At 71.5% G+C, this 46167-nt stretch carries 35 protein-coding genes and 2 tRNA genes; 14 read left to right on the forward strand and 23 right to left on the reverse strand.

What is annotated here, in order from left to right; genetic code table 11:
• Window positions 1-62 precede the first annotated feature (62 nt).
• The 4 genes from ACGFU6_RS31710 to ACGFU6_RS31725 all read left to right on the forward strand — a co-directional run bounded on the left by ACGFU6_RS31710 (window position 63) and on the right by ACGFU6_RS31725 (window position 3525).
• The gene (locus ACGFU6_RS31710; RefSeq protein WP_393615953.1) at window positions 63-482 is read left to right on the forward strand and encodes a Fur family transcriptional regulator; all 420 of its coding nucleotides are present in this window, start codon (window positions 63-65) and stop codon (window positions 480-482) included.
• A gap of 177 nt (window positions 483-659) precedes the next feature.
• Complete coding sequence (locus tag ACGFU6_RS31715; protein WP_393615955.1) at window positions 660-1478, forward strand: ABC transporter ATP-binding protein; 819 nt, start codon at window positions 660-662, stop codon at window positions 1476-1478.
• The gene (locus tag ACGFU6_RS31720) at window positions 1475-2344 is read left to right on the forward strand and encodes an ABC transporter permease (protein ID WP_393615957.1); all 870 of its coding nucleotides are present in this window, start codon (window positions 1475-1477) and stop codon (window positions 2342-2344) included. The genes ACGFU6_RS31715 and ACGFU6_RS31720 overlap by 4 nt, the downstream gene beginning before the upstream one ends.
• A 32-nt stretch (window positions 2345-2376) precedes the next feature.
• On the forward strand, window positions 2377-3525 hold the full coding sequence (locus ACGFU6_RS31725) for an ABC transporter substrate-binding protein (protein ID WP_393615959.1): 1149 nt from the start codon (window positions 2377-2379) through the stop codon (window positions 3523-3525).
• A gap of 71 nt (window positions 3526-3596) precedes the next feature.
• Here ACGFU6_RS31725 and ACGFU6_RS31730 read toward each other — a convergent pair.
• From ACGFU6_RS31730 to ACGFU6_RS31745, 4 genes are all read right to left on the reverse strand, one after another.
• Window positions 3597-3670: transfer RNA gene (locus ACGFU6_RS31730), tRNA-Met, on the reverse strand.
• 138 nt (window positions 3671-3808) lie between these two features.
• The gene (locus tag ACGFU6_RS31735; RefSeq protein WP_393615960.1) at window positions 3809-5863 is read right to left on the reverse strand and encodes a sel1 repeat family protein; all 2055 of its coding nucleotides are present in this window, start codon (window positions 5861-5863) and stop codon (window positions 3809-3811) included.
• Between the two features lie 213 nt (window positions 5864-6076).
• Window positions 6077-6150: transfer RNA gene (locus ACGFU6_RS31740), tRNA-Met, on the reverse strand.
• 52 nt (window positions 6151-6202) lie between these two features.
• Complete coding sequence (locus ACGFU6_RS31745; RefSeq protein WP_393616005.1) at window positions 6203-9199, reverse strand: UPF0182 family protein; 2997 nt, start codon at window positions 9197-9199, stop codon at window positions 6203-6205.
• A gap of 127 nt (window positions 9200-9326) precedes the next feature.
• Here ACGFU6_RS31745 and ACGFU6_RS31750 point away from each other — a divergent pair, with 127 nt between their 5' ends.
• A complete protein-coding gene (locus ACGFU6_RS31750) occupies window positions 9327-9896 on the forward strand; it encodes a PPA1309 family protein (RefSeq protein WP_393615962.1) in 570 nt (189 codons plus the stop codon).
• A 29-nt stretch (window positions 9897-9925) separates the two neighbouring features.
• Here the strand turns inward: ACGFU6_RS31750 and ACGFU6_RS31755 are convergent, their stop codons facing one another.
• From ACGFU6_RS31755 to ACGFU6_RS31770, 4 genes are all read right to left on the reverse strand, one after another.
• Window positions 9926-11014, reverse strand: coding sequence for a PDZ domain-containing protein (locus ACGFU6_RS31755; protein WP_393615963.1), 1089 nt, complete (start codon window positions 11012-11014; stop codon window positions 9926-9928).
• 145 nt (window positions 11015-11159) lie between these two features.
• Window positions 11160-11348, reverse strand: a complete 189-nt coding sequence (locus ACGFU6_RS31760) for a hypothetical protein (RefSeq protein WP_393615965.1) — start codon at window positions 11346-11348, stop codon at window positions 11160-11162.
• Between the two features lie 128 nt (window positions 11349-11476).
• Window positions 11477-11938: a molybdenum cofactor biosynthesis protein MoaE gene (locus tag ACGFU6_RS31765; RefSeq protein ID WP_393615966.1), complete on the reverse strand. Its 462-nt coding sequence runs from the start codon at window positions 11936-11938 to the stop codon at window positions 11477-11479.
• Window positions 11939-12213: 275 nt separating this feature from the next.
• On the reverse strand, window positions 12214-13464 hold the full coding sequence (locus ACGFU6_RS31770; RefSeq protein ID WP_393615968.1) for an SDR family oxidoreductase: 1251 nt from the start codon (window positions 13462-13464) through the stop codon (window positions 12214-12216).
• 190 nt (window positions 13465-13654) lie between these two features.
• On the opposite strand from ACGFU6_RS31770, the gene ACGFU6_RS31775 reads away from it, so the two are divergent.
• A complete protein-coding gene (locus tag ACGFU6_RS31775; RefSeq protein WP_393615970.1) occupies window positions 13655-15145 on the forward strand; it encodes a zinc-dependent metalloprotease in 1491 nt (496 codons plus the stop codon).
• Window positions 15142-15690: an NUDIX hydrolase gene (locus tag ACGFU6_RS31780; protein ID WP_393615972.1), complete on the forward strand. Its 549-nt coding sequence runs from the start codon at window positions 15142-15144 to the stop codon at window positions 15688-15690. The genes ACGFU6_RS31775 and ACGFU6_RS31780 overlap by 4 nt, the downstream gene beginning before the upstream one ends.
• 111 nt (window positions 15691-15801) lie before the next feature.
• Here the strand turns inward: ACGFU6_RS31780 and ACGFU6_RS31785 are convergent, their stop codons facing one another.
• The 4 genes from ACGFU6_RS31785 to ACGFU6_RS31800 all read right to left on the reverse strand — a co-directional run bounded on the left by ACGFU6_RS31785 (window position 15802) and on the right by ACGFU6_RS31800 (window position 19620).
• Window positions 15802-16557, reverse strand: coding sequence for an AIM24 family protein (locus ACGFU6_RS31785; RefSeq protein WP_393615974.1), 756 nt, complete (start codon window positions 16555-16557; stop codon window positions 15802-15804).
• Window positions 16558-16576: 19 nt separating this feature from the next.
• A complete protein-coding gene (locus tag ACGFU6_RS31790; protein WP_123523685.1) occupies window positions 16577-17257 on the reverse strand; it encodes an AIM24 family protein in 681 nt (226 codons plus the stop codon).
• A gap of 11 nt (window positions 17258-17268) precedes the next feature.
• Window positions 17269-18888 carry a TerD family protein gene (locus ACGFU6_RS31795; RefSeq protein WP_393615975.1) on the reverse strand — a complete coding sequence of 540 codons (1620 nt, stop codon included), beginning with the start codon at window positions 18886-18888 and terminating at the stop codon, window positions 17269-17271.
• A 108-nt stretch (window positions 18889-18996) separates the two neighbouring features.
• The gene (locus ACGFU6_RS31800) at window positions 18997-19620 is read right to left on the reverse strand and encodes a M48 family metallopeptidase (RefSeq protein WP_393615976.1); all 624 of its coding nucleotides are present in this window, start codon (window positions 19618-19620) and stop codon (window positions 18997-18999) included.
• Between the two features lie 216 nt (window positions 19621-19836).
• Between ACGFU6_RS31800 and ACGFU6_RS31805 the strand changes: the two genes are divergently transcribed.
• Both ACGFU6_RS31805 and ACGFU6_RS31810 read left to right on the forward strand, forming a co-directional pair.
• Window positions 19837-20982 (forward strand): ThiF family adenylyltransferase, encoded by a 1146-nt coding sequence (locus ACGFU6_RS31805; RefSeq protein WP_393615978.1) that lies wholly within the window; start codon window positions 19837-19839, stop codon window positions 20980-20982.
• Between the two features lie 34 nt (window positions 20983-21016).
• Window positions 21017-22459 carry an ABC1 kinase family protein gene (locus ACGFU6_RS31810; RefSeq protein ID WP_393615979.1) on the forward strand — a complete coding sequence of 481 codons (1443 nt, stop codon included), beginning with the start codon at window positions 21017-21019 and terminating at the stop codon, window positions 22457-22459.
• Window positions 22460-22466: 7 nt separating this feature from the next.
• Here ACGFU6_RS31810 and ACGFU6_RS31815 read toward each other — a convergent pair whose 3' ends face one another.
• From ACGFU6_RS31815 to ACGFU6_RS31835, 5 genes are all read right to left on the reverse strand, one after another.
• Entirely contained in the window at window positions 22467-22682 is a 216-nt protein-coding gene (locus tag ACGFU6_RS31815; RefSeq protein ID WP_393615980.1) for a hypothetical protein, read from the reverse strand.
• Between the two features lie 209 nt (window positions 22683-22891).
• A complete protein-coding gene (locus ACGFU6_RS31820) occupies window positions 22892-23215 on the reverse strand; it encodes a hypothetical protein (protein WP_123527554.1) in 324 nt (107 codons plus the stop codon).
• A 32-nt stretch (window positions 23216-23247) separates the two neighbouring features.
• Window positions 23248-23616, reverse strand: coding sequence for a WhiB family transcriptional regulator (locus ACGFU6_RS31825; RefSeq protein ID WP_030915514.1), 369 nt, complete (start codon window positions 23614-23616; stop codon window positions 23248-23250).
• Between the two features lie 172 nt (window positions 23617-23788).
• On the reverse strand, window positions 23789-24124 hold the full coding sequence (locus ACGFU6_RS31830) for a hypothetical protein (protein WP_123523690.1): 336 nt from the start codon (window positions 24122-24124) through the stop codon (window positions 23789-23791).
• A gap of 166 nt (window positions 24125-24290) precedes the next feature.
• Window positions 24291-26480: an ATP-dependent DNA helicase UvrD2 gene (locus ACGFU6_RS31835; protein WP_393615983.1), complete on the reverse strand. Its 2190-nt coding sequence runs from the start codon at window positions 26478-26480 to the stop codon at window positions 24291-24293.
• Window positions 26481-26815: 335 nt separating this feature from the next.
• Between ACGFU6_RS31835 and ACGFU6_RS31840 the strand changes: the two genes are divergently transcribed.
• A complete protein-coding gene (locus tag ACGFU6_RS31840) occupies window positions 26816-27058 on the forward strand; it encodes a mycoredoxin (RefSeq protein WP_123523692.1) in 243 nt (80 codons plus the stop codon).
• A gap of 175 nt (window positions 27059-27233) precedes the next feature.
• Here the strand turns inward: ACGFU6_RS31840 and ACGFU6_RS31845 are convergent, their stop codons facing one another.
• The 4 genes from ACGFU6_RS31845 to ACGFU6_RS31860 all read right to left on the reverse strand — a co-directional run bounded on the left by ACGFU6_RS31845 (window position 27234) and on the right by ACGFU6_RS31860 (window position 34224).
• Complete coding sequence (locus ACGFU6_RS31845) at window positions 27234-28067, reverse strand: bifunctional 5,10-methylenetetrahydrofolate dehydrogenase/5,10-methenyltetrahydrofolate cyclohydrolase (protein WP_393616007.1); 834 nt, start codon at window positions 28065-28067, stop codon at window positions 27234-27236.
• Window positions 28068-28353: 286 nt separating this feature from the next.
• The gene (gene nudC, locus ACGFU6_RS31850; protein ID WP_123523693.1) at window positions 28354-29298 is read right to left on the reverse strand and encodes an NAD(+) diphosphatase; all 945 of its coding nucleotides are present in this window, start codon (window positions 29296-29298) and stop codon (window positions 28354-28356) included.
• Between the two features lie 44 nt (window positions 29299-29342).
• Window positions 29343-30737 (reverse strand): dipeptidase, encoded by a 1395-nt coding sequence (locus tag ACGFU6_RS31855; protein WP_393615985.1) that lies wholly within the window; start codon window positions 30735-30737, stop codon window positions 29343-29345.
• A gap of 10 nt (window positions 30738-30747) precedes the next feature.
• On the reverse strand, window positions 30748-34224 hold the full coding sequence (locus ACGFU6_RS31860) for a UvrD-helicase domain-containing protein (RefSeq protein ID WP_393615987.1): 3477 nt from the start codon (window positions 34222-34224) through the stop codon (window positions 30748-30750).
• 241 nt (window positions 34225-34465) lie between these two features.
• On the opposite strand from ACGFU6_RS31860, the gene ACGFU6_RS31865 reads away from it, so the two are divergent.
• Window positions 34466-35497 carry an SAM-dependent methyltransferase gene (locus ACGFU6_RS31865; RefSeq protein WP_393615989.1) on the forward strand — a complete coding sequence of 344 codons (1032 nt, stop codon included), beginning with the start codon at window positions 34466-34468 and terminating at the stop codon, window positions 35495-35497.
• 27 nt (window positions 35498-35524) lie between these two features.
• Here the strand turns inward: ACGFU6_RS31865 and ACGFU6_RS31870 are convergent, their stop codons facing one another.
• Together ACGFU6_RS31870 and ACGFU6_RS31875 are read right to left on the reverse strand one after the other, a co-directional pair.
• Window positions 35525-38998 (reverse strand): ATP-dependent helicase, encoded by a 3474-nt coding sequence (locus ACGFU6_RS31870; protein ID WP_393615991.1) that lies wholly within the window; start codon window positions 38996-38998, stop codon window positions 35525-35527.
• Window positions 38999-39324: 326 nt separating this feature from the next.
• A complete protein-coding gene (locus ACGFU6_RS31875) occupies window positions 39325-39744 on the reverse strand; it encodes an MGMT family protein (RefSeq protein WP_393615993.1) in 420 nt (139 codons plus the stop codon).
• Window positions 39745-39965: 221 nt separating this feature from the next.
• On the opposite strand from ACGFU6_RS31875, the gene ACGFU6_RS31880 reads away from it, so the two are divergent.
• The 3 genes from ACGFU6_RS31880 to ACGFU6_RS31890 all read left to right on the forward strand — a co-directional run bounded on the left by ACGFU6_RS31880 (window position 39966) and on the right by ACGFU6_RS31890 (window position 46039).
• A complete protein-coding gene (locus tag ACGFU6_RS31880; protein ID WP_393615995.1) occupies window positions 39966-42695 on the forward strand; it encodes a lysylphosphatidylglycerol synthase domain-containing protein in 2730 nt (909 codons plus the stop codon).
• Window positions 42696-42782: 87 nt separating this feature from the next.
• On the forward strand, window positions 42783-44387 hold the full coding sequence (locus ACGFU6_RS31885) for an alpha/beta hydrolase (protein ID WP_393615997.1): 1605 nt from the start codon (window positions 42783-42785) through the stop codon (window positions 44385-44387).
• 80 nt (window positions 44388-44467) lie between these two features.
• A complete protein-coding gene (locus ACGFU6_RS31890) occupies window positions 44468-46039 on the forward strand; it encodes an alpha/beta hydrolase (RefSeq protein ID WP_393615999.1) in 1572 nt (523 codons plus the stop codon).
• Window positions 46040-46167 lie beyond the last annotated feature (128 nt).

The raw sequence follows: 46167 nt of genomic DNA on the forward strand, positions 1-46167 counted from the left end.
AAGCAGGCATCCAGAGTCACACGAGTTCGGAACAGGACCCCTCCACTGCTAGGATTGCCCTCATGAGTGACCTGCTGGAACGACTTCGTGGACGCGGCTGGCGCATGACCGCACAGCGGCGCGTCGTGGCCGAGGTGCTCGACGGGGAGCATGTGCACCTGACAGCGGACGAGGTCCACGCGCAGGCCGTCGCCAAGCTGCCCGAGATCTCCCGGGCCACCGTCTACAACACGCTGGGCGAGATGGTGACACTCGGTGAGGTCATCGAGGTCTCCACCGACCGCCGGGCCAAGCGTTACGACCCGAACGCGCACCGCCCCCACCACCACCTGGTCTGCGCGACCTGCGGCGCCATCCGCGACGTACACCCGGCGGGCGACCCGCTGGCGGACCTGCCGGCCGGCGAGCGTTTCGGCTTCATGATCTCCGGCGTCGAGATGACCTACCGGGGCATCTGCCCGAACTGCGCCGCGGCCGCCTGACTTCATCCCCTCCCCCAGCCCCGCACCGGACACGCCGGCGCGGGGCTTCTTCGTATGCGCCCGCGCACTGACCCCCGCGCACCCCCTTCCCGAATCTGACGGGTCGTCATATCGTCATCGGCGATCACCGCCGCCCCGCGGCGGCTCCGCACCTCGATTGCGTACGAGGAGAGACCCGTGGGAGACCCGCACCCGAACCCACCCCCCGCGCCACCGCCGTCCACCGACGCCCCCAAACTCCGCGCCCGCTCCCTCGCCCGCTCCTTCGGACGGGGAGCCAAGACCCTGGCCGCCCTCGGACCGGTCGATCTCGACATCGTGCCGGGCGAGTTCGCCTGCATCGTCGGCCCGTCCGGCTGCGGCAAGTCCACCCTGCTCCGGATCGCGGCCGGACTGCTGCGCCCCAGCGCCGGCGAGCTGTCCATCCGTACGGCATCACCCCGGCCCGCCGCGATGATCTTCCAGGACTACGGGATCTACGACTGGAAGACCGTCCTGGCCAACGTCCGCTTCGGCCTCGACATCCAGCGCGTCCCCCGCAAGGAGGCCGACGCCAGGGCGCACGACTGGCTGTCCCGGATCGGTCTCGCCGAATTCGCCGGGGCCTACCCGGCCGCGCTCTCGGGCGGGATGCGCCAGCGGGTCGCGATCGCCCGCGCACTCGCCGTCGAACCCGAGATCCTGCTGATGGACGAGCCCTTCGCCGCGCTAGACGCCCAATTGCGCACGATCCTCCAGGACGAGCTGCTGGAGCTCACCCAGACCACCCGCACCACCACCCTCTTCATCACCCACAGCCTGGAGGAGGCGATCGTGCTCGGGGACCGGGTGCTCGTGATGTCCGCCCGCCCCGGCCGGATCATCGCCGAGCACCGCCCTCCGTTCGAGCGGCCGCGCACCGGCGAGATCCGCTCGACGCCGGAGTTCACCGCGCTGAAGAGCGAGTTGTGGGACCTGCTGCGCGGCGAGGTCCGCGGAGAGGCGGCCCTGGTATGAGCACCGCCGTGAAGTCCGCGAACGCCGACGAGCAGGTGCTGGTCCGCAGGCCGGGCCCGCAGGAGCTGCATCCCGTACGTACCCACCTCAGGCGCCGCACGCTCGAAATCGCGCTCGCCGTCGCCGTACCGCTGCTCCTGGTGCTGCTGTGGCAACTGGCCGCCGCCAGGTCCTGGATCGACGACCGGGTCTATCCCGCGCCCTCCACCATCTTCGCGGACGGCTGGGACCGGGCCGCCGACGGCGATCTGTGGCCCGATGTGTGGGCGACGCTCAAACGGGTCCTCGGCGGCTACACGATCGGCACGGTCGCGGGCTACGCGCTCGGCCTGCTGATGGGCTCGCTCGCCCTGGTGCGAGCCGCGCTGGAACCCTTGCTCGACGCCCTGTACGTCGTACCGAAACTGGCCCTGCTGCCGGTCTTCCTCAACATGTTCGGACTCGGTGAGGGACCGCAGATCGCCCTGGTCGCCGCCACCGTCTTCTTCTTCGTCTGGATCTCGACCATGGCGGCCGTGCTCGCCGTCCCGGTCGGCCACCGGGACGCGGGGCAGGTCTTCGGCGCCTCGCCCTGGCAGATGTTCCGGCACGTGCTCCTGCCGGCCTCGCTGCCCGCGGTGCTGGTCGGCGCGCGGATCGCGGCCGGGGTGGCGGTGCTGGTCATCGTCGCCTCGGAGCAGATCGCGGCGGCCGACGGACTGGGCCATCTCATCTTCGACTCCCGGGCGCTGTTCCAGAACGACGTGATGTTCGTCGGCATCGTCTGTGTGGCGGTGCTCGGCGTCGTCTTCTCCGAAGTGGTCCGGATAGCCGGCCGGCTGCTCACCCCCTGGGCCCCCCGCGACCGGGGCCGCAGCCAGTCGTGACCAGCAACCCTCGTTCCCCGTACGGAGGCACTGTGCGCACACGTACCCCCTTCACCTGCACCGTCGTGCTCGTGGCGGCTTCACTGCTCGGCGCGGCGGGCTGCGCCGGGAAGGACTCCCCGGGCGACGACTCCGCCGGCTCCGCCGCGCCCCGGACCGTCAAGCCCGTCGCCGGCTGCGGCGCCGGGAGCTGGACGGACCCCTCGGACCTGTCGCCCGACCGCAAGCCCGCCCGCTGCGAGAAGGGGGCCCCCGAGGCCCGGCCGTCGGCGAAGAAGCGGAAGATCGTCCTGGCCACGGGCACCCTGAGCGCGGAGTACGTGGCCCCGCTCCAGGTCGCGGTGGCCAGGGGCGAGTTCGCGAAGGAGGGCCTGGACGTCCAGCTGAAGGTGCTCCCCACCCCGGACGCCCTGCCCCTGCTCGCCAAGGGGGACGTCGACGCCCAGTGGGCGGCGCCGGAGGTCGCGGTGATGAACGGCATCAACGGCGGCTTCGACATCAAGTGGGTCGCGGGCAACTTCTCCCCCGACCCGGCCTCCAAGAGCGGCCTGTGGGTACGGCTCAAGGACGGCGAGAGCGCCGATCACGTCGATATGGCAGGCCGGAAACTCGGCACGATGATCGGCAAGGGCTCGGTGATCGCCTACCCGATGGACACCTCGCTGAAGAAGCACGGCGGCGGCCTCGACAAGATCAGCTTCCAGCAGCTCGGCTCCGCGGACGTGCTGACCGCCCTGCAGAACGGCGGTGTGGACTCCGCCTGGCTGCTCGACCCGATCTGGCGCAAGGTGGACGGCGACAAGAAGTACGCCTTCCTCGGCGGCCAGCCGGCCGGCGAACCGCTCGGCGGACTCCTGTTCGGTCCGAACCTGCTGAACAAGGACCCGGACGCGGGCGTCGCCTTCCTGCGGGCCTACATCCGTACGGTGAACACCTACTTCGCCGGCGACTACAAATCCGACCCCGCCTTCGTCAGCGAGCTGGCGAAGCTGATGAAGACCGACGAGGCCACCCTGCGCTCGACCCCGTCCATGCGGATGGACTGGGAGATCCGGGCGGGCACCACGGACCGGGTGCAGAAGGCGTACGCCGACTCGGGCGTCGAAACGGGCACTCCGGTACCGGAGGACGAGGCCGTGAACCGTGCGATGTACGGCGAGGCCGTGGGCCACAAGCCCTGAGCGGGGCCCGTTCCGCACGGGAACATGCACAGAGGGCCGGATCCCCGAAAGGATCCGACCCTCTGTTTTAGTAGCGGGGACAGGATTTGAACCTGCGACCTCTGGGTTATGAGCCCAGCGAGCTACCGAGCTGCTCCACCCCGCGCCGTTGTGATCCCCACATTACGTCACCCCTCCGGACCAGCGCAAATCACTTCGATCAAGCCCGTCCGGCGATTGAGGAGAAGGCGGGGCGGAAGGCATCGCGCCCCCGAACCCCGCCCAGCCCGCACCCGCAGCCCGCCTACGCGGTCAGCTCCTGGTGCAGCGCCTCACGCAACCGCGCGGCCCGCTCCGAGACCTCCGCAGGCCCCAGCTCCACCGCCCGCGCACACCACCGCTGCCCCTCGGTGAGCTCGCCGCGGCGCGCGGCCAGCAGGGCCAGGCGCAGGGCCGCCCGCCCGTGCCCGTCGTTCGCGGCGCGGCTCCACCACAGCGCCGCCTCGCGCTCACTGCCCTCGCGGGCGAGCAGCAGACCGAGGTTGAAGGCCCCGTTGCGGCTGCCCGACTCGGCCGCCTCCCGGTACCAGCGGCCGGCGCTCTCCACATCGCCCCGGGACGCGGCGAGCATCCCGACGCGCACCTGGGCCCGGCGGTGGCCCTGCTCGGCGGCGCGCTCGTACCACTCCTCGCACTCGGACTTCTCCGGCATCGGCTCGCCCAGGGCGGGCGGGCCCGGCGGCGGCAGCCGCGAGTCCAGCACCCCGGCCAGCCGGAAGGCGGCCTCCGCGCTGCCGCCACCGGCGGCGCAGCGCAGGTGGCGCTCCGCCTCCCGCTCCTCGCCGTGGTGCAGCAGCGCCATGCCGACCTGCAGCGCCGCCTCGGTGTGGCCGGCCGCCGCAGCACGCTCGTACCAGAGCAGGGCCGCCCGGTCCTCGTCGCGCCCGGCGTGCAGGATTCCCAGGTTGAACGCGGCGTCGACACTGCCCGCCTCGGCTGCCTTGGAGAACCACGGCTCCGCACCGGTCGCGTCGCCCGCCTGGAGCAGCAGCACGGCCAGCGCGTTGGCGGCCTCCCGGTGACCTGCGTACGCGGCCCGCCGGTACCACTGCTCGGCCTGCGCCGTACGGTCCTGGGCGGCGCAGAGCAGCCCCAGGTTGTACGCGCCGTTGACGTCACCGGCGTCCATGGCCGCGCGGTACCAGCGCTCGGCGGTCTGCTGCTCCCCGCGGGCCGCGTGCAGCGCACCGAGCGCGTTGGCGGCGTTGCCGTCGCCCTCCTGCGCGGCGCGCAGCCACCACACGGCGGCGCTCTCCCGGTCGCCGGCGTCACGGAGCAGGAAGCCGAGCGCGCACGCGGCACGCGCCTCGCCCGCCTTGGCCGCGATCAGGTACCAGCGTCCGGCCTCCTTCAGCTCGCCGCGCTGCTCCAGGATGGCGCCGAGGTGCAGGGCCGCACGCCGGTGACCGCGCGCGGCGGCCTGGCGGTACCACTGCTCGGCCTCACCGACCCGGCCGGCTTCGGGGCCGGCGACCGGGCTGTCGTCCTTGCGCCCGGCCGACCGGCCGGGGGCGGTGTCCGTCCCGTCGTCCGCCGGGGTGCGGGGGCCCAGTCCGGGGCGCCCGAACGCGTCGTGCGCGTCGTCCGCCGCGTTGCGCTCCACCATGCGCGCCAGCCGGTACGCGGCTTCGCGGTGCCCCTGCTCGGCCGCCGCCCGCAGCCAGCGCTCGGCGCCGACGTCGCTGCGGTGCTCAAGGAGATCGGCGAGGGCGTACGCGCCCAGCGCGTGGCCCTGCTCGGCGGACTGGCGCAGCCAGTACTCGGCGCCGGGCTCGTCGCCGCGCTCACGGTAGTGGCGCCCCAGGGCGTGCGCGGCCGCGGCGGAGCCGGCGACGGCAGCGGTCCGCCACCAGTCGGCCGCCTCGTCCGGGTAGCCGCGCTGGTGCAACAGGACACCGAGGTTGTTCGCCGCCGCCCGGTCGCCGTCGGCGGTGGCCGCGCGCAGGTAGGCCTCGGCACCGCTCAGGTCGCCCCGGCGCAGCAGCAGGGCACCGAGGACGCTCATCGACGCGGTGTCCCCGGCGTCGGCGGCGCGACGGTGACGCGCCTCGCTCTCGGCGTTGTCCGCACTCTCTGCGGTCTCCGCGCCCTCGGCGTGCTCCACGCCGTCCGCGGACTCTGCGGTCTCTGCACTTTCGACGGTCGCGGCACACTCCGCAGTCTCGGCGGTTTCGATGTAGTCGTTGTACCGTGCGGCGGCGGCAAATGCCACATCCAGCACGTTTTCCGCCGGATGGGCATGACGCTGACCAAACCGCCCTGTCTCCAACAGAGTTGCCCTGTCCCCCATAAATACCATCGTCGCACCACCTGTAACCCGCGTACACCTGGTATATCGCGGCCAGCGAGGTCAATTCAGCGTTTTGTCGACTTGGCCACAGAGAGACAAGTCAAACACGCCCCTGCTCAACTGCTGCCCCATGAACCGCACTTCACGCCGACTGTGCGAAAAAGTCACGACGGCACGGCGAAGGCCCGGATCCTCGAAAGGATCCGGGCCTTCGTCTTTCAGTAGCGGGGACAGGATTTGAACCTGCGACCTCTGGGTTATGAGCCCAGCGAGCTACCGAGCTGCTCCACCCCGCGCCGTTGTGTTGAAACCGTACCACGGCGCGGAGGTGAAGCTTTACCGAGTCACTCAGCCACCGCTGTCGGCGCTGGCCGGCTTGTCCGACGCATCGGTCTTGTCACTCGTACCGGCCTTGTCACCCTTGTCGGTGCCATCGGCCTTGTCACCCTGGCCCGCCTTGTCACCGTCGCCGGGACTGCCGGACTTGGGCTGGGCGGCCGCCGCACGCTCCAGGGCGTCCTGGAGATCCGTCTGGGCCTTCCCGTAGGCGGTCCAGTCCTGCTTCTTCAGGGCTGCCTCGCCTTCGGTATAGGCCTTCTGGGCGTCCGCGATCGCCTTCTTCAGCGCGGCGTCACCGGTGGCCGGCGGCTCCGTGGTGTCACCCGGTGGTCGCGTGTTCTCGGCCGGTGGCTGGCTCGTATCGGACTCGTCCACCCCGAAGACCGCGTTGAGCGCATCCCCGAGACTGTTCTCGAAGACGGTCTTCGACCCGTACGAGGCGGCGACCTTGCGCAGCAGCGGATAGTTCTGGGTGCCACCGCGCGTGTACACCGGCTCGATGTAGAGGAAGCCCCCTTCGAGTGGCACCGTCAGCAGGTTGCCGTATTCGATGTCGGAGTCGGTGCCCTTCAGGTTTCTCACGAACTCGGCGACGTCGTCGTTGCCGTTGAGCTCACTCTGTACCTGGCCGGGGCCCTTCACCGTGGTGGTGACTCTGAGCAGTCTTATCGTGCCGTAGTCCTTGCTGGACGCATCGGCGTCCACCGCCATGAACGCTCCCAGGTTGGGCCGCCCCTTGGGGGTGAGCGTCGTCGTCAGCGAGAACTTCTGGGCCTTCTGGTCCGGCATCTTGATGCTCAGGTAGTAGGGCGGGACGGCGCCGGACTCCTTGTTCGTCGGGTCGTCCGGGACCTGCCACGCGTCACTGCCGCTGTAGAACTGGGCGGGGTTCTCGACGTGGTAGCGGGTCAGCAGCTCGCGCTGCACCTTGAACAGGTCCTGCGGGTATCGCAGGTGATCCATCAGGTCCTGCGGGATGTCCGCCCTGGGCTTCACCGTCCCGGGGAACGCCTTGCGCCAGGTCTTGAGGATCGGGTCCTCGGTGTCCCACTCGTAGAGCTTGACCGTGCCGTCGTAGGCGTCGACGGTGGCCTTCACCGAGTTGCGGATGTAGTTGACCTGGTTCTGCTGGGCGACGACGGCACGCTGGTTGGTGGTCAGCGAGTCGGCTGTGGTGTCACCCAGCGTCGTGCGCGAGGCGTACGGGTAGCCGTTGGTCGTGGTGTACGCGTCGACGACCCACTGGATGCGGCCCTTGACCACGGCCGGGTAGGCGTCGCCATCGATGGTCAGCCAGGGAGCGACCGCCTCGACCCGCTCCTTGGGGGTGCGGTTGTACAGGATTCGCGAGCCGTCACCGATGGCTCCCGAGTACAGGATCTGCGGTTCGCTGAACGCCACCGCGTAGGCGGCGCGGTTGAACGCGCTGGAGAGACTGATCCCGCTCTTGCCCTTGTAGCTGGTGGTCTTCTCGCCGTCCTCCTCGTAGTCGAGCTCCTTCTGGGGCCCGCCGACGATGGAGTACTGCTCGGTCTTCTCGCCGTAGTAGATCTCCTGCTGGTACTTGCCCAGCTCGCCGGTGGTCGGCAGGCCCGACTCGGTGAAGTCGGGAGATCCCTTCGGGTTCGTGCCGGTAGTGGTACCCCGCGCGGCGATCGCGCCGTAGCCGTGGGTGTAGGTGAAGTGGTCGTTGATCCAGTTGCGCTTGGGGATGCCCTGAAGGTTGAGCTCGCGCAGACCGATGACCGTGTCCTGCTCCTTGCCGGCCTCGTCCTTGTAGCGGTCGACATCCAGCGTCTTGGGGAACTGGTAGTAGTTCCTCTTCTGCTGGAGCTGCTGGAAGGCCGGGGAGACGACGTTGGGGTCCATCACCCGGTAGCTGGCCGCCGCGTCCGCGCCGGCGCGGAGCTTCGTCTCGTCGTCCGTGGTGCTCTTGCCCGCGTAGTCGTCGACCTGTGCGTCGTCGATGTCGTAGGCATCACGCGTGGCGTCGATGTTCTTCCGGATGAACGGGGCTTCCTTGGCCTGCTCGTTCGGCTGGACCTGGAACTTCTGCACGATCGCCGGGTAGAGCCCGCCGATCAGGATCGCGGAGAGGACCATGAGCCCGAAGCCGATCACCGGCAGCTGCCACGTGCGGCGCCAGAGCGTCGCGAAGAACAGCACGGCGCAGATCGCGGCGATGCAGAACAGGATCGTCTTGGCCGGGAGGTAGGCGTTGGCGTCGACGTACCGCAGCCCCGTCCAGTTGTCCGTGGCCTTGAAGTCGCTGGACTTCACGGCGAGCCCGTAGCGGTCGAGCCAGTAGGCCACGGCCTTCAGCGCGACGAAGATGCCGAGCAGCACCGAGAGGTGACCGGTGGCCGCCCCCGTCGCCCGTGCGCCGGGGCTGGTGATGCGCAGCCCGCCGTACAGGTAGTGCGTCAGCGCGGCGGCGACCAGGGAGAGCACCGTGGCCGCGAAGCCGAAGCCCAGCAGGAAGCGGTACCAGGGCAGGTCGAAGGCGAAGAAGGACACATCCAGATGGAACTGGGGGTCCTTCTGCCCGAACGACACGCCGTTCACGTACATCAGCCAGGTACGCCACTGGCCGGAGGACGACGCTCCGGCGATCAGCCCCACGAGCGCGGTGATCGCGAGCAGCACCCACTTCTTGTACGGGGCGAGGCTCATCCGGTAGCGGTCCAGGCTCTGCTGTTCCAGCGACATCGCGCTCAGCGGCGGCCGGAGCCGGTGCGCGAGCCAGATGTTCACGCCGACGGCGACGGCCATCAGCAGCCCGAAGACGAGGAACAGCCCGATCTTGGTCCACAGAGTGGTGGTGAAGACGGATGAATACGCGACCGATCTGTACCAGAGCCAGTCCGTCCAGAAGCCCGCGAACATGACGAACGCCATGGCGAGAATCGCCAGGACGCCCAGTGTCATGAGCAGGGTTCGGGCGCGCCGGGACGGGCGGCCGACTCTGATCCGTGGCCCTGTCGGGCCTCCGCCGCGGTCCGGCATCTGGAAAGCCAACGTGCGCACCTCAAAGTTCGCGGTCGTGTTGAAGGGGCCCCGCGATCGTAGAGCCCACCTATGCAACTTACTGAGGCTTTACCTAGTTCCCGTTCCCGGGGCAGAAGGAGGCAGGATGTTGTCCATGTCCAACGTTTCCCCCTCAGGCCCTCCGATGGCCGCGAGCCCGCTCACCGTAGCGGTGCTCGAAATCGACGAATACATCTCCGGTCTCGGCTGGGACCAGCCCGCCCGGCTCTTCGCCCTCGTCGACACCGCCCGGCTGCGGGTCCAGGAGCCGGGCCTCGCCGCCCAGCTCGGCCTCGACGGCGACGGCTCGAAGGCCGCCGCACTCACCCCTATTGAGCAGGAGGAGCTTCCCGCAGGTACCGCGCTCGACGAGTTCCTCGCCACGATCGCCTGGCCGGACTCGGTGGTCGGGTGCGCGATGACGGTGGAGCGGCTGATGCTGCCGCCGTCCGCCGAGGCCTCCGTCCCCGAGGGTCTCGACGACACCCAGCTGACCAAGTGGGTGGCCAGGCATCCGGACCGTCAGGAGGTGCGGATGACCGTGGCCGTGCTGCGGGACGGCGCCCGGGAGTCGGCCGTGCGGCTCCGGGAGAAGGACTCCCCGAACGACGTGCTGACCGGAGCCGGTCTGGTGCCGGGGCTGGCCGAGGCACTGGCCGCGACCTTCGAGTCCTGACCCGTCCGGTCCGCCGGAGCGGGGACCGGTCAGCCTGTCGAGCAGCTCGCCAGGCCGGCCGTGTCCCCCGAGCGGATCCTGTCCAGCGACTTCTTGGCGTCGTCGATCGTCTTCACCCGCACCAGGGTGAGTCCGTCGGGGGTGTCGGACGCGGCCGACTTGCAGTTGTCGGCCGGGGTCAGGAAGTAGCGCGCGCCGGCGTTGCGCGCGCCGACCAGCTTCATGTTGATGCCGCCGATCGGTCCGACCTTGCCCTTGTCGTCGATCGTCCCGGTGCCCGCGACGAACTTGCCGCCCGTCAGCTGTCCCGGGGTGAGCTTGTCGATGATGCCGAGCGAGAACATCAGACCGGCGCTCGGGCCGCCCACGTCGGCGAGCTTGATGTCGATGTCGAACGGGAAGGTGTGGTCCGTCCCCGCCTGGATGCCGACGATCGCCCGGTTCTCCTTGGGGGCCTTCGCGGTGGTGAGGGTGATCTTCTCGGTGCCCTCGGGCTCCTTGCCGGCCTTCTCGGCCGCCGCCGCGGCCTTGGCCGGGATGACCGTGAAGGTGACGTCCTGGCCGGGCTTGTGCCGGGTGACGAGCTTCGCGACGTCCTCGGGCTGCTTGACCGCCGTACCGTCGACGGCCTTGATCACGTCGCCGGCGTGCAGCTTGCCCTGGGCGGGGCTGTCCTTGATGACCGTGGAGACGACGACCCGTGACGACACCGGGATGCCCAGTTCGGTGAGGGCCGCGACCTTGGCGCTCTCCTGGGACTGGCTGAACTCCTCGGCGTTCTCCTGCGTCGACTGCTGCTCGGTCTTGCCGTCCGGGTAGAGCGTGTCGTGCGGCACGACCAGGCTGTCGTGGCCCAGCCATCCGTAGACGGCCTCGACGAGGTTCATCCTGTAGTCGGCGCCGGTCACCCTGACCGTCGTCATGTTGAGGTTGCCGGACGTCTTGTACGTCTTGTGCCCGGTGATCTGCAGTACGGGGTCCCCGTCGACCTCACCGAGCGTGTTCACGGTCGGCCCGGGAGACATCTCCGCGTACGGCACGTTAATCAGCACACCCGCGCAGAGCAGCGCGATCAGAACCAGGGTGGAGGCGAGCATCGTCGCGGTTCGGCGTGGCATGGAACGACAGTACGGGAAGGGTCCGTCTGTCCACCGCCGGGGCCGGTCCGTACGAGGTCCGGGGCGGGGCTCCGGAGGGGCGTCGGCGGCTCTCGGCGGACGACACGGCGGCTCGGATTGGCGACCGCGTACGTTCGGCGTGACGTCAGACGTTCGATATCTGCTCGACCGGTTCCGAACCGGAGTGCGACTTCTCCATCGCCTCGCGGAACCGGGCGTAGCCGGCGAGTTCGGTTACATCGCCGGTCGTGCGATTACGGGCGGCCCAGCCTCCCCATATCGCGGCACCGAACGCAGCGAAAAGCGGAATCAACAACCAGGCGAGTGCTGCCATGACGACCTCCCTGCCCCATGAGCAACCGCAACTGACCGATCAGCAGATTAACCATCTGCAGAGCCAACGCTCACGGCAGGGGTGCGGTTACGCAAATCGGGGGGAAGCCCACCCGGCCGGGTTTGCGCTCAGCAGGCGCCGACCCACTCCTCCGTACCGTCCGAAAAGCGCTGGTGCTTCCAGATCGGAACATCGTGCTTGAGGTCGTCGATGAGCCTGCGGCAGGCCTCGAAGGCCTCCGCGCGGTGCGGGCAGGAGACCGCCACGACCACGGCGAGATCGCCCACCTCCAGTTCACCCACCCGGTGGACGGCGGCGAGCGCCCGGACCGGGAAGGCACCCACGACCTTCTCCGCCACCCGGCGCATCGCGTCCTGCGCCGAGGGGTGGCACGAGTAGCCGAGCGCACCCACGTCCTGGCCGCCGTCATGGTTGCGCACGGTGCCGACGAAGAGGGCGGTGCCGCCCGCGGCGTCGTCGCCCACGGCACGGAAGACCTCGTCCAGCGACAGCGGCGTGTCGCGGATGTCCAGCAGCCGGATGGGGTCCTGTGCGGCCTGCTCACCGGGGTGGTCATACGTAGGTGCCATACGGACCATCGTGCCGTACCGGGCCGGCATCACGGAATAGCGCAATCCGCTGGTGGGGCGCCGTCGCCCTTGGAGCCTCCTACAGATGCCAAAACCGTGCCCGGACACCCGGCACAGGCCCCGGGGCCTGCATCGGGTTGCCGCGGGACGCCCGGGACAGGTCCCAGGACCCGTCCGGAGTTCCCTGTCGTTCGCGCGGAGCGCGGGGGCGCCCAGGGCCCTTCGTTTGGATCGTGCCGGACACCGCGAGCCCGGCATGATCCAAACGAGAGGCCCTAGATACGGCGACGCGCCTTGCGGGCGCGTCGTACCAGCGCGGCGGTGCCCAGCAGGGCCACGGTCGCACCGGCGGCACCGGCCGCGGTGGCGTCCTTGCGGCCGAGTCGGCGGCCGGCGAGGGTGTGCCGCCCCTCCACCTCCTCGAGGAGCGCGGCGAGCACCTCCTCGTTGGTCCAGCTCGGGCGCCAGCCCGCGTCGTGCAGCCGGCTCACGCTCACCACCCAGGGGTGCATCGTGTACGCCAGATCGCCCGCGGGGGACGGGGTGAGGCCGATCCGGTGCAGCCTGGCGGCGGCTCCGAGCGCGACGGCGGAAGGCAGCTCCATCCGGCGGACACCGCTGATCTCCTCGACCTCCTCCTGTTCGAGCCAGCCGTCGCAGCCGACCGCGAACTCCCCGTCGATCTTCTCGAGCGCGGCGTACTCCAATGCTGTGACCAGGTCGTCCACGTGGCAGAACTGCCAGGTGGGATGCGATCCGGCGACGACCAGGAGGCGCGGTGACTCGAAGTACCGGGTCAGCGCCGTGTCCGTGCCGCCGACGAGCACCGTGGGACGGACCACCGTGACGTGGAGCCCGGGGTGCGCGCGGGGCGCGCGGCGGCCGAGCCGTTCGATCTCGAGGAGGTCGCCGACGCCGGTCGCCTCCGCGGTGGCCCGCAGCTCGGCGTCCTCGGCCAGCGGGATGTCGTTGTCGGGCAGCGCGCCGTAGACCATCGCGGAGGTGCACAGCACGACCCGGTGGACGCCGACGGCCGCCGCGGCGGTCAGCACGGTCTGGGTGCCGCGCACGTTGTAGGCGGTGCGGGCGGCGGCATCGGTCTCCAGGTCGAGATCGAGCGCCAGGTGCACCACGACGTCCGCGCCCCGCAGCTTCTCCGCGATCGCCGGGTCGCGGACGTCGAGGATGTGCCAGGTCGCCCCGGAGACCTCCCCGCGACGCTCGTCGATGGCGATGACCTGCTTGATCTCCTCGGAGGCCGCGAGCCGGGCCGCGAGCAGCTCTCCGACACCCGTGGCGGCTCCGGTGATGGCCACAACGGGTCCACGGCCCCTGGAACGGCTCCGGACGGCTTTGCTGCCGGTCCCGTTCTCGACCGGGCTCTCGGTCGTACCGGCGATCGTGCTCTCGGTCGGGCCCTGCGACCTGTTCTCGGGCCTCTTCTCGTTCTTCTTCCCGGGCTTCTTCTCGGGCGGCGGGTCGTCCAGGTTTCGCGCTGCGCGAACCTGTGGATCTGGGGAACTCACCGGGCGTCTCCAGCGGTTGTCTTCAGTACGTACCCGAATGACGCGTACGTACCAGGTGGCGTCCATCCTGCCGCAGGCCGGGAGCCGGCGGAGCACTGAGGCCCTGAGCGGACTTGGTGTCTACGCTGGATGGTGATGTCGGGCAGTCGCCGTCGGTTCGATCCGGCGGCCCTACGAGCCGAGGAAACCCGTGAGTGACACCCCATTCGGATTCGGCCTTCCGCCGGAGGAGCCGGACGACGGCGACCATGGCAAGAAGAAGGACCCCACCGGAGGTGGGCAGGGTTCGGGCGGTCCGGCGAACCCGCTCGGCTTCGGCCCCGGCGCGGGCGGTGACAACCCCTTCGCCGCGATGTTCGGTTCGATGAACCCGAACGACCTGGGCGCCGCCTTCCAGCAGCTCGGCCAGATGCTGAGCTACGAGGGCGGTCCCGTGAACTGGGACATGGCCAAGCAGATCGCCCGCCAGACCGTCTCCCAGGGCAATGCGGACGGCACCAAGGACGCGAGTGTCGGCCCGTCCGAGCGCGCCTCGGTCGACGAGGCCCTGCGGCTGGCGGACCTCTGGCTGGACGGCGTGACGTCACTGCCGTCCGGTTCCGTCTCCACCGTGGCCTGGAGCCGCGCGGAGTGGGTCGAGGCCTCTCTCCCCGCCTGGCAGAAGCTGGTCGACCCGGTGGCCGAGCGTGTCGGTCTCGCCATGGGTGACGTGCTGCCCGAGGAGATGCAGGCGATGGCGGGCCCGCTGATCGGCATGATGCGGTCGATGGGCGGCGCGATGTTCGGCCAGCAGATCGGGCAGGCCGTCGGAGTGCTGGCCGGTGAGGTCGTCGGTTCGACCGACATCGGGCTGCCGCTGGGCCCGGCCGGCAAGGCCGCGCTGCTGCCGCTGAACGTCGAGCGCTTCGGCAAGGACCTGAGCGTGCCGCAGGACGAGGTGCGGCTGTACCTGGCGCTGCGCGAGGCCGCTCACCAGCGTCTCTTCGCCCACGTGCCGTGGCTGCGCTCGCACCTGTTCGGCGCGGTGGAGGGCTACGCCCGAGGCATCAAGGTCGACACCAGCAAGCTGGAGGACGTGGTCGGCCAGTTCGACCCGTCGCAGCCCGAGCAGTTGCAGGAAGCGCTTCAGCAGGGCATGTTCCAGCCGGAGGACACCCCGGAGCAGAAGGCCGCCCTGGCCCGCCTGGAGACGGCGCTCGCGCTGGTCGAGGGCTGGGTGGACGCCGTGGTCCACGAGGCCGCGAAGTCCCGGCTGACCTCGGCGGACGCACTCCGCGAAACGATGCGCAGGCGGCGCGCCTCCGGCGGTCCCGCCGAGCAGACCTTCGCCACGCTGATCGGTCTCCAGCTGCGTCCGAGGCGGTTGCGTGACGCCTCGCGGCTGTGGGCCTCGCTCACGGACGCGCGGGGCCTCGACGGACGCGACGCGCTGTGGGAGCACCCCGACATGCTGCCGACCGCCCACGACCTGGACGATCCGGACGGCTTCGTCCACCACGAGCAGCTGGACTTCTCCGAGCTGGACAAGATGCTCGGCGAGGCCGCGAACGGGCCGCAGAAGCCCGCTGCGGGCGCCGACGACAAGGACGGGCCCGGCCAGGACGGCGCCGGGGGCAAGGGCGACAGCGGTACGGCCGGCGAAGGCACGGACGGCGACAGCAAGGACGACACCGACAAGTGAGCCTGCACGACGACGCCGTTCTCGTACTGAAGAACTACGAGGGCGGTGGGGATGCTGCCCAGGAGGAACTGCGCCGGGCCTATCTGGAGCACCTGGCGCTGCATCCCGACGGCATGTGGAAGGCGTGCGGGGCCGGGCACCTGACGGCGAGCGCGCTGGTCGTGGATCCCGAGCGCGGCAAGGTACTGCTCACGCTGCACCGGAAGCTGCGGATGTGGCTGCAGATGGGCGGTCACTGCGAGCCCGGGGACGCCACGCTGGCCGGGGCGGCGCTGCGCGAGGCGGCCGAGGAGTCCGGTATCGCCGGTCTGACGCTGCTGGCGAGCAGCCCGGTCACCCTGGACCGCCACCCGATCCCGGCGCCCTGCAACTGGCACCTCGATGTCCAGTACGCGGCACTGGCACCCTCGGGCTCGACCGAGCGGATCAGTGACGAATCGCTGGACCTGCGCTGGTTCACCTACGACGAGGTCCCCGAGGTCGCCGACTCCTCGGTGGTGCGCCTGGTGGAACGTACGCGGGCGGCGTTGGGCGGCGTCCGGTAGCGGGAACGGAACGGCGACTGCGCGGACCGGGCGACAGCACGGCAGGACCGGAGCACTGGTAAGGGGCGTCCTCCAGAGAGGACGCCCCTTACCAGTGCTATCGGGTGCGGCTCAGTTCCAGGCGTTGTTCTGGTTCTGGGCGTGGACCCCCTGCTGGCCCATGCCGAACTGGGCGGCCAGCCCCTGGCCGATCTGGGCGCTCTGCGGCGGCAGCACCTCACTCGGCTGGACCAGTGCGAAGCCCTGCCCGAGGAAGCTGAGCTCCCAGCCCTCTCCGGTGTTGCCGCGTCGGCGCATGACGCCCGAGGAGTGCGTCTGGGCCTGCATCTGCACGCGCAGCGAGCTGGACCAGGCGACGACGGCGTCCGCGTCGGCGTTGACGTACTTGTCGGGCGTGACCTGCATCATCAGGGGCTGGCCGGAGGTCATCAGGGCGACCTTGCCGGTGCCGGAGATGTTGAGCTGGTACTTGCCGGTGCCCGAGATGCCGTACTGGCTGTCCACCGCGATGACCTCGGTGTGGAGTGACGAGTCGAGCGCCAGGACGTAGGCACTGTCCACCGTCATACCGTCGCGGTCGACATCCACCACGTGGACGTACTGCGCCAGGTTGGCAAGATAGACGGTGCCCTGACCCGAGCACCGCATCAGGTCGAGGCCCTCACCGGTGCTGGCGCGGGCCCGGCGCTGTCCGTGCGACTGGTACTCGCCGTCGAACTCCATGAGTCCCTGGTAGGCGACCATGGCGCCCTTGCGGGCCAGGACGTCGTCGTGGCCGGTCAGCGAGACCCGCAGGAGCTGCGGGTTCTGCACCGTGTACCGGTCCTGGGACTGCTGTTCCGTGTAGCTGAAGAGCGGACTCTGCATGGTGTGTTCTCCCTCCCCGTCAGTTCCGGACCCGCAGGCGGTCGGTACTGTCCTCGCTCGGCTGGACGACGACGATTCCCTGGCCCGAGAAGGCCATCTGGAACGCCTCTCCGCTGCCCCGCCCGATGAGCGAGGAGGCCTTGAAGCTGCGCTTGCCCTTCACCTTGAGGTTCGGTGACCACGCCACCAGGGCGTCCGGGTCGACGTACGTCTCGTCCTCGCCGCGGCCGCAGTCGACGACGATCGGCGTGCCTCGGGAGGTGATGGCGACCCATCCGGTGCCCGAGATGCAGACGTTCCAGAGGCCCTGGCCGGCGAACTTGGCGAGCCCCTTGACGCGTTCGACACCCCAGGTGAGATGGGCGTCGAAGGCGAGGACGTTGGTGCCGTTGACCGAGAGGGAGTCGTTGTTGAGATTGATGACGACCACGTCCGCGCCGTAGTCGGCGAGGTAGAGCAGCCCGTCACCGGCGCACTTCATCAGGGGGGTGCCCTCGCCGGTGATCCACTGCGAGGCCATCTGGCGGACGGCGGGCGGATTGGGTTCGTACTGGACGAAGCCCTCGTACGCCACCATCGAGCCGGTGCGCGCGTAGAGGTCCTGGCCGGTGGCCATGGCCACCTTCAGCATCGAATGGCCGTGGTTCGCCATCCGGGCCGTTACGGGGGTCGGGGCGTAGCCCGCGAGTTGCTGATTCATGACGGGCTCCCTCAGACCTCGTAGGGCTGGACGACGATGAAGTTGCCGGGTGCGCCCCGGAACTGGAGGTTCACGGTCTCTCCGCTGTGTCCGGGGTAGGCGTTGCGGCGCAGCCGGACCTGGCTGGAGACGATCACCTGGGACGCCGAGGACCACGCCACGACGGCGTTGCAGTCGGCGAAGGTGGTCGGGGTGACCGGCAGGACGACCGGCACACCGTGGGTCTTGACCACGACGGTGCCGGTGCCCTGGAACTGCATGGTGAACAGGGCGCCGCCGGGGATGCCGTGGCCCTCGATCCTGCGGACCTCGTGCTGCAGCGACTCGTCGAAGGCGAGGACGTTCTCCGCGGAGACGCAGATGCCGTCGCCCTGGAGTTCGACGGAGTGCAGGTGGGAGCCGTCCTCGGCGAGGAAGACCTGTCCCCGGCCGGTGCAGCGCATCAGCTGCATTTCCTGACCGGTGGCGTTGCCGACGATCCGGCCGGCGAAACCGGCGCCCTTGTAGCCGAAGTCGACCTTGCCCTGGTACATCACCATGCTGCCCTGCCTGGCCAGCACTCCCCCACCGCCGTTGGTGAGGTCGACCCGCATGAGCTGCTGATTCTGCGAGGTCCAGCGCTGGCCGGTGGCCGTCTCCTTGTACGGCTGCAGCGCGGCCAGGAGCCCCGCCCCGGCCGGCGGCACCCCTTGCGGCACGCCCTGGGGCATGCTCCCGGGCGGCTGCTGTCCGTACGGGGCCGGAGCAGGCTGGCCGTACGGGGCGGGGGCCTGCTGCCCGTAGGGCGCGGGAGCCTGTCCCGGGATCTGCCCGAACTGAGACTGCTGGGGCGGCTGCCCCGGCTGCCCGTACGGAGCGGGCGGGGGCGGAGGCGGCGGGGGCACGCTGCCGCCCTGCGGTGCCAGCGGCGCCACGATGGTGGGCGCGGCGTGCATCTGCTGCTGCGGGGTGGGCGCGGGTGCGGCCGGGGCGCCGAAGGACGGTGCGGGCTGCGGGACCTGCGGTGCGGCCGGGGCGCCGAACGCCGGAGGGGCCGCCGCGGCCTGTGCGGGCGGGGCGAAGGACGGGGCTGCGGACTGCGGCTGCGGAGCCGCCGGCTCCTCCTCCGCGACCTCGCCTCCGAAGTTCTTCAGGAGCGCGTCGAGTCCGCCGTCGAAGCCCTGGCCGACAGCGGCGAACCGCCAGACGTCCTTCAGGTAGAAGTCACCCAGCATCACCGCACGCTCGGTGGTGAACTCCGAGCCGGTGAAGGCGTACCTGACGACTTCCTCGCCGCCCGCGACGATCCGGATGTACCCGGGGCCGACCTGCGCCATCTGTCCGGCACCGTCCAGCGTGGCGGTGAACGACAGTTTGTGGATGCTCGCCGGAATGCGGTCCAGAGTCACACGGAACGACTCGGTGTCACCGGCCTGGGCGCCCAGGAGCTGAATGGACTCCTCGGGCGATTTCGGCTGATTGAAGAAGATGAAATACCGGTCGTCGGAGAGCTGCTCATTGGCATCGAGGCCGAAACAGCTGATGTCAAAGGTCAGTCCCGGGCCGGCGATCTGCACACCTACGTACAGGTCCGTCCCCGGTGTGAGATCGCTGATCTTGGCCTTGTGGCCGCGTTGGAATTCCCTGGCCATGCGTAACGACCGTCCCCCATCCGGAAAGCTGAATGCGTCGCGTCAGGCTAACCGCAAAGTCCCGCCCCGGACCAAGCCGGTACAGACCCGGTACAGAATCGCCGAACGTCACTCGTCCCGCGCGGCGGGCAGATGCGGCAGCCGGTCCGCCGCCACCACCCCTTCGAGATAGCCGCGCGCCCGCTCGGTACGGGGGTAGGCGTCCAGGAGCCGCCAGAACCGCGGACCGTGTCCGGGCACCAGGAGATGGGCCAGTTCGTGGACGAGCACGTAGTCGACGACGTACTCAGGCATGCCCTGCAGCCGGTGCGACAGACGGATGCTGCCCTCGGCCGGGGTACAGGATCCCCACCGGGTGTTCTGGTTGGTCACCCACCGGACCGAGACGGGTCTGGCCCGGCCGTCGAAGTACTGCGCGGACAGCCGCTCCGCCCGCTCGGCGAGTTCGCTGTCACCGAGAATGCGTCTGCTCTCCTGGGCGGCCAGCTTGTCGAGCATGACACTCACCCAGCGCTGTTCCTCGGCCTCGGACATCCGGGCGGGGATCAGCACGATCGTGCGGTCACCCTCCCGGTACGCGGAGACCGTTCTGTTGCGGCGGGAACTCCTGCGGACCTCGACCGCGCTCGTCGTCGAGCCGCGGGGCGGATGGTCTGCCGCGCTGCGCTGCTGGATTCCGGCGCTGCGCGCAGGGGTCTCCCCGGCGAAGCCGGGCGACGGGTCGGCGGGCACGTCACGACGTTACCCGTTGCCGGTGGGGGAAGTCCCGTCTCCCGAACGGTTCACACATGATCCGCCCCACGGCGTGCACCATTTGAACGACTAATACCCCCCGCCTGTGGATAACTTTCCACCCGCTCCTGCGTCCCGGTGCATTCTGGCAATGGATCTCGCGCAGACGCACAGACCACACACGGACCGCGCACAGACACCGACCGGGGGAAAACCATGCATCCGATGTTGAAGCCCGCGTTGCGCCGCGCATGGCGCGGCAGCGGCACCGTCCAATTCGGCGTGACGCCCGCCCATGCGGTGAAGGTCGGCCCGGTGGACCTCGCGACCGGCAGTTTCCTGGAGCTCCTCGACGGAACACGCGGGATGCCGCTGTTGCGCGAAGAGGCCAGGGCTCTGGATCTCACCGAACAGCATGTGGACACCCTCGTCATGCGCCTGCTGGACGCGGGACTCATCGACGACGTGAGGGCCGGCGGTCCGGAAGCCGATGCGTTACGGAACAGGGCGGAGGCCATGGAGCGTCACCGGCCCGACCTCGCGTCCCTCTCCGTCGTGCATCCCGAGCCCGGCGGCGGGATGCGGCGGATGGCCGCCCGCCGCTCCATGCGCGTCCAGGTCCGGGGCGCCGGCCGGGTAGGTGCGGCCGTCGCCGCGGTGCTTTCCGGCTCCGGGGTGGGGCACGTCGAGGTTCTGGACGGCGGCACCGCCGAGCCGGGTGACGTCTCGCCCGGGGGTCTGCCGTCCTCGGCGGCGGGAGAGCGCCGGGACACCTCGGCCCGCCAGTTGGTCCGGCGCTCGGCTCCCGGCCCGGCGCGGCGAACGGCCCAGCCGCCGGGCCTGCCTGCGAGCGGCGAGCCCGGGCTGTCCCTGATCGTGGTGGCCCCTCGCGAGAGCCTCTCCGCGTACATCCCCGATCCGCGCACCGCCGAGCCGTGGATCGCCTCGGGCACACCCCACCTCTACGCCGGTGTCATCGAGGCCACCGGATTCGTCGGGCCCCTGGTGCTGCCGGGCGGCACGGCGTGCGCGGGGTGCCTCGATCTGAACCGGCGCGGCCGGGACCCGCAGTGGCCGCGGATGCTGGCCCAGTGGCAGTCCGGGCGGCGCAGCGCCGTACAGGCCTGCGACCTGGGCCTGGCCACCGCGGTGGCGGGTATGGCCGCCGCCCACGCCCTGTCCTTCCTCGACGGGGAACTGCCGGCCTGCACCGGGGCCCGGTGGGAAGCCGCCCTGCCGCTGTTGGACTGGCGGTCGGAGCCGATCCGGGCACACCTCGACTGTTCCTGTGGAGCGGGTGGGCACACTGAAGGGGTGCGCACCTCCGGGGCCGGCACGGCGCACGACACAATGGCCGGGTAGCCGCCGCACGGCAGTCTGGGATTTGGAGGGGTTTATGTCTGATCTTCCCCGGAAGGCGGTCACCCGAACCGCCAAGCTGGCAGCGCTGCCTTTGGGGTTCGCGGGCCGCGCCACGTGGGGGCTGGGCAAGCGCATCGGCGGGAAGTCCGCGGAGCTGGTCGCCCGCGAGGTACAGCAGCGCACCGCCGACCAGCTCTTCAAGGTCCTGGGCGAGCTGAAGGGCGGGGCGATGAAGCTCGGACAGGCGCTGTCCGTCTTCGAGTCCGCCCTCCCCGAAGAAGTCGCCGGCCCCTACCGCGCGGCCCTCACCAAGCTGCAGGAGGCTGCCCCTCCGATGCCGAGCAGCACGGTCCACGCGGTACTGGCCGAGCGGCTCGGCGAGGACTGGCGGGAGCTTTTCCTGACCTTCGAGGACAAGCCGTCGGCCGCCGCCTCGATCGGGCAGGTGCACAGGGCGGTGTGGCACGACGGGCGCAACGTCGCGGTGAAGGTGCAGTATCCGGGAGCCGGGGAGGCGCTGCTCTCGGATCTGACCCAGCTCAGCCGGTTCGCCCGGCTGCTCGGCCCGCTGATTCCGGGCATGGACATCAAACCGCTGATCACGGAGCTCCGTGACCGGGTGTCGGAGGAGCTGGACTACGAGCAGGAGGCGCAGTCGCAGCGCGAGCACGCCGAGGAGTTCGCGGACGATCCCGATGTCGTGGTCCCGGGAGTGGTCCACCAGTCCGATCAGGTGCTGGTCACGGAGTGGATCGACGGGGTGCCGCTGGCCGATGTGATCGCCGGTGGAACCGCTGAGCAGCGGGACCGGGCCGGACAGCTGCTGGCCCGGTTCCTCTTCTCCGGCCCCGCGCGCACCGGGCTGCTGCACGCGGACCCGCACCCCGGCAACTTCCGCCTGCTGCCGCCGGACGCGGCCGGCACGGCTGACAGCGACGGTGCCGCGGCCCCCGAGTCTGACCGGTGGCGGCTCGGTGTCCTTGACTTCGGGACGGTGGACCGGCTGCCGGGCGGGCTTCCGCAGACCATCGGGGACTCGTTGCGTCTCACGCTCCAGGGCGACGCGGACGCGGTGTACGCGCTGTTGCGCGAGGAGGGGTTCGTCAAGGAGTCGATCGACCTCGCCCCGGACGCGGTGCTCGACTACCTCCAGCCGATCATCGAACCCGCCCTGGTGGAGGAGTTCGCGTTCAGCCGGGGCTGGATGCGCAGTCAGGCCGCCCGGATAGCGGATCCGCGTTCTCCCGCCCACCAGTTGGGCAAGCAGTTGAATCTGCCGCCCGCCTATCTGCTCATACACCGTGTGACGTTGAGCACGATCGGGGTGCTGTGCCAGCTCGGCGCGACGGTCCGGCTGCGCGAGGAACTCGAGTCCTGGCTACCGGGGTTCCTGCCGGAGGAAGAGGAGGAGTGGGCTGCGGAGGAGTGGGCCGAGGAGGAGTTGCCGGGGGAAGCGGCGTCCGAGCTCGCCAAATAGCGGCCGCTCACCACCAGTCGGAGTCGAGCCGGCCCTCGATGGCCCGGATGTGGGTGCGGGCGCAGTTGTCGCAGAAGTAGCGCCGGCTGCCGTGTTCCACGGAACAGAGCCAGGTCGGCGGTGCGTCGTCGCTCCCGGATCCGGTGCCGCACAGGGCGCATACGACGCCCGCGGCGCCGCTCTGCGTGCTCACTGCTTCGGGGCGCTGAGTCTCCTCGTCCACCTCCTGACGATATCTCCACCGGCCCTGTCCGGCACGGCACCACACAGCACGGCCTCGGGGCCGGTCCGCGTGGACCGGCCCCGAGGCAGGGGTGGTGATGTGGCTGCTGGGTACTGCGCGCTGCGGGTCAGAGAGCGGCTGCCCCGCAGCGGTACTGCTGGTGTTCTGTCCTGCGGTGTTCTGTCCTGCGGTGTTCTGTCCTGCTCGGCTCAGTGCATGACCGCCATGGCCAGCGCACGCCGGGCACGCATCGAGGCGCGCTCGGCCCGGCGCTGCATCCGCCGCGCGTTGATCAGGCGCACGGCCTGACGATCCGCGTCGGCTTCCCGCAGGCGGTCGTGCATATGAGCACGAGCCAGGGCTTCTGGGATGAGTTGCATCTCACGGGTCCTGTTCTGACGCGAGTCGTTCGCGCCGATGATGGTGACGTCCGGTGTCGCGGAGCCGACGGGCTCCCTCGTGGGGATGGTCATTGGTTCCTGGTTTCGCGGGTCGTGGGTCTGGGGACGGTCGATGGTTCCGATGCGCTTCATGGGTTTGGGGGCCGTAGCTCCCAGGCCGGCGATCACGCCGCGACCGGGTTCTTGCGCGGACGGCCACGCGGCCGCTTGCGAGCGACGACGACGCCCTGGATGAAGAGCTCGCCACCCCAGACACCCCACGGCTCGCGGCGCTCCTTGGCGCCGGCGAGGCAGGCCTCGACGAGCGGGCAGGTGCGGCAGAGGGACTTGGCGTACTCGACGTCGGCCGGGGACTCGGCGAAGAAGACCTCGGGGTCGTAAGAGCGGCAGGGAACGGGTACGCCGAGGTTCTCGATGGCGTCGTCGAGCGCGGTGAGCGCAGTGAGCGGGATCAAGGTGGAGTCCTCCGTGAGGCCGGGCGGGGGGATCGTTTCGGAAGGCGGGACGGACGGGGCGTGCGCTTCGAGTTGCACGGTGGTGGTGTCCTCGTCTGGTCGTTTCCGGCCTGTTGGCCGGGGGCGGCTGGTACCAGGTGTTGCTTGTCCCGAGGCTCCTTCGTGCTGTCTCGTCCGTTCGGACAAAACAAAAGGGCCGCGGATCCCGAGTGGGGTTCCGCGGCCCTGAAGGCGCCGGCCTGACTGTCGATCAGGCTGGATCTCTCCAGGGTTCAGGCCCACGGAAGGCCCACATCGTGTGGTGGTGCGTCGTCTGCTTCTTGGCTCCGGCTTCCGCTCCCGCACCGACGGCCGCAAAGGCATAGGCCTGGGCCTGTCCCTTCGCTACTGCTGCTGCCGGTGCCTGGGTCGGTCGCTCATTACGCTCCCGCTCGGGAAGGCTCACCAGGGACAGCGGGCTGACGGCGGAAATGCCGGACATACCGGTGCCACGCAGGGAAGACGTCGAAGAGTGGGCGAGGCCGAGCGAGCAGGCGGAGACGACCGAGAGATCGGTCATTTTGTTGGTCTCGATGATGTTGATCACTTCAATCGCCTCCTCTCGGCGTCTAGAGCGGACCGACCGAGCCGGTCCTACGTATTCGGATAAGTACAGCACAGGATCAGGGCTTCAGAGAAGTCGCTGTTCCCGTGGTTAAGAACCTATGGTGATTACTGGGGCAGGCGCAAACTATTTTTTCGACGAGTTTTTCTCACACCTGCTCGTCGGCCTCGGCAGGCTCCTCCACCCCGTCCCCACCTGCGCAGATGTCCAGCACCGCAGCTCCGAACCGGCCCAGCTTCCGCGCGCCGACCCCGGGGATCCCGGCCAGCTCGCCCTCGCTGCCGGGCACGGCCTCCGCGATGGCCATCAGCGTCTTGTCGGTGAACACGCAGTAGGCGGGCTGGCTGATCTCCTGCGCCCGGACCGCGCGCCAGTCGCGGAGCCGCTCGTACAGCGCCTCGTCCATGTCGGACGGGCAGTCGTCACAGCGCATCAGCTTCATCTCGCCCGCGTCGGTGAGGGTCTTGCCGCACACCCTGCACAGCGCGGGCCCGCGCCGCTTGCGCCGGGCCGCCAGCGGCCGCTCGATGCCGCCGCTGCCGCCCGCGGCACCCCTGGCTCCCGGCGCCGCCGAGCCGGGACGCAGTCCGTTCAGGAAGCGGCTCGGGCGGCGGCCGGCCCGGCCGCCGGGCGAGCGGGCCAGCGACCACGACAGCGAGAGATGGAAGCGTGCCCGGGTGACACCGACGTACAGCAGCCGGCGCTCCTCCTCGATCTGCTCGTCCGTCTTGGCGTAGGTGATCGGCATCATGCCCTCGGTCAGTCCGACCAGGAACACGGCATCCCACTCCAGGCCCTTCGCGGAGTGCAGCGAGGCCAGGGTGACTCCCTGGACCGTGGGGGCGTGCTGGGCGGCGGCCCGCTCGTCCAGCTCGGCGACCAGGTCGGAGAGGGTCGCACCCGGCCTGGCCCGCTCGAAGTCCTCGGCGAGCCTGACCAGTGCGGCCAGCGACTCCCAGCGGTCGCGCACCGCCCCGGAGCCGGTCGGCGGCTCGCTCCGCCAGCCCTTGGTGGACAGCACGGCGCGGACCTCGGCGGGCAGCCCCTGCGCATCGTCGAGCAGGGAGTCGTTGCCGCCCGCGCGGGCCGCGCCGCGCAGGGCGACGCCCGCTTCCCGTACCTCCGCGCGTTCGAAGAACCGCTCGGCGCCCCTCAGCTGGTACGGCACCCCCGCGTCGGCCAGGGCCTGCTCGTAGACCTCGGACTGGGAGTTGACCCGGTAGAGCACCGCGATCTCGCCCGCCGGGACGCCTGCCGCGATCAGGTCGCGGATACGGCGGGCGGTGCCCTCGGCCTCGGCGGGCTCGTCCGCGTACTCCGTGTAGGCCGGCTCGGGGCCGCGCTCGCGCTGCGAGACCAGTTCGAGCCGGTGCTCGGCGGCCCTGCCCCGGGCCTGGCCGAGCAGCCCGTTGGCCAGGTGGACCACCTGGGGCGTCGAGCGGTAGTCCCGGACGAGCTTGACGACAGTGGCCCGGGGGTGGCGGGTGCGGAAGTTCAGCAGGTGGTCGGGGGTGGCTCCGGTGAAGGAGTAGATGGTCTGGCTGGCGTCACCGACGACGCAGAGGTTGTCCCGGTCGCCCAGCCAGAGGTCGAGCAGCCGCTGCTGGAGCGGGCTGACGTCCTGGTACTCGTCGACGACGAAGTGCTGGTACTGCCGGCGCACGTGGTCGGCGATGTCGTGCCGGTCCTGGAGGATGCCCACGGTCAGGAGCAGCACGTCCTCGAAGTCGATCACCGTGCGGTCCCGCTTCAGCTGCTCGTACGTCGCGTAGACCTGGGAGATCTCGGCGGGATCGCGCGGGGCGTCGCGCTGGGATTTGGCGACCACGGCCGGGTAGTCGGCGGGCACGGTCTGGGTGACCTTGGCCCACTCGATCTCGCTCGTGACATCGCGCAGCTCGTTGCGGTCGAGCCGGATGCCGCAGCGGGCCGCGGCCTCGGCCACCAGCTGGACCTTGCGCTCCAGCAGCCGGGGCAGATCGCCACCGACTGCTTTCGGCCAGAAGTACTGGAGCTGGCGCAGGGCCGCGGAGTGGAACGTGCGCGCCTGCACCCCGCCCGCTCCGAGCTGGCGCAGCCGTCCCCGCATCTCTCCGGCGGCCCGGTTGGTGAACGTGACGGCGAGCACACTCGTCGGCTGGATGATCCCGGCGCGCACCCCGTAGGCGATGCGGTGCGTGATGGCCCGCGTCTTGCCCGTACCGGCTCCGGCCAGCACGCATACCGGGCCCTGCAGGGCCATGGCGACCTCGCGCTGCTCGGGGTCGAGCCCGTCGAGGACGGCGTCGGCGGAGTCGGGGACCTGAGGGAAGAGGGTGGAATGCGTTGCTGATGTCACCCCGCCATGCTGCCAGGTCGAAAGGGGCGGACGCGGAAGTTGTCCACAGGGGTGCCGCATCTGTCGTACTGGTCGCACTGGTCGCACCAATCGCGACCGGCGCCGGGAGCGCTGCCAGGAGCGGCGCCGGGAATGGTGGGCAGGTCACGTACGTTCCCCTGTCGTGCGGCAACGCACGTCCCGGATCCCGGGACCTCAGCGCGTGACACCCGATGCCTGACGCCCGCCGCGAACCACGCGGCGGGTGGTGCGTGAAGGGTGGAGTGTGACGGAGGAGACCGGGACGGGGATGTGGCGGGATTGCCGAGACCGATGAGACAGAGGAGCGCGTAGACATGCCGGGCACTGTGACGATGTACAGCACCACGTGGTGCGGATACTGCCGTCGGCTCAAGGGCCAGATGGACCGCGAGGGCATCGCGTACACCGAGATCAACATCGAGCACGACCCGGACTCCGCGGCCTTCGTCGAGAAGGCGAACGGCGGGAACCAGACGGTCCCGACCGTTCTCTTCCCGGACGGTTCGACGCTGACGAATCCTTCGCTGGCCCAGGTGAAGCAGAAGGTCGGCGCCTGACCGCGCCGAACCCCACCCCTGAGCGCGCCCGCCCGCCGCTTCCGGTCGACACGGACCGGAAGCGGCGGGCGGCTGTGTGCCGGGGTACGGCTGTGTGCCGGGGTACGGCTGTGTGCCGGAGTGCGGCTGTGTGCCGGGGTACGGCTGTGTGCCGGAGTGCGGCTGTGTGCCGGGTTCAGCTCAGGCCGAGCTGGCGGGACGCCGCCGCCACCGTCTGTTCGAGGAGGACGGCGATGGTCATCGGGCCGACACCGCCGGGGACCGGGGTGATCAGGCTCGCTCGCTCGGCCGCTGTCCCGAAATCGACGTCACCGACGTTGCCCTCGTTGTAGCCCGCGTCGATCACCACCGCGCCCGGCTTGATGTCGGCACCGGTGATGAAGCGCGGCCGGCCGACCGCGGCGACCAGGACGTCCGCCTGCCGCACGATCGAGGAGAGGTCGGCGGTGTGCGAGTGGCAGTACGTCACCGTGGCGTTGCGGCCCAGCAGGAGCATCCCGGCGGGCTTGCCCAGGATGGCGCTGCGTCCCACGACCACCGCGTGCTTGCCCGCGAGGTCCACCTCGTACGCGTCGAGCAGCCGCATGATGCCGCCCGGGGTGCAGGAGACGAATCCGGGGAGGCCGAAACCCATCGCCGCGAAGGAGTGCATGGTGACGCCGTCGACGTCCTTCTCCGGGGCAATCGCCTCGAAGGCGGCCCGTTCGTCGATGTGCGGGCCCATCGGGTGCTGCAGCAGGATGCCGTGCACGCCCGGGTCCTTCGACAGCGTGGTCACCGCGGCGACCACGTCCTCGGTGGTGGAGCCGGCCGGAAGGGCCACGTGCCGGGACTCGATACCCGCCCGCGCGCACCGGTTGCGCTTCATCTTGACGTACGTCACCGAGGACGGGTCCTCACCGACGAGGACGGTGGCCAGGCAGGGCGGGGTTCCGGTGCGCAGCCGGATCTCCGCAGCCGCGGCGGTGGTCTCCTCGACGCTCCGGCGGGCGAGGCCGGTGCCGTCCATCAACTGAGCCGTCTGAGTCGCGTTCACTGGTACTCCTGGGCGCTCGGGCGATCGCGTCGGCCACCGGGGCCGCGGGGATCGCGGGTCGTGGTCGGTCGCCCAGGCGCACGGCTTCGGCAGTCCCGCGGACTGCCGTTGTTCTCTGCGGCCGCTCCCCGGTGGTGCTCCACCTCAGCGCCAGTCACGGCCCGCGTCCACTGTAGAGCCACGCGAGCAAGCCCGGGGAGCGCGGCCCGCGCTCCCCGGGCTCGCGTTCTCGCTCCGGTACCGGCTGCTCGCTCCGGTGTCAGCCTGCGCTGCGCGGCCTCGGGAGGGGCTTCCCGTACCAGATCTCGATCAGCCGGGCCGCGATCGAGATGCCGAACGGGGGCAGGATCTCGCCCGACTCGAAGGCGGCGGTCAGCTCCTCGCGGGAGAACCAGCGCGCCTCCTCGATCTCCTCGCCGTCGACGTTGATGTCGAACGTCGTGGCCCGTGCCATGAAGCCGAGCATCAGGCTGGACGGGAAGGGCCAGGGCTGGCTGGCGACGTACTCCACCTCGCCCACCGTGATGCCGGCTTCCTCGAACACCTCGCGAGCCACGGACTGCTCGATCGATTCGCCCGGCTCGACGAATCCGGCCAGGGTCGAGAAGCGGCCCTCGGGCCAGTGGACCTGGCGGCCCAGCAGGGCGCGGTCCTGGTCGTCGGTGACGAGCATGATGACCGCGGGGTCGGTGCGCGGGTAGTGCTCCGCGCCGCAGGCCTGGCAGCGGCGGATGTGTCCGGCCGCCGCGATGACCGTGCGTTCGCCGCAGCGGGAGCAGAAGCGGTGCAGCCGCTGCCAGTTCTCCAGCGCCACCGCGTGCACCATCAGTCCGGCGTCGCGGGCGCCGAGGAGCAGCCCCGCCTCGCGGAGCCCGGCGGGACGGGCCGACTGGTCCATGCGGCCGGGCAGCGAGTCCTTCTGGAGGGCGAAGTAGCTGACGCCGTCCTCGTCGGTGCCGAGGAAGTAGCGGTGGGTCTCGGTGACGGGCGCCTCGAAGGCGGGGGTCATCACGAGTTCGGTGCCGTCGGCGGTGTCGTCGATCAGCACCTGCCCGCCGGAGACGACGAAGACCCGGGTCGTCGGGTGACTCCATGCGGCGGCCAGCCAGGCCTCGTCGAGACGGTGGTGCGCGGCGCGGTCGATGCCGCTGGGCGCGGTCAGGCCGATGGGCCGGTCGGTGGTGGCGTTGTCGAAGGTGCTCACAGGTGCTTCCTACTCCCCCGGGATGGATCGGGTGTTCAGAGGATTCAGCGGAGTGCGGCCGCCAGTTCGCTCCAGAGGTGGGCGGTGGTCTCCACGCCCTTGAGCAGCAGGTCGAGTTCGACCTTCTCGTTGGGGGCGTGCCAGCCGTCGGACGGTACGGAGATGCCGAGGAAGAGGACGGGGGCGCCGAGCACGTCCTGCAGGTCGGCGGCGGGTCCCGAGCCTCCTTCGCGGGTGAAGAGGATCTTCTTGCCGAAGGCCCGTCCCATGGCACGGGCGACGGCCTGGAGGGCGGGGTGGTCCAGCGGGGTGAGGCAGGGGCGGGTGGCGGGCAGGAAGGTGATCCGGTGGCCGATCCCGGCCGGGATGCGGGCCTCGGCCCAGGCGCGTACCGCGTCCTGGACGCGGTCCGGGTCCTGCCCCGCGACCAGGCGGAAGCTGATCTTGGCCAGGGCGGAGGACGGGATGATCGTCTTGCTTCCGGCGCCCTGGTAGCCGCCCCCGATGCCGTTGACCTCGGCGGTGGGACGGGCCCAGATGCGCTCCAGGGTGGAGTAGCCGGCTTCGCCGGAGGCGGCCTGCGACCTGGCGGTGCGCAGCCAGGTGGCCTCGTCGAAGGGCAGTGCGGCGAAGAGCTCGCGTTCGGTGGTCGTCAGTTCGGCCACGCCGTCGTAGAAGCCGGGGACCGCGACCCGGCCGTCCGGGTCGTGGAGCGCCGCGACGAGCCGGGCGATCTCGGTCGCCGGGTTGGGGACCGCGCCGCCGAACGAGCCGGAGTGGATGTCCTGCCCGGGGCCGCGCAGCTCGATCTCGCACTCGGCCAGGCCGCGCATACCGGTGCAGACGGTCGGGGTGGTCTCGTCCCACATGCCGGTGTCGGAGACGATCACGGCGTCGGCGGTGAGCCGGTCCGACCGCTGCTCGACCAGGGCGCGGAAGTGCGGGGAGCCCGACTCCTCCTCGCCCTCGACGAGGAGCTTGAGGTGCACGGCGGGGGTGGTGCGGCCGGTGGTGGCGAGGTGGGCCCGGACGCCGAGGGTGTGGAAGAACACCTGCCCCTTGTCGTCGGCCGCGCCGCGCCCGTACATCCTGCCGTCCCGGATCACCGGCTCGAACGGCTCGGTGTCCCAGCCGTCCTCGCGGGCGGCGGGCTGGACGTCGTGGTGTCCGTACACCAGGACGGTCGGGGCGTCCGGATCCTCGGACGGCCACTCGGCGAAGACGGCGGGCGCACCGTCCGTCTGCCAGACCTCGGTGACCGGGAAGCCGGTCTCCTTGAGCTTGGCGGAAAGCCACTCGGCGCTGCGCCGTACGTCCCCGTCGTGCTCCGGCTGCGCGGATACGGACGGGATGCGCAGCCACTCCGCGAGGTCGTCGAGGAAGGCCGCGCGGTGCTGCTCGGTGTACGTACGGACGGCGCTGTCCGGGGTGTCGCTCATGACCTTCAGCTTATCCGGCCGCGGGAGGTGGCTCGTCCAGGAGGATGCGCTCCAGCTCCGGACGGCCCGGGAGGCGGGCCGGCCGGACGCTGTCGCCGGTGCGGACGAAGAGGAACGTGGCCGTCACGTCGGTGAGCGGCAGTCCGTGCAGTTCGGCCCAGGCGAGGCGGTAGACGGCGAGCTGGAGGGGGTCGGCGGTGTTGGTGCGGCTGGTCTTCCAGTCGACGATCTCGTACGTGTCCCCGGTCCGGTACACCGCGTCGATCCGGCCCCGGACGATCCGGCCGGCCAGCGTGATCTGGAACGGCGTCTCGACGCGGTACGGGGTGCGGCGGGCGTACGGGGTGCGCTCGAAGGCCTCCTTGAGCAGCGCGAGGTCGTGCTCGTCGGCGATGTCGGCCTCGTTCTCCTCGCCGCCGGGCAGCTCGTCGGGGCCGAGCATGGGCAGCGGCAGCTCCTCGAAGCGGGACTCGACCCAGGCGTGGAAGCGGGTGCCCCGGCGGGCGGCGGGCTGCGGGGGGCGGGGCATGGGCCGGGCCAGCTCCTGGGCGAAGCCGTCCGGGTCGTCGGCCAGGCGCATCAGCTGGGTGGCGGAGAGCGAGGCGGGGACGAGGACGTCGCGCACGGTGGCGCGGGCCCGGCGCAGCTCCCCGGCGAGGGCGTCGAGATCGCGGTCCCAGGAGCCGAGGGTGCGGGACTCCTCGGGGGTGAGGCGCGGGGGGCCCTGCTCGGGCGTCCGGGCCGCGGGGATGTGCGGGCCCGGGATGCCGTGCGGGCCCGGGGTGTCGTGCGGGGTGCCGTCGGGGGCCGGTGCCTCGTCCAGGAAGGGGTCGTCCTCGGGGAACAGCTCCGCATCGTCGAAGGGCGGCTCGTCCGGCGGCAGCTCGTCCGGCAGTGGCTCCGCCGCTCCATGACGCGGCGCCGCTCCGTGCCGCGCCGCCTCGTACCCATCAGGCGCCGGCCCCGCCCCGGCCAGCGCGGTCAGGTGGGCCAGCACCGTTTCGGCGGCGGCCCTGCGGCGGGCCAGCGCGGTGTCGTCCAGCGGCAGCGGCCAGGCGTGGTCGGCCGCGGACTCGGCCAGGGCCGGGTTCTCCTCGTCCTCGGCCGGCTCGTCCGCCCACACCTCGATCTCGCCGTGGCCGGCCGCGCAGTGCTCGTACAGCGCGTGCAGGAAGCCGGACGGGCCGCGGGTCTTCTTCTGGCTGGGCCCCCACCAGTGGCCGGAGCCGAGCAGCAGGGTGCGGGGCCGGGTGAAGGTGACGTATCCGAGGCGCAGCTCCTCGGTGTGCTGGTGCTCCTTCATCTCCTCCTTGAAACCCTTGAGGCCCTTGGCGTCGAAGGAGTGGACGACGGGCAGGGTGGCCGTGTCGCCGCGCAGGGCGTGCGGGAGGACCTTGGACTGGGAGGTCCAGGCGTCGCGGGACTGGCCGCTGGGGAACTGGCCGGCGACCAGTCCCGGCACGGCGACGACGTCCCATTCGAGGCCCTTGGACTTGTGGGCGGTGAGGACCTTGACGGTGTTCTCACCGCCGGGCAGCGCGTTGTCCAGGCCCTTCTCGTACTGGGCGGCGGTGCGCAGGAAGCCGAGGAAGGCGAGGAGCGTGGCCTCCCCGTCGACGGCGGCGAAGCGGGCCGCGACGTCGAGGAAGTTGGCGAGGGTCTCGCGGCGGCGGGCGGCCAGGGCCTGCGGGGAGGCGGAGAGCTCGACCTCCAGTCCGGTGGTGCTCAGGACCCGGTGCAGTACGTCCATCAGGGGGTCGGAGAGCGAGCGGCGCAGGTCGCGCAGTTCGGTGGCGAGGCGGGCGAAGCGGATGCGGGCCTCGGTGGAGAACGGCAGCCGGTCGTCCTCGTCGCCGCCGGAGTCGAGGAAGGTGTCCAGGGCGTCGGCCAGGGAGATCACCTCGGCCGGGTCGATGCCCTCGACGGCCTCGGCGAGGCGGCGGTCGGGGTCGAAGTCCTCGTCGTCGCCGTGGGAGGCCCGGTGGACGAGGAGGCGGGCCCGGCGGCCGAGCAGCGCCAGGTCGCGGGGGCCGATGCGCCAGCGGGGGCCGGTGAGCAGCCGGACCAGGGACGCGTTGGCCCCCGGGTCCTGGAGGACCTCGCAGACCGCGACGAGGTCCGCGACCTCGGGGAGGTGCAGCAGCCCGGACAGGCCGACGACCTCGACCGGGATGTCCCGGGCCACCAGGGCGGCCTGGATCTGCGGGAAGTCCCCGGCGGTACGGCACAGGACGGCGATCTCGCCGGGTGCCCTGCCGGTCCGTACGAGGTGGGCGATCGAGTCCGCGAGCCAGTCGATCTCCTCGGTGTGGGTCCGCAGCAGGGCGCAGCGGACGAGCCCGTCGCGCTCGGCGCCCGGTGCGGGGCGCAGCGCCTCGACGCCCTCGTGCATGGCGCGCAGTGGCTCGGCCAGGCCGTTGGCGAGGTGGAGGAGGCGGCCGCCGCTGCGGCGGTTCTCGCTGAGGGAGTAGCGGGTCGCGGGGGCGCCGTCGGCCTGCGGGAAGTGGCTGGGGAAGTCGTCGAGGTTGGCCACGGAGGCGCCGCGCCAGCCGTAGATGGCCTGGCAGGGGTCGCCCACCGCGGTGACCGCGTGCCCGGACGGGACGCCGTCGGGCCCGCTGCCGAAGAGGGCGGAGAGCAGGAGGCGCTGGGCGACGGAGGTGTCCTGGTACTCGTCGAGCAGGACGACCCGGTACTCCTCGCGCAGGATCGCGCCGACCTCGGGGCGGGTGAGGGCGAGCTGCGCCGAGAGCGCGATCTGGTCACCGAAGTCGAGGAGGTCGCGGCTCCGCTTGGCCTCCCGGTAGCGCCGGGTCAGCGAGAGCAGCTCACGGCGGGCCTCGGCGGTCTCGGGGATCTTGCGCAGTTCGGCGTTGCTGAGCTTGGCGGTCTCCAGGGTGCGCAGCAGTCCGGTGTCGTACTCCGCGAGCTGTTCGGGGCGTACGAGGTGTTCGGCCAGCTCGGCGTCCAGCGCCAGCAGATCGCTGACCAGAGTGGGGAACGACCTGGTCAGGGCCGGGTAGGGGCCGGGGGCCTCGCGCAGTACGCGGGCGGCGAGCTGAAAGCGGGTGGCGTCCGCGAGGAGGCGGGTGGTGGGTTCGAGCCCTATCCGCAGCCCGTGCTCGGTGAGGAGCCGGCCGGCGAAGGCGTGGTAGGTGGAGATGCTGGGCTCGCCCGGCGGGTTGTCCGGGTCGATGGCCTCCGGGTCGGTGACACCGGCCGCGACCAGGGCCTTGCGGACGCGCTCCGCCAGCTCGCCGGCCGCCTTGTTGGTGAAGGTGAGGCCGAGGACCTGTTCGGGGGCGACCTGTCCGGTCCCGACGAGCCACACCACACGGGCCGCCATGACCGTGGTCTTTCCCGACCCGGCCCCGGCGACGATCACCTGCGGGGCGGGCGGCGCGGTGATGCACGCCGTCTGCTCCGGGGTGAAGGGGATCCCGAGGAGCTCTTTGAGCTGCTCGGGATCGGTGAGGTGTGAGGACACTCCACAGAGGCTAACCGGCTGCGCCGACAACCCACGAAGCCGTGAGCGGGCGCACACCTACTGCGGTGAGCGGGCGCACACCGCCGGTCGTGTGCGGAGGCGGCGCACGCCGGCAGGGGTCCGGGCGGTCGCGGCGTGGCGCGCCGGCGGGGCAGCTGTTCTGCCTGGTGCCGGGGTGCTGGGCGTGACGGACCGTCTAGATTGACGCTTGTCGTATCAACAGCCATACGAGGACGGCCAGATGAGCTCCGACACCCCCGCGTCCACATCCACGTCCGCGTCAGCGTCCGCGTCAGCCCCGACGTCCACGTCAGCCTCCACATCCACGTCCGGGCCCACGTCCCCGTCCCCCTCCGCGTCCGTCTCCGGCCGCGACGCCGCAGCCCTGGCCGGCACCGCCGGGCTCAGGCAGCGCATCGACACGACGAAGGCGCACCCGGCCCGGGTCTACGACGTCTTCCTCGGCGGCAAGGACAACTACCCGGCCGACCGCGAGGCGGCGGCCATGGCCCTGAGGGCCAACCCGCGCGGGTACCTCACCGTGCGGCACAACCGGGACTTCATGCGGCGCGCGGTGACGCTCGCGGCCCAAAACGGCGCCCGGCAGTTCCTGGACGTCGGCACGGGGCTGCCGACGCAGCAGAACGTCCACCAGATCGTGCAGGCCGTCGCGCCCGACTCGCGGGTCGTGTACGTGGACAACGACCCGGTCGTGCTCGTACACGCGCAGGCCCTGCTGACCAGTGGGCCGCAGGGGCGTACCGACTACATCGAGGCGGACCTGCGCGACCCCGCCAGGATCCTCGAAGCCGCTCGGCGCACGCTCGACTTCGACCGGCCCGTCACCCTGGTCCTCGCGGCCGTCCTCCACTTCATCGAGGACGCCGAGGCCTACCCCATCGTCAGGCAGCTCGTCGACGCGATCCCCTCGGGCAGTCACCTCGTGCTGAGCAATGTCAGCTCGGACCTGAACCCCGAGCAGGTCGGCCAGGTGACGAGGGCCTTCAAGGAGCGCGGCTTCGCCATGGTGCGCCGCTCGCACGCCCAGGTGGAGCGTTTCGTGACCGACAACGGTCTGGAGCTGCTCGACCCCGGCGTCGTCCCCGTCCACCGCTGGCGTCCCGAGCAGGTCACCGATCTGCCCGAGGCCGCCGACCCCGACCAGGAGTTCGTGGCGAGCCTGGACGCGCTGGACCGGACCCGCTACCAGGACATCAACGACGTCACCGACGCGGACGTCAGTGTGTACGGGGTGATGGCCCGCAAACCGTGACGGGCCGGAGTGAGCGGGCGCACCGGCTCACTCCAGGATCTGCCGCCCCTCCGGCTGGGCACTGCACGAGGCCCTGAACGCGCAGTGGGTGCAGTGCTGGCCGGTCGTCGGGGTGAACCGTTCGTCCAGGACCCGCCCGGCGGCGGTCGCCAGCAGGTCGGAGACCCATTCGGTGTCCGGCGGCTGCTGGGCCTGCACCTTGGGGACGGCGTCACCGCCCTCCTTCTTGGGCGCGGGCTGGCGCAGCTGTACGAGTTCGGCGCCGCCGGACTCCGGGCGGCGGCCGTCGAAGACCTCGTCGACCGCCCCTTCCCGGACGGCCAGCTGGTACACGGCGAGCTGGGGGTGGCGGGCGACCTCGTCCTTGGTCGGGGCCTGCTTGCCGGTCTTGAAGTCGACGACGTAGGCACGGCCGTCGGCGTCCCGTTCCACCCGGTCCATGGAGCCCCGGATGCGCACCTCGTACTCCCCCGCCTCCAGCGTCACGTCGAAGTCGTGCTCGCTGGCGGCCGGGGTGCGGCCGGTGCGGTCCATGACGTGCCAGCGCAGGAAGCGCTCCAGGGCGACGCGCGCCTGTTCCTTCTCCTGCTGCGACTTCCAGGGGGCGTCGAAGACCAGCCCGTCCCAGACCGAGTCGAGCCGCTCCATGAGAACGGCGAGATCGGCGGGCGTCCGGCCGGAGGCCACCTCGTCGGCGAGTACGTGGACGACGTTGCCGAAGCCCTGGGCGGCGGTCGCCGGGGCGTCGGCCTTCACCTCGCGGCCCAGGAACCACTGGAGCGCGCAGGTGTTGGCGAGCTGGTCGAGCGCGCTGCCGGACAGGGCGACGGGCTGGTCCCGGTCGCGCAGCGGGACGGCCGAGCGGGTCGGCTCGTACAGGCCCCACCAGCGGTAGGGGTGGGCCGACGGCACGAGCGGCTGGCCCTCGTCGTCGGTGAGCGCCGCGAGCCGGGCGAGCCGGTGGGCGGCCTCCTCGCGCAGGGTGTCGGACGCGCCGGGGTCGACGGTGGTGGCGCGCAGCTCGGCCACGAGGGCGGCGACCGCGAGGGGGCGGCGCGGGCGGCCGGTGACGTCGCGGGGTTCGACGCCGAGTTCGGTCAGGAAGCGGGAGGGCTGATCGCCGTCGTCGGCCGGCGCCTTGACGGCGGTGACGACGAGCCGTTCGCGGGCGCGGGTGGCCGCGACGTAGAAGAGCCGGCGCTCCTCGGACAGGAGTGCGCCGGGGGTGAGGGGTTCGGCGAGACCGTCGCGGCCGATCCGGTCCGCTTCGAGCAGCGAGCCTCGGCGACGCAGGTCGGGCCAGAGGCCCTCCTGCACCCCGGCGACGACGACCAGCCGCCACTCCAGGCCCTTGGACCGGTGCGCGGTCATCAGCCGTACGGCATCGGGCCGGGCGGAGCGCCTGGAGAGGGTGTTGGCCGCGATGTCCTGGGCGTCGACCTCCTCCAGGAAGTTGAGCGCGCCGCGCCCGCCGGTGCGCTCCTCGGCGCGGGCAGCCGTGTCGAACAGGGCGCAGACCGCGTCGAGGTCGCGATCCGCGTTGCGTCCGCCCGCGCCACCGCGCAGCGCGGCGCGCTCCAGCCTGCCCGGCCAGGGGGTGCCGGACCACAGCTCCCACAGGGCCTCCTCGGCGGTGCCGCCGCCCTCCAGGAGTTCGCGCGCCTTGCGCAGCAGGGCACCCAGGCGCTGGGCGCCGCGGGCGTACGCCGGATCGTGCGCGACGAGCCGCTCCGGCTCGGCCAGGGCCCGGGCCAGCAGGTCGCCGGAGGGCGCGGGCACCCGGTTGCCGGCGGCGCGCTCCTCGTCACGCAGGGCCCGGCCCAGCCGGCGCAGGTCGGCGGCGTCCATGGAGCCGAGGGGGGAGGCGAGGAGCGTCAGCGCGGTCTCGGTGTCGAGCCATGTCCGCGCCTCGGTGGCCGGTGTGCCGGAGACCGACGGCCCGACGCCGTCCGCCCCGGCGCGCTCCGGCTCACCGGCCCCGTCCGTCCCGGCTCCCTCCGACTCACCGGCGCCGTCCGCCCCGGCGCCCTCCGGCTCACCGGCGGGGGCCTCGCCGGGCCCGGCGGCCGCGCCCCGGTTCAGGGCGGCCGTCGCCACCGTGCGCAGGGCGGTCAGGAGCGGGGCCACCGCCGGCTCGTGGCGCAGCGGCAGGTCGTCGCCGTCGACCTCCAGCGGAACGCCCGCCGAGGTCAGGGCCCGGCGCATCGCGGGGATCGTGCGGCCGCCGGAGCGGACGAGCACCGCCATCTCGTGCCACGGCACCCCGTCCTCCAGATGCGCCCGGCGCAGCAGGTCCGCGATGTTGTCGAGCTCGGTGGAGGCGGTCGGGTAGGTGTACGTCTCGACGGTGCCGCCCTCGCGGACCGCGCCGAGCTCCCGGTGGGCGCGGACCTTCGCGGCGGGCAGCCGGGTCAGCGGCATCCGGCGGGTGAGCAGCCGGGTGGCCTGAAGCAGCTGTTCCCCGGAGCGGCGCGAGGTGGTGAGGACGCCGACCGGGGCCGGAGCGCCGTCCGCACGCCGGAACACCTCGGGGAAGTCGAGGATGCCGTTCACATCGGCGCCCCGGAAGGCGTAGATCGACTGGTCCGGGTCCCCGAACGCGATCAGGTTCCGGCCACCACCACCGCCCGGGGTGCTCCCCCGGTTCCCGGCCAGCGCGTGCAGCAGCCGCACCTGCGCCGGGTCGGTGTCCTGGTACTCGTCGACGAACACCAGGTCGTACTCCCCGGCCAGCAGTGCCGACACCTCGGGGCGCTCCGCGAGCAGCACCGCGCGGTGGACCAGTTCCGCGTAGTCCAGCACCCCCTGGGCGTCCAGCACGTCGAGGTACTCCGCGAGGAACTCGGCGGCGGCGCTCCAGTCGGGGCGGCCGGTGCGCCGGGCGAAGTCCGCGAGGGCGTCCGGGCCGAGGCCCAGCTCACGGCTGCGGGCGAGCACCGCGCGTACCTCGTCCGCGAAGCCGCGCGTGGTCAGGCAGGCCCGCAGCTCGTCGGGCCAGCGGATGTGGGCGTGGCCCCGCTTCTCCAGGTCGAGCTGGCCGGCCAGCAGCTCGCGGACCGTGACGTCCTGCTCCGGCCCGGAGAGCAGCCGCAGCGGGTCGGCGAAGAGATCGGCGTCCTGGTGGGCGCGGACCAGGGCGTAACAGAAGGAGTGGAAGGTGGTGGCCTGCGGGCTCCGGACGGCGCCGAGCCGGGCGGCCATCCGGTCGCGGAGCTCGACGGCGGCCTTGCGGCTGAAGGTGAGGACCAGGATGCGGGCCGGGTCGGTGCCTCGCGCGACACGCGCCGCGACGCTCTCGACGAGCGTGGTGGTCTTGCCCGTGCCCGGTCCGGCGAGGACCAGGAGCGGCCCGCCGGGATGGTCAACCACCGCACGCTGTGCCGCGTCCAGGAGAGGGGAATCCACGGAGCCCGGCGGGGTACGCACCAGCCGGTACGCGCCCGTGGTCCCCCGCCGTGCCTGACGGTGCGGACTGTGCCGGGTGGTGGAGGAGGAGCTCACGTGGGTCGCCGGTCCTGGTGGGTGTGCTGATGACGATGACGCGGCAGTTGCCGCGAACTGACGACGCTACTCCGGCGACGGGCCCGATCGCGGCGGTACGGATGCGGGGATCGTCACGTCGGACCCGGCGGGCGGGCGCGGCCGGGGCGGACACGACGGACGCCATGGACACGATGGAGGCGACGGACACGAGCCAGGCGGCGCACTCCGCCCGGACGGCGTGCGCCCGGCGGACGGCGTGCGCCGCAGCACGGTGTGCGCGTCACGCTTCCCGTACGCCGTACGGGCCCGGCTCCGCACGATGGGCCGCCGGATGGCCGAAGCTGTCAGTTGTGAGCACCCCCGCCGCCGTCCGCTCCCGGACCGCCCGCCCCGCCGTCCGCCTCGGCGTCCGCCACCGCGCCGGCCACGCCGTCCCACCGCGCGCGTCTCATGTCCAGACGCGGGATGTGACCCTCCGCACCGGCGGGGGCCTCGCGCAGCGGGGTGCCCTCCTCGCGGTAGTGGTCCAGGGCACGCAGCTCGTGGCCGGGCAGCAGCGTCCCGTCGGAGCGCACCACGCGCCACCACGGCACCGCCGACCCGTACAGCGCCATGGCCCGGCCGACCTGACGCGGGCCGCCGTCCCCCAGCCACTCCGCGATGTCGCCGTACGTCATGACGTGGCCGGGCGGGATCAGCTCGGCGACATCGAGCACGCGCTCCGCGTACTGCGGCAACGCGTCACTCGTCGGGTTCTCGCTCATCCGGCCCATCCTGCCGTACGCCACCGACAGCGCCGCCGATCCCGTGTCCGGCCGGACACGCAGCGTGCACAGGGCGGGAAAGGGGCGTATCTTGCGCTTCGCGCGCCCCTGCATCGCACCCTGATGCCCTCCTGCGTCCACAGGCCGTGCCACCATCATCCGGGCGGTGACCGGTGATACGAGAACACGAAGACCAATCAGAGGCGACGAAGGAGCAGGGCGTGCAGCCACCGAAGGCGGCCGACGCCTCTGATGCCGAGCCGCGCCCGGAAGAGGGCCGGCCGGATTCGGACACCGGTCCGGAGAATCCTTCCGGGAACCCGGCCGGCTCCACGCTCTCGACCTCCGAAGAGGAACTGTCCGAACGCGTTTCGGGGGACGAACCCCTGCTCCCCGCCCGGGTGCACCGTCCCTCCGATCTGCTGCGGCTCCTCATCGGCGTCCTGGCGATCGTCGTGCTGTTCTCCGTCGCCGCGTTCGCCCACGGGACGACCACCGGGCTCGAGGAGGACATCAACAAGGGCACCGGCCAGGCGCCCGACGTGCTCATCAAGATCGCCGGCCTGGTCTCCAGCATCGCCGTGCTGCTCGTCCCGGTGGCCTTCGCCATCGAGCGGCTGATCAAACGCGACGGGCTGCGGATCGCGGACGGTGTGCTGGCCGCCGTGCTGGCGCACGGCGTGACGCTCGCAGCCGATCTGTGGGTCGCCAAGAACGCCTCCGGATCCATTCAGGACGCCCTGACCCAGCCGGCGCCCGGTGACGCGCTCACCGATCCCGTACACGGCTATCTCGCCCCGGTGATCGCCTATATGACGGCGGTCGGGATGGCGAGACGGCCGCGCTGGCGGGTCGTGCTGTGGGTGGTGCTGCTGCTCGACGCCTTCGCCATGCTGGTCGGCGGCTACACGACGCCCCTCTCGATCATCCTCACGGTGCTGATCGGCTGGACGGTGGCGTACGGCACGCTGTACGCGGTCGGCTCGCCGAACGTCCGGCCGACCGGACAGCATCTGATGGCCGGTCTGCGCCATGTCGGCTTCCGCCCCGTCACCGCGATGCGGGCCGACGACGCCCCCGACTCCGGCGACCAGAACGACCGAGGACGCCGCTACCTGGTCTCCCTGGAGGACGGCGCACCGCTCGACGTGACCGTCGTCGACCGCGAACAGCAGGCCCAGGGCTTCTTCTACCGGGTGTGGCGCAGGCTCACCCTGCGCGGGATCACCCAGCGGCGTTCCATCCAGTCGCTGCGCCAGGCGCTGGAGCAGGAGGCGCTGCTCGCGTACGCGGCGATCGCCGCCGGGGCCAACGCGCCCAAGCTGATCGCCACCTCGGAGCTGGGCCCCGACGCCGTGATGCTGGTGTACGAGCACATCGGCGGGCGTTCGCTGGACGCCCTGGAGGACGCCGACATCACCGACGACCTGGTGCGCGACGCCTGGCGTCAGGTGCAGGCGCTCCAGTCCCGCCGGATCGCGCACCGCAGGCTCACCGGTGACGCCCTGCTGGTGGATCGTTCCGGCAAGGTGTTCGTCACCGACCTCCGGGGCGGCGAGATCGCGGCCGGCGATCTGGTGCTGCGGATGGACGTCGCCCAGCTGCTCACCACGACCGGTCTGCGGGTGGGCGCCGAGCGGGCGGTGGCCGCCGCCCTCGCGGTGGTCGGCCCGGACACCGTCGCGGACTGCCTGCCGCTGCTCCAGCCGATCGCGCTCAGCCGCTCCACCCGGGCGCATCTGCGCAGACTCGCCCGGGAACGGTCGCAGCGCGAGCGCGAGGCGGTGCTGGAGGCGTCGGACGCGGCGAAGCGGGCCCGTACCCATGGCGCGGAGAGCGCCGGGGACGCGGACCGCAAGGCCGCCCGCAAGTCGCTGCGCACCGAGAAGCAGGCCGAGAAGCGGGCCATGGACGACGCGCTGGACGAGGCGCGCGAGGAGGATCTGCTCACTCTGATCCGCCGGGAGGTGCTGCTGATCCGGCCGCAGGCCCCGGTCGAGCCGGTCCGCCTGGAGCGCATCAAACCGCGCACCCTGCTCAGCTTCATCGCGGGCGCCATCGCCGCGTACTTCCTGATCTCCCAGGTCACCGAGGCCGACTTCGGCGCGGTGGTCGAACAGGCCGAATGGGGCTGGGTGGCGGCCGCGCTCGGCTTCTCGGCCCTCAGCTACATCGCGGCGGCCATGAGCCTGCTGGGCTTCGTGCCGGAGCGGGTGCCGTTCGGCAAGACGGTACTGGCGCAGATCGCCGGCTCGTTCGTGAAGATCGTGGCGCCCGCCGCGGTCGGCGGTGTCGCCCTGAACACCCGGTTCCTCCAGCGCTCCGGCGTACGCCCCGGGCTGGCGGTCGCCAGTGTCGGCGCCTCGCAGCTGTTCGGCCTCGGCTGTCACATCCTGCTGCTCGGCGCCTTCGGCTACCTGACCGGCACCGAGAAGACCCCGTCCTCGCTCACCCCGTCCAGGACGGTGATCGCGGGGCTGCTGACGGTCGCCGTGCTGGTCCTGGTCGTGACGGCGATCCCGTTCCTGCGGAAGTTCGTGGTGACCCGGGTGCGGTCGCTGTTCGCCGGAGTCGTACCGCGCATGCTCGACGTCGTACAGCGCCCGCAGAAGCTGCTCACCGGCATCGGCGGGATGCTGCTGCTCACCGGCCTGTTCGTGATGTGCCTGGACGCCTCGGTCCGGGCGTTCAGCGGTCCGGACACCCCCCACCTCAGCTACGCGAGCATCGCGGTGGTCTTCCTCGCCGGTAACGCGCTGGGCTCGGCGGCACCGACCCCGGGCGGTATGGGCGCGGTCGAGGGTGCGCTGACGCTGGGTCTGATCGCGGTCGGCCTGCCGAAGGAGGTCGCGGCCCCGGCGGTGCTGCTGTTCCGTCTGATGACCCTGTGGCTGCCGGTGCTTCCCGGCTGGATCTGCTTCAACCACCTCACCCGCAAGGGCGAGCTCTAGGATCCCGTGGCGCCGGTCCGGGCAGCGGGCCACCCGCTTGGACCGGCGCCCCGTGCAGCCTCCCCGCCCCCGCCGCACGATGGAGCGATGAGGACCTCCCCTGCCCTGCGCGCCGCGGCCCTCGCCGCCACCGTGACCGTGCTGCTCCCGCTCACCGGCTGTTCGGACGGCGGTGACAACGACACCCCGGACCGGTCGCAGGACTCGCCGCACCCGGCGAACGCCGCCGCGAGCCCAGACCCGTCCGCTCTCGCCACCCAGCACCTGACGTGGAAGCGCTGCCCGGCCCCGTCCCAGGCTGAGGGCGGCGGCGCCGCACCCTCGCCGCTGCCCGGCGGGGCCGTCTGGGAGTGCTCCGTCATGAAGGTCCCGCTCGACCACGCCAAACCCGCGGGCGACACCATCGGCCTGGCGCTCGTCCGCGCGAAGGCCGTGGACCAGAAGAACCGGATCGGCTCCCTCGTCTTCAACTTCGGTGGCCCCGGCGCCTCCGGCGTCGCCACCCTGCCCGCCTTCGGTACCGAGTACGACAAGCTGCGCACCCGCTACGACCTGGTGAGCTTCGACCCGCGCGGGGTCGGCCGCAGCGACGGGGTGAGGTGCGAGGACGACAAACAGCTGGACGCGCGCTACCAGGAGGACGGAACGCCGGACACCGCGGCCGAGGAGCAGGCGTTCACCGACGACACGAAGTCGTACGCGGCCGCCTGCGAGAAGAACTCCGGCAGGGAGCTCCCCTACGTCGGGACGACGAACGCCGCGCGCGACATGGACCTGATGCGCCAGGTCCTGGGCGACCACCAGCTGCACTACTTCGGCATCTCGTACGGCACCGAACTGGGCGGTGTCTACGCCCACTTGTTCCCCAAGAACGTGGGCAGGTCGGTGCTGGACGCGGTGGTGGACCCGACCGAGAACGCCGAGGAGTCCTCGCTGGGCCAGGCCAAGGGGTTCCAGCTCGCGCTGGACAACTTCGCCAAGGACTGCGCGGACCGGGGTGACGCCTGCAAGCTGCCCGGTTCCGACGCCGACGGGGTCGAGCAGGGCATCTCCGATCTCCTGGACCGGCTGGAGAAGCGGCCCGTGTCCGGGCTCGGCGCACGCAAGCTGACGCAGACACAGGCCACCACCGGCATCGCGGCGGCCCTGTACTCCAAGGAGACCTGGCCGCTGCTGGAGCAGGGCATCGACGAGGCCGACGGCGGCAGCGGCGGGCTGCTGCTGGCGCTGGCCGACTCCCTCAACGGCCGTTCCGACAGCGGCCACTACGACAACTCGGCGGCGGCCAACACGGCCATCAACTGCGCCGACTCCAAGGAGCGGTTCACCCTGGAGGAGACCAAGGCGAAGCTCCCCTCGTTCCGCGAGGCCTCACCGGTCTTCGGTGACTACCTGGGCTGGGGCCTGATGGCGTGCACCGAATGGCCGGTGGCCGGCGCCTGGGAGCACCCCGACGTCAGCGCCCCCGGCTCGGCCCCCCAGCTCGTCATCGGCAACACCGGCGACCCGGCGACCCCGTACAAGGGCGCGAAGGCCATGGCCGACGAGCTGGGCAAGGGCGTCGGCGTGGAGCTGACGTACAAGGGCGAGGGGCACGGCGCGTACAACAGCGGCAACGCCTGTGTGCAGAAGGCGGTGGGCGGCTATCTGCTGGACGGCAAGGTGCCGGCGGCGGGCACGGTCTGCGGGTAGGGCCCTCCGGCACCGTCCTACGATGAACGGGCCGCCGGCCGGACGGGCGGCGACAGGGGACACAGGGGAGGGACGCACACGTGGTCTCATACGCACGGGCCGGCGCGCTGGCCGCCGCCGCGCTGCTGTTGACGGGGGCGCTCGCGGGCTGTGACGGCGCTACGGACGACAAGCCCGGCAGGGCGACGGACGGTGGTAAGGCCGGCTCACCGTCCGCCCCGGCCGCGTCCACGGCGGACGGTGAGCCGGTGCTGCCCGGCTCGCTCACCTCGCAGCACCTCGGCTGGAAGCGCTGCGGGGCGCCCGGGGGCGGGTCCGCTCCCGGTTCGGACTGGCGCTGCGCGAGCGTCCGCGTCCCGCTGGACTACGCGAGGCCGCAAGGCGCCACGATCGGGATCGCGCTGATCCGCAAGGAGGCCCGCGACAAGGGCCGGCGCCTCGGTTCGATGCTGTTCGACTTCGGCGGCCCCGGCGGCTCGGGCGTCTCCATCCTGCCGCGCGCCGCCGGTTCGTACGGGAAGCTCAACACCCGTTACGACCTGGTGGGCTTCGATCCGCGCGGGGTGGCCGGGAGCGCCGGGGTGCGCTGCCGCTCCGACCAGGAGCAGGAGGACGCCGCCCGGAAGGTGGACATGACTCCGGACACGGCGGCGGAGGAGGCGGCGTTCATGAAGGACGGGGCGGACTTCGGCGCCGGCTGCGAGCGCCGCTCGGGCAAGGTCCTGCCGTTCGTCGGCACGACCAACGCCGCCCGGGACATGGACCTGATCCGCCAGGTGCTCGGTGACCGGAAGCTCACGTACTTCGGCATGTCGTACGGGACCGAACTGGGCGGCACCTACGCGCACCTGTTCCCGGCGAACGTCGGGCGCACCGTCCTGGACGCGGTCGTCGACCCCACGGCGGACGCCGTCGGACACGCCCGCAACCAGACGACCGGCTTCCAGCGGGCACTGGACAACTACCTGAAGGACCGGGGCCAGGACCCCGGGGCGGGCACCCGGCGCATCGCCCGGCTGCTGGCCGGGATCGACAGGAAGCCGCTGCCGACCGGTACCTCCCGCGAGCTCAACGAGTCGCTGGCCATCACGGGCATCGTGATGCCGCTCTACTCCAAGGACAACTGGCCGGTTCTGACCCGGGCGCTGGACGAGGCGGAGGGCGGCCGGGGCAGCATGCTGCTGCAGCTGGCCGACTCGTACAACAACCGTGACGAGAAGGGCCGTTACGGCACCGAGAGCCACTCGCAGCGGGCCATCTCCTGCGCGGACAGCGACGCCCGGCCGACGGTGGCCGACGCGAAGGCGCTGCTGCCCGAGTTCGAGAAGCTGTCGCCGGTCTTCGGCGCGTTCCTGGCCTGGGACACCGCGGGCTGGTGCTCCGACTGGCCGGTGAAGGGCGAGCGCGCCACCCCGGAGGCGAGCGCTCCGGGCGCGGGCCCGGTCCTGGTCGTGGGGACGACCGGCGACCCGGCGACGCCGTACGAGGGGGCGCGGAAGATGGCGGACGAGCTGGGCAAGGGCGTCGGCGTCCTGCTCACCAACAAGGGCGAGGGGCACGTCGCCTACGGCCGGAACACCTGCGTGACGTCGACCGTGGACACGTACTTCCTGGACGGGAAGGTCCCGGCGGACGGCAAGACCTGCTCGTAGCCCCCGGGCACGACGAAGGGGCCGGTCCGCGTGGTGCGGATGCTGTTGGCGAATGCCCCTTCGTTCCGCCCCATCGGATTTATCCGGTGGGGCGGAGTGCTGCGAAGTGTGAGGTGCGTGTTGGGGCG

The organism is Streptomyces sp. NPDC048462 (assembly GCF_043200175.1).
Lineage (GTDB): Bacteria > Actinomycetota > Actinomycetes > Streptomycetales > Streptomycetaceae > Streptomyces.

Bases quoted from the DNA above. Each gene is read 5' to 3' on its own strand.
- ACGFU6_RS31710 (WP_393615953.1), top strand. From the start codon at position 63: ATGAGTGACCTGCTGGAACGACTTCGTGGACGCGGCTGGCGCATGACC.
- ACGFU6_RS31720 (WP_393615957.1), top strand. From the start codon at position 1,475: ATGAGCACCGCCGTGAAGTCCGCGAACGCCGACGAGCAGGTGCTGGTC.
- ACGFU6_RS31735 (WP_393615960.1), bottom strand. From the start codon at position 5,863: ATGGTATTTATGGGGGACAGGGCAACTCTGTTGGAGACAGGGCGGTTT.
- ACGFU6_RS31745 (WP_393616005.1), bottom strand. From the start codon at position 9,199: ATGCCGGACCGCGGCGGAGGCCCGACAGGGCCACGGATCAGAGTCGGC.
- ACGFU6_RS31750 (WP_393615962.1), top strand. From the start codon at position 9,327: ATGTTGTCCATGTCCAACGTTTCCCCCTCAGGCCCTCCGATGGCCGCG.
- ACGFU6_RS31755 (WP_393615963.1), bottom strand. From the start codon at position 11,014: ATGCCACGCCGAACCGCGACGATGCTCGCCTCCACCCTGGTTCTGATC.
- ACGFU6_RS31760 (WP_393615965.1), bottom strand. From the start codon at position 11,348: ATGGCAGCACTCGCCTGGTTGTTGATTCCGCTTTTCGCTGCGTTCGGT.
- ACGFU6_RS31765 (WP_393615966.1), bottom strand. From the start codon at position 11,938: ATGGCACCTACGTATGACCACCCCGGTGAGCAGGCCGCACAGGACCCC.
- ACGFU6_RS31785 (WP_393615974.1), bottom strand. From the start codon at position 16,557: ATGCAGAGTCCGCTCTTCAGCTACACGGAACAGCAGTCCCAGGACCGG.
- ACGFU6_RS31790 (WP_123523685.1), bottom strand. From the start codon at position 17,257: ATGAATCAGCAACTCGCGGGCTACGCCCCGACCCCCGTAACGGCCCGG.
- ACGFU6_RS31795 (WP_393615975.1), bottom strand. From the start codon at position 18,888: ATGGCCAGGGAATTCCAACGCGGCCACAAGGCCAAGATCAGCGATCTC.
- ACGFU6_RS31805 (WP_393615978.1), top strand. From the start codon at position 19,837: ATGCATCCGATGTTGAAGCCCGCGTTGCGCCGCGCATGGCGCGGCAGC.
- ACGFU6_RS31810 (WP_393615979.1), top strand. From the start codon at position 21,017: ATGTCTGATCTTCCCCGGAAGGCGGTCACCCGAACCGCCAAGCTGGCA.
- ACGFU6_RS31820 (WP_123527554.1), bottom strand. From the start codon at position 23,215: ATGAAGCGCATCGGAACCATCGACCGTCCCCAGACCCACGACCCGCGA.
- ACGFU6_RS31840 (WP_123523692.1), top strand. From the start codon at position 26,816: ATGCCGGGCACTGTGACGATGTACAGCACCACGTGGTGCGGATACTGC.
- ACGFU6_RS31845 (WP_393616007.1), bottom strand. From the start codon at position 28,067: ATGGACGGCACCGGCCTCGCCCGCCGGAGCGTCGAGGAGACCACCGCC.
- ACGFU6_RS31855 (WP_393615985.1), bottom strand. From the start codon at position 30,737: ATGAGCGACACCCCGGACAGCGCCGTCCGTACGTACACCGAGCAGCAC.
- ACGFU6_RS31865 (WP_393615989.1), top strand. From the start codon at position 34,466: ATGAGCTCCGACACCCCCGCGTCCACATCCACGTCCGCGTCAGCGTCC.
- ACGFU6_RS31875 (WP_393615993.1), bottom strand. From the start codon at position 39,744: ATGAGCGAGAACCCGACGAGTGACGCGTTGCCGCAGTACGCGGAGCGC.
- ACGFU6_RS31885 (WP_393615997.1), top strand. From the start codon at position 42,783: ATGAGGACCTCCCCTGCCCTGCGCGCCGCGGCCCTCGCCGCCACCGTG.